Source organism: Streptomyces sp. NPDC058295 (genome assembly GCF_042880655.1).
GTDB classification, from domain to species: Bacteria; Actinomycetota; Actinomycetes; order Streptomycetales; family Streptomycetaceae; genus Streptomyces; species Streptomyces coriariae.
Map to the genome: position 1 here is coordinate 1 of NZ_JBHVYO010000054.1, position 53,562 is coordinate 53,562.

Consider the following 53,562-nt stretch of genomic DNA (forward strand, 5'->3'; position numbering starts at 1 on the left):
CCCCCGACACCTCGGGGGACCGCCCTTCCCGCGTGCGGCTGCGGGCCGAACGCGGTTACGCGCCGATCTTCTGCTTCACCTGCGCCAGCGACGGGTTCGTCAGCGTGGAGCCGTCCGGGAACAGCACGGTCGGAACCGTCTGGTTTCCGCCATTGGCCTTCTCCACGAACGCCGCGGACTGCGGGTCCTGCTCGATGTTGATCTCGGTGTATCCGATGCCCTCGCGGTCGAGCTGCTTCTTCAGCCGCTGGCAGTAGCCGCACCACGTGGTGCTGTACATCGTCACAGTGCCCAGCATGTCTTTTGTGCTCCTTCGGCGGGTCGGGGGCAGGTGGTCGCAGTGGAAGAACGTACTTGAAAGGGCCACCATTCCCGCCGGCCCCATTTCCGCCCGCCACCGGTCCCGAGGGCGCGTTCCCTCGATGCACGGACCTCCGAGGGTGACGCTCGCCGCATTAGTACGACTGCGACGGCCCACCTGTGGACAACCGGCTCGCCCGTCTCCGCCGACCTGGCAGCATGGCCATGTGACAGCAGCAACGCACTCCCCCCTCTTCCCGCAGGTACCGGACTCGGCCGACGCGGTGCTCGAAGGGCTCGACCCCGAGCAGCGCGAGGTGGCCACCGCCCTGCACGGTCCGGTGTGCGTGCTGGCAGGAGCGGGCACGGGCAAGACCCGGGCGATCACCCACCGCATCGCCTACGGGGTACGCGCCGGCATCCTGCACCCCTCCAGTGTGCTGGCCGTCACCTTCACCAACCGTGCCGCCGGGGAGATGCGGGGCCGGCTGCGCCTGCTCGGAGCCCAGGGCGTCCAGGCCCGCACCTTCCACTCCGCGGCCCTGCGTCAGCTTCAGTACTTCTGGCCGAAAGCGATCGGTGGCTCCCTGCCCCGGCTCGTCGACCGCAAGATCCAGCTCGTCGCCGACGCGGCAGCCGCGTGCCGTATTCGTCTCGACCGGGGCGAGCTGCGGGACACCACCGCGGAGATCGAGTGGTCCAAGGTCACCCAGACCGTCCCCGCCGACTATGCCCTGGCCGCCGCGAAGGCGGGCCGCGCGATCCCCCGCGACCCGGCCGAGATCGCCCAGCTCTACGCGGCCTACGAGGACCTCAAGCGGCAGCGCGGTGTCATCGACTTCGAGGACGTCCTGCTGCTGACCGTCGCCGTCCTCCAGGACCGGCAGGACATCGCCGAGCAGGTCCGCGCCCAGTACCAGCACTTCGTGGTCGACGAGTACCAGGACGTCAGCCCGCTCCAGCAGCGCCTGCTCGAACTGTGGCTCGGCGAGCGGGACGACCTGTGCGTGGTCGGGGACGCCAGCCAGACGATCTACTCCTTCACCGGAGCCACCCCCGACCACCTCCTCGACTTCCGCACCCGCCACCCCGGCGCCACCGTCGTCAAGCTGGTCCGCGACTACCGCTCCACCCCCCAGGTCGTCCACCTCGCCAACGGTCTGCTCTCCCAGGCCCGGGGCCGCGCCGCGGACCACCGTCTGGAGCTCGTCTCCCAGCGCGGCCCGGGGCCCGAGCCCGGCTACGGCGAGTACCCCGACGAGCCCGCCGAGGCCGAGGGCGCGGCCCGCCGGATCCGCGAGCTTCTCGACGCCGGCGTGCCGGCCGCGGAGATCGCCGTCCTGTTCCGCACCAACGCGCAGTCGGAGACCTACGAGCAGGCCCTCGCCGACCGCGGCATCCCGTACCAGCTGCGCGGAGCGGAGCGCTTCTTCGACCGTCCCGAGGTCCGCAAGGCGGGCGTGGCCCTGCGCGGCGCGGCGCGCTTCGGCGGCAACGACACCCTCCTTGAGGACGCCGTCGACCTGCCCTCCCAGGTACGTGCCGTCCTCTCGGGGGAGGGCTGGACCCCGCAGCCACCGGCCGGCTCCGGAGCCGTCAGGGAACGCTGGGAGTCGCTGGCCGCGCTGGTCGGCCTCGCGCAGGACTTCGCCGCCGCGCAGTCCGGCGCCACCCTCGCCGACCTGGTCGCCGAGCTGGACGAACGGGCGAACGCCCAGCACGCCCCGACCGTCCAGGGCGTCACCCTGGCCTCCCTGCACTCCGCCAAGGGTCTGGAGTGGGACGTCGTCTTCCTGGTCGGCGTCGCCGAGGGCATGATGCCGATCACCTACGCCAAGACCGACGAGCAGATCGAGGAGGAGCGCCGCCTCCTCTACGTCGGAGTCACCCGGGCCCGGGAGCGCCTGTATGTCTCCTGGGCGCTCTCCCGCTCACCCGGCGGCCGTCCGAGCCGTCGGCCCAGCCGGTTCCTCGACGGCCTGCGTCCCGGTTCGGGCGCCGCCGCCGGCCGCGGTGGCAGCGGAGGCAGCGCGGGCACCGGAGGCATCGAGCGCGGCTTCACCGGTGCCGCGGCGGGCGCCCCGGTCGAGCGGCGCCGGACCCAGCGGACCCCGGCCCGCTGCCGGGTCTGCGGGCGCACCCTGACCGACGCCGGCGAGATGAAGCTGATGCGCTGCGAGGAGTGCCCCTCCGACATGGACGAGGGGCTGTACGAACGGCTGCGCGACTGGCGGGCGGTCCAGGCACAGCGGGCGGGCCAGCCCGCGTTCTGTGTCTTCACCGACAAGACTCTGATGGCGATCGCCGAGACCGTCCCCGAGGAGGAGGGCGAACTCGCGCGTATCCCGGGGGTCGGCGTCCGCAAGCTCAACCGCTACGGAGCCGATGTGCTGGCCATCTGCGCAGGCCAAGAGGTCGACGGGGACGACGAGGGGGACTGAGGGCGGACGGCTGGGCAACTGATCCGAACTCGTCGGAAAAATAGTTTGCGCATGCCCCGGCAATCCCCATAGGTTCTTAGACACGGGAACGGCGGCCTTCTCGAAGGCCCTGATTCCGTGCTGTACTTGCATACCCGCCGGACCGGATTCACCCCGGTACCCCGAGACGCCGAGAGGAGGCGATTCCAGTGATCATCATCAATCGCAGCTCCACCGCCAAACTGACCGATCCCTCGGTCGTCTCCGTGTGCATGCTCGACGCCTCGATCCTGGGCACCGGTCTGTCCGGCATTCGTGCCGACCGGCCGTCCTCCTCCGTTGTCTCCGCGGTTCTTCCCAGCCGCGAGCGCAATGAGCGACCGACCGAGGCACTGGAAGCAGTAGGGGCACAGGCGCACGCCTATGCCTTTGCGGCAGCCGGTGCCGGAGCCCGGAAGCAGACGACGCAGCACCACCTGATGTGGGCCTTCCGTGGGCCAGAACCCTGGAGTGATCCAGCCTGATCGACGATCAGGCCGGCGCCTTCAGGGCCGCGGAACCCACCCGGGATCCGCGGCCCTTCTGTTTGCCCCGAAACACGGGGACAGCGGAGCGAAGGGGCCTCGGGACAAGAAAAGAACCCGGTACCCAGCCGACACCCGGTCCTACAGGACCGGACCGACAGACGAGGAAAGACGAACCGTGCAACTCGAAGCGCACGCCCCGTCAGTACCGCCTTCCGAAACGATCCCCCCGCCCGGCCTCACGGAGGACTCCACCTTGACCCCGCTCACGGCGCTCACCGCGCTCGACGACGCCATCGAGAACCTCGGCGTACCCGTCCCCTGCCGTTCCTACGACCCGGAGGTCTTCTTCGCCGAGTCGCCGGCCGACGTCGAGTACGCCAAGTCCCTCTGCCGCACCTGCCCGCTGATGGAGGCCTGCCTCGCCGGCGCCAAGGAGCGGCGCGAGCCCTGGGGCGTCTGGGGTGGCGAGCTGTTCGTCCAGGGAGTCGTCGTCGCCCGGAAGCGGCCGCGTGGCCGCCCGCGCAAGAACCCGGTCACAGTATGAACACCGCCGGAACAATCGACCGCCCCCTCACGCAAGACCCCAAGAAGCAGGCCCCGATGAAGCCGTTCCCCAGCGAGCCCGCAGGCTCCGCGATCGAAGACATCACCACCACCGGCGCGTACGACTCGCGTCAGAACAGGACACGCGAGATGCAACTCATCCCAGAAGCCCTGGCTCGTGCGCATATGCACGACCGACTGCACGAGGCCGAGCGGGAACGCCGGGCACTGCGCCTGGCGACCGCTCGCCGGATGCAGCGACGGGCCGAGCGCGCCTCGCTGCGCGCCCGGCGGGCGCTCGCCATGGCCGTGATGCAGTAACCACACCCACCTGAAGCGGTGGCCTCCCGACGGGGGAGGCGAAGCTCTCACCGCGGGGGCCGGTCCGTCCGAACGGACCGGCCCCCGCGGTGCGTTGTGCGGAGGACCACCGCCCCGGGACTATCGTCCCGAAGATGACGAGTCCTCCCGGAGACGGTGACCGAGGCGCTTCCCCGACGGAGCCCCGCCCCCTCGCGTGTGCCCGCTGCGGCGCCCGGGCCGAGGAGCCCCCACCCGTCACCTGGACCTGCTCCGTGGAGAACGGCGTCCGGCGCTACTTCTGCGAGACCTGCGCCCGCGAGAACCTCAGGGCGATCGAAGGCCGACTGGACCCGGAGTGGTGGTGAATCGCGTCACAGTCCGGTCGGGAGGTCCAGGCGCTCACGCCTCCGCGACCGACTCCTCCGCCCCGAAGGCCTCCACGACTTCCGCCGCGAGAAAGCCGGGCAGCCACTCCTCCAACTCCTCGCGCAGCCGCACCGTCGCGCCGAGCTGGCACAGCACGCCGATCGTGCTGAGCGTCACCCGGTGTATCAGCAGATAGGCCGGCGGCAGGTTCAGCTGCTTGCCCAGCTGATGCGCGGGGGAGCGGGGGTCGGCGATCCGGGCCGCCTGGCTGCGCATCCAGCCACGGCTGAACGTGAACTCCTCCACCTGGGCCGGCTCGATGATCGGCAGGAGGTAGTCGAGGACCGCGTCGGGATCCAGCTCTATGGAGTCCTTGACGAAGCCCTCCGTGCGCAGGAGTTCGTAGACCCCCTCCGCGTCACCGTCGAGGGTCATGCGCAGGGACTCGCCGATCGGGTCCGGCAGACCGCCCGGGAGCCGGTCCACCGTGCCGAAGTCCAGGACGCCCAGGCGCCAGTCGTCCTCGCCGTCCGGTCCGCCCGGCAGGAGGCGGAAGTTGCCGGGGTGCGGGTCGGCGTGGAGCAGGCCGGTGCGGGCCGGGCCGGAGAAGAGGAACCGGGACAGCAACTGGCCGGCCCGGTCGCGCTGCTCCTGGGTGCCGTCGGTGATCACCTGGGACAGGGGCACGCCGTCGATCCACTCGGTGACCAGGACCTGTTCGCGCTGGTGGACCACCGCCGGGATCACCACGTCGGGATCGCCGGCGAACTCTTCCGCGTGGGCCTGCTGAGCCTGTGCCTCCAGGCTGTAGTCGAGCTCCTCGGAGACCCGGTCCTTGAGCTCGGCGATCAGCGGCTTGACGTCCATGCCCGGGATGAGGGGACCCAGCAGACGTGCGAAACGGCTGAGTTGGTTTAGGTCGGACAGCAAGGCCTCACCCGCCCCGGGGTATTGGACCTTGACCGCGACCTCCCGGCCGTCGTGCCACACCGCTCGGTGCACCTGGCCGATCGAGGCCGCCGCGGCCGGCTTGTCGTCGAACTCCAGGAACAGCTCGGACCAGTTCTCGCCGAGCCGCTCCGCGAGCACGGAGTGCATCGTGCGGGTCGGCATCGGCGGCGCCGCGTCCTGGAGCTTGGTGAGGGCCGCGCGGTAGGGACCGGCGACCTCCTCGGGCAGGGCGGACTCGAAGACGGACATGGCCTGCCCGAACTTCATCGCACCGCCCTTCAGCTCGCCCAGCACCTTGAACAGCTGCTCGGCGGTGCGCTGCTGCAGTTCGCGGCCGACGATCTCCGCGGACTCGCCCACGATCCGCTTGCCCAGACCCCAGGTCGCCCGCCCGGCGAAGCCGAGCGGGAGCGCGGCGAGTTTGGCGGTCCGGGTGACCGCCTTCCGGGGAAGATCAGACATGCGCCCTCCAAGTACCGGCCAGCCGCGCGGCGTCCGTCGTACGGCAGAACTCCTGCGAATGCTGCACTGCCATTGTCGCGTGCGTTCCCCCGTCCTCGGAGATGTGTTCCTGCTTACCTTTCTCCGCGGCCCCGCACGGGCAGGCGGAATGGGGATATACCGGACGGGCGTGCCACTGGAGGGCGGGAACGGAAACCTCCCAGCGGGCGCCGGCGCTCGACGGGGTCCGGCCGTCGAGGAAGGTGAGCGCGTGGGCGGCCGCCAGTCCGGCGACGGTTGTGGCCAGCGTCACATCGCAGGCGCGCGCCGCGCGCCTTCTCCCGGAGTGCCACTGGGCGACCAGCCGCGGCCAGGCCGGGTCCCGGTCGGCGCGCTCCTGATGGAGACAGCCCGCGCAGCCCGTCTCGCCCGGCAGTACGAGCGGGCCGACGACGCCCGTCCCCTCAACGACCCCGGCATAGAGGTGTGGTGTGCCCGAGGCGATCAGAGGCTCGGCCGCCGAGGGGGCGGGCGCGTGCACGGACACGTCGTCCCGCGGGGCGATGACCACGAGCGAGAAGCCGGCTGTGTCCGCCTCGGCCGGTGACCCCGGGCCTCTGCGGGGTGCGGGTGCCGGGGCCGCCCGGCGTACGGCGCGGCGGGCGGACTCGTCCCGACGTTCGCCGACCGACTCGGCGGGCAGGCCGCCCGGTGCGATGTCCCCCGGCTCGACCCGGCCGCCGTCCCGCACGTCCACCTCGCCGACCCCCGCACCGGAGAGCAGCGCCGCCAGTGCCACGCCGACCCGGCCCGCGCCGCGCACCTGGACCCGCAGCCGGCGGCGGACGGCCAGGTGCTCGATCGCGTCGCCCGGCTCCGAGGTGAGGAGGGACAGCGCGGCGAGGTCGGGGCGCAGCCGGTCCAGGACCTCTTTCCGCTCCCGCAGATCGGCGGCCTCCGGCCCGCCGCCGCGCGCGTCGTCGAGCAGCCCCGACCGCGCCAGCCGCTCCACCAGCCGGTCGACATGGCCGTCGGGCAGGGCCATGCGGCGGCCCTCCTCGCGCAGCAGCTCCAGCCCGCGGGTGCCGTCCAGCAGGTCGAGGAAACTGCCCGTCGCCGTGTCCACCGGACCGAGTGTCAGCGCGTGCGCCGGTGTCATCCCGAACTGCACCGTGTTGAGGTCACGCCAGCCGCGCCGCAGCGCGGGCTTCACCATCGGATGCATCAAAGGCCCCCGTATGCCTCATGCCTGGAAACTCCCCGTCACATCGGCGGAGCGGGGGCGTGGGGATGTCCTCGCTCCGCCGACGACTGCCAGCATGCCCGGGCCCGCTCGAGCGTGCCGAAAGTTGTCCACAGGCGGGGGCGTTCATCGTACAAATCCGTCGTACGAGGCAAACAGGGCGCGACGGATCGGAACCTGACCGTCCCGGAGTCGGGACTTCCCCCGTGTGCAGCGGGTAACGTCGGGGCGTGTCCGCCGACCCATTGCACCGCGCCGGAACACCACAGCGCAGCACGACGAGCCAGCCGCCGAGCGGCTCACGAACGAGCGCGATCGAGGTCCGCAGAAGCGCCCGTCGACGTCGGACGGTCTCCGCGTACCGCGAGGGCGATCGCACCATCGTGCTCATCCCCGCCCGGATGTCCGAGGCCGAGGAGCAACGCTGGGTGAGCGTCATGCTCGACAAGCTCGCCGCCCAGGAGAGCCGGCGCGTCCCGGGCGACGCCGAATTGGCCGAGCGCGCCGAGCGGCTGTCGGCCCAGTGTTTCGGCGGCCGGGCCCGGCCCGCCTCGGTGCGCTGGGTGACCAACCAGAACACCCGCTGGGGCTCGTGCACACCGGCCGAGGGCAGCATCCGCCTGTCGCACCGCCTGAAGGGCATGCCCGAGTACGTCATCGACTACGTCCTCGCCCACGAGCTCGCGCATCTGCTCGTGCCCGGTCACGGCCCCGACTTCTGGCGGCTGCTGGAGGCGTACCCGCGCACCGAGCGCGCCCGTGGCTACCTGGAGGGCGTCGTCGCGGCCGATCGGCTGCCCCACCTGCCCGCCGCCGGCGAGGAGTGACCTGCGGCTGACGTGGTGAGCCCGTCCCCCGGCACCTGACGTTGGTTGTGTACCGGGTCTGTACCGACATCGTGCGTTGTCCGACTTTGCCGTTAGCCTGACGCGACGCATTCACAATCGGGATGGGGGACGGTCGTTACGCATGCCCAGGGAATTCCAGCGCGGCCACAAGGCCAGGATCAGTGACCTCACCGCGGGCACCGATCTGTACGTAGGCGTGCAGATCACCGCTCCCGGCCTGACCTTCGACATCAGCTGCTTCGGCCTGGACGCCGACGAGCGGCTCTCGGACGACCGGTACTTCATCTTCTTCAACCAGCCGAAGTCGCCCGAGGAGTCCATCCAGCTCCTGGGCGCCCAGGCGGGCGACACGGAGTCCTTCCGCATCACCCTCGACCGGATTCCGCCGCAGATCCAGAAGTTGTCCTTCACGGCGACCCTCGACGGCGCCGGGCAGATGTCGCAGATCAACCCCGGCTATCTCCGCATCGTCGCGGGCGGCGAGGAAGTGGCCCGCTACGCGTTCAACGGCTCCGAGTTCTCCAGTGAGCGGGCCGTGATGCTGGGTGACTTCTACCTGAAGGACGTGTGGCGGTTCGCGGCCGTCGGACAGGGCTTCGACGGCGGTCTGGACGCGCTGCTGAAGAACTTCGGCGGCGAGGTCGCGGAGGAGGAAGCGCCCGCCGCGCCGCAGCAGCCGCAGGCCGGTGGCGCCACTCCCGGCTTCGCCCCGCCCGCGTTCGGCGCACCGCCGGTGCCCGCTCCGGCCCATCCGCAGCCCGCCGCGCAGGGCTTCGCGCCCCCGCCCGGCGCGACCCCGCCGGCTCCCGCCCCGGCGCCCGCGCCCTCGGTGCACGCCGCGCCGACCATCGTCGCGCCGCTGACCCCGCCCGGCGGCGGCCAGGTGCCGCCTCCGGCCCCGGCCCCGGCGCCCTACGGCCAGCCGCCGCAGCCGCAGCCGTACGGTCAGGGCCCCGCGCCCACCGCACCCATGCCCCCCGGCTACGGCCAGCAGCCCCAGGCACCTCAGGCGCCGCAGGCCCCACCCGGCTACGGTCAGCCGCCCCAGCCGCCCGGCTACGGTCAGCAGCCCCCGTTCGGGCAGGTCCCGGGCCAGCAGGCCTATGGCGCACCGCAGGGCGCGCCCCAGGGTGGAGCCGGAGTGGCCGCGGCGCTCCAGCAGTTCAAGGAGACGCCCACCGGACAGCGCTGGACGCAGCAGAACAAGAAGCTGGTCCGCGTCGACCTCGGGATGGGAGGCCAGCCCGTGCTCGCCCGCCAGGGCAGCATGGTCCTCTACCAGGGCAAGGTCGACTTCAGCTACAAGGGTGCCGGGTTCGCGGGCCGGATCGTCGGCAACGCCACCGGTCAGGAGATGCAGCTGATGCGCTGCACCGGCCAGGGACAGGTGTTCCTCGCCGAGAACTCCACGATGCTGCATCCCATCGAACTCCAGGGTGACGGCATCTGCGTCTCCGCGGAGAACGTCCTCGCCTTCGACGAGAGCCTCCAGTACGAGGTCCGTCGCATCGAGGGGCACGGCATCCCCGGCGGCGCCCTGTTCACCATGCAGTTCACGGGTACCGGCACGATCGTCGTCAAGACGCACGGCACGCCCGTCGTCCTGCCGGTCACTCCCACCACGTTCGCCGACTGCAACGCCGTCGTCGCCTGGTCGTCCGCCGCCCAGGTGGTCGTCTCCAGCCAGGTCCGCATGCGCCGCAACGCCTACCCCGGCGACACCGGGGAGAGCGTCAACCTCCAGTTCCGGGCCGCTCCCGGCAACTTCATCGTCGTCCAGCCGTACGAGGTCTGAGGGAGCCCGTCATGAACCAGCCACTCGCGGGCTACGCCCCCGCACCCGTCACCGCCCGTATGGAGAACCACGGCAACCACATGCTGAAGGTCGCCCTCCAGACCGGGACCGACCTTCTCGCGCGCGTGGGCTCGATGGTCGCCTACGAGGGCTTCGTGCAGTACGAGCCCAACCCGCCGGCCGTGCGCCAGATCGCGCGCGACTGGATGACCGGCGAGGGCGCGCCCCTGATGAAGTGCTCGGGCGACGGGCTGCTCTACCTCGCCGACTACGGCGCGAACGTCGTCGTGATCAACCTCAACGGCGACGGCATCTCCGTCAACGCCACCAACCTGCTCGCCTTCGACGCGCACCTCACCTGGGGCGTCGAGCGCGTCAAGGGGCTCGCGAAGTTCGCCGGCCAGGGCCTGTGGAACACCAAGATCTCCGGACAGGGCTGGGTCGCGCTGACCTCCCGGGGCAAGCCGATCGTCGTCGACTGCGGCGGCGGCGAGGACGAGACGTACGTCGACCCCGACGCGCTCGTCGCCTGGTCGCCGAACCTCAAGGTGAAGGGCAAGCGCAGCTTCAAGGCGCAGTCGCTCATCGGCCGGGGCAGCGGCGAGGCCTACCAGATGGCCTTCTCCGGCCAGGGCATCGTCGTCGTCCAGCCCAGTGAGGACAGCACCGACCGCCTCCGGGTCCGGGGCTGAGGGGGAGCCAGAACGCCATGCAGAGCTCACTTTTCGCGCACAACGACTCGCAGACCCAGGAGCGCTGGAGTCTCCAGAACAAGCAGATGCTCCGGGTCAGCATCGAGGGCCACGACGACATCCTCGCCCGCAAGGGCACGATGGTCGCCTACCAGGGCCTGATGGAGTTCGACGCCGAGTACCAGAACAACCAGCAGGGACGCGCGCGTGCGCACACGGGTGAGGGCCTGGACCTGATGCGCTGCCACGGGCAGGGCACGGTGTACCTCGCCAACCTCGCCCAGCACGTCCACCTCATGGACGTGGAGCAGGACGGCCTGACCGTGGACAGCAGCTACGTCCTGGCCATGGACTCCTCGCTGCACCACGAGGTCATCGCCGTCGACAGCCTCTACGGCATCTCCGGCTCCGGGAAGTACCAGCTCAACATCACCGGCCGCGGCAAGGTCGCCCTGATGACCTCGGGCGCACCGCTGATGATGCAGGTCACGCCGGACAAGTACGTCAACTGTGACGCCGACGCCATCGTCGCCTGGTCCACCGGGCTGCGGGTGCAGATGCAGGCCCAGACGCACTCCTCCGGAGTCTGGCGCCGGCGCGGCAACACCGGTGAGGGCTGGGAGCTCAGCTTCATGGGCTCCGGCTACGCGCTGGTCCAGCCCAGCGAGCTGCTGCCGCCGCAGAACGCCCAGGTCGGCTCCGGGCTCGCCGCCCAGTACGGCATGGGACAGCAGGGCGTACGGCAGCAGAACCAGGGCAACGCCTGGAGCTGACCGTCCGGAAAGCAGACGTAAGGGGCGGCCGCCTTGGAGGTCGCCCCTTACCCGTCTCGGCTCACGGCCGCCCGTCACCCACCTTCCGGCTCACAGCAGCCCCGCCGGCCGTCTTCCGGCTCACAGCCGCGCGCGCGTCTCCCGCAGCAGGCGTACGACCGACTCGTCGGCCACGCCCGCGACCTCGTCATAGGCGAACCAGCGCAGGTCGAGGGACTCGTCGCTGATGGCCTCCACGGCCCCGGCCGGAGCGAGTGCCGCGTACTGGACGTCGTAGTGCCACGCGCACGGCGTGGGATGCCGGTCCAGGCGCACGGGGCCGCCCGGGAGCAGGGCCAGCCCCCCGATGCCGGACTCCTCGGTCGCCTCGCGCAGTGCGGCGGCCCGCACGGTCTCGTCGGCCGGCTCGCAATGGCCTCCCATCTGGAGCCACATCCGCATCTTCTTGTGCAGGGTCAGCAGCACCCGGCCGCGCTCCGGGTCGATCACCAGCGCGCTCGCCGTGATGTGGCCGTCCCCGCAGGCCTTCCACATGCCGTCCGGGTGCGCCCCGAGATGGTCCAGATAGGCCTGGCGCAGCTCTTCCTGCTCTTCCGGGCCCTCGTGCCCCTTCAGGACGAGGACCGCGTCGTCGTACAGGCTCACTCGGTGTCGTCGTCCTTGGAGTCGGTCCCGGGGTCGTCCTTCTTCAGGTTCGGCTTGTCGCCGGAGCCGCCGCTCGCCGCCTCGCCGAGCATCTTGTCCAGCTCGGAGAAGTCCAGCTGCTCGCGGTGCACGAAGCCGTCCGGGTCGTCCAGGTCGGACGCCGTGGGCAGCATGTCCGGGTGGGCCCACAGGGCGTCACGGCCATCGACCCCGCGCGCGTCCGTGAGGGACGCCCACAGGCGGGAGGCGTCACGCAGGCGGCGCGGACGCAGCTCCAGGCCGATCAGCGTCGCGAACGTCTGCTCCGCAGGACCGCCCGAGGCGCGACGCCGGCGCAGCGTCTCGCGCAGGGCGTCCGCGGACGACAGACGGGGTTTCGCGGCCGCGTGCACCACCGCGTCCACCCAGCCCTCCACGAGCGCCAGGGCGGTCTCCAGACGGGCCAGGGCGGCCTTCTGCGCCGGGGTGTCCTCCGGCTGGAACATGCCCTGCTGGAGCGCGTCCTGCAACTGCTCCGGGTTCTGCGGGTCGAACTGACCGACCACGTCCTCCAGCTTGGCCGTGTCGACCTTGATCCCGCGCGCGTAGCCCTCGACGGCGCCGAACAGGTGCGAGCGCAGCCACGGCACATGCGCGAAGAGACGCTGGTGGGCGGCCTCGCGCAGCGCGAGGTAGAGCCGCACCTCGTCCTTCGTCACGCCCAGGTCCTTGCCGAACGCCTCGATGTTCACCGGCAGCAGCGCGGCACGCCCGGCCGGGCCGAGGGGCAGGCCGATGTCGGTCGAGCCGACGACCTCGCCCGCGAGCACGCCCACGGCCTGGCCGATCTGCGAGCCGAACATCGCGCCGCCCATCGAGCGCATCATGCCGATCAGCGGGCCGGCCATGGCCTGCATCTCCTCCGGCAGGACATCGCCCATGGCCGCACCGACGCGCTCGGCGACCGGGTCGACGAGCTCCTTCCACGCGGGCAGGGTCGCCTCGACCCACTCCGCGCGGGACCAGGCCACGGCCGTGCCCGCGCCGGACGGCAGGGACGTCGCGTCGTCCAGCCAGAGATCGGCCAGCCGGACGGCCTCCTGGACAGCGGTGCGCTCGGAGGGACCGACGCTGGCGTCCTTGACGCCGTCGGCGGTGCCCTGGGCGACCGTCTGGCGGGCGATCTGCTTGGCCATGTCCCAGTTCACGGGGCCGCCCTCGTAGGAGAGCATCTGGCCCAGCTGCTGGAAGGCGGCGCCCAGGTCGTTGGGGTTCAGGGAACCGAACATCGCGGCGAGCGGGTTGTCCGCACCGGGGGCGCCAAAGCCTCCGGCGCCGGGCAGCCCGCCGAAACCGAACGGGTTGGCCGGTCCCTGACCACCGCCGCTCTGCGGGTCCTTCTTCTTGCCCTCGTCGCCGTCTTCCGGCTCCTCCGGCGGAAGGCCGAATCCGAATGGGGTGTCACTCACGGGGTTCCTCGGCTGGTAAGGCCACCGGTTCTCGGCCGGCGGCGACTGCCCTGCAACACCACCCAGCGTAGACACCCCGGCTCGATCGGGCCTCGGTGCTTCGCCGACTCCTGGCCTGCGGCAGGATGGATGCCACCTGGTACGTACGCTTCACTCGCGCCCGTATGCCAAGACAACCGCTGGAGACACCTGGTGAGTTCCCCAGATCCGCAGGTTCGCGCAGCGCGAAACCACTCAACCCCGGCCGGCGCGCGCGGGCCCGTCGTGGCCGTGACCGGCGCCGCGACCGGGATCGGCGCGCTGCTGACCGAGCGGCTCGCCGCGTCGGAGGAGGTCAAGCAGGTCGTCGCCATCGACGAGCGGCGCGGCGATTGCGACGCGGCGACGTGGCACATCCTCGACGTCCGTGACCCGGCGATCGCCGACAAGCTGCGCGGCGCGGACGTCGTGGTCCACCTCGCGCTCGACCTCGACCTGGGGAGTGACGCCGCCGCCCGGACGGCCTACAACGTGCGCGGCACGCAGACCGTGCTGACGGCCGCCGCGGCGGCCGGGGTGCACCGGGTGGTGCTGTGCACCTCCGCGATGGTCTACGGCGCGCTCGAGGACAACGAGCTGCCCCTCTCGGAGGACGCGGAGCTGCGGGCCACGGCGGAGGCGACCGGCGTCGGGGACCTCCTGGAAATCGAACGGCTGGCCCGGCGCGCGCCCCGGGCGCATCCGGGGCTCAACGTCACCGTGGTGCGGCCGGCGGTGCTGGTCGGCGGTACGGACACCGCGCTGACGCGGTACTTCGAGTCGCCGCGGCTGCTCGTCGTCGCCGGATCGCGGCCCGCCTGGCAGTTCTGCCATGTCGAGGACCTGGTGAGCGCCCTGGAGTACGCCGTCCTGGAGAAGGTCGACGGCGAGCTGGCCGTCGGCTGCGACGGATGGCTGGAGCAGGAGGAGGTCGAGGAGCTCAGCGGGATCCGGCGCATGGAGCTGCCCTCGGCGGTCGCGCTGGGCGCCGCCGCCCGGCTGCACCGGATCGGGCTGACGCCGTCCCCCGCCGGTGACCTGGCCTACACGATGTACCCCTGGGTGGTGAGCGGGAGCCGGCTGCACGACGCGGGGTGGCGGCCGGGGTGGACCAATGAGGAGGTCCTCGCGCAGCTGCTGGAGGAGGTGGCCGGGCGGCACACCGTCGTCGGCCGGCGGCTCGGGCGCAAGGACGCCACCGCGGCGGGTGCGGCGGGTGCGACGGTCGCTCTGCTGGGTGCGGCGGCCGTGGTGCGGCGGGCCCGGAAGGCCCGGCGGCGGTGAGTCCGGGGGTGCGCGGGGCGCTTTTTTCGCCCCCGCCGCCCCTTCCCCTCCCCCTTCCTCTCCCTGGAAGGGGAAGAGGCCCCGGACCCCCTTTCGGCCCTGAACGGGCCCCGTTCTCGAACGCCGGACGGGTCGACTTTGGAGGTCGCTCCAAAGTGGCACGCGTGTGTGCCGGGTGATCACGGTATTTCGCCTGCTTCCCGGGGTGCGGCACGATGGGGGTATGGCAGCCATCGACGACCATCCCGGCGAGCGGGCAGCGCAGGATCCCATCAAGCTGATCGCCGTCCGTGACACCGCGCTCTCCCTGGACGAGGTCTTCAGGGCCGTCGGGGACGACGCGGCGGGCGGGATCGCGCTCTTCGTGGGCACGGTGCGCAACCACGACGGCGGCGCCGACGTCGACGCCCTCGGGTACTCCTGCCATCCCGGCGCGGAGGCGGAGATGCGGCGGGTCGCGGAGAAGGTCGTCGCCGAGTACCCGGTGCGGGCGCTGGCCGCGGTGCACCGGGTCGGCGACCTGGGGGTCGGTGATCTCGCCGTCGTGGTCGCCGTCTCGTGTCCGCACCGCGGCGAGGCCTTCGAGGCCTGCCGCAAGCTGATCGACGATCTCAAGCACGAAGTGCCCATCTGGAAGCACCAGAAGTTCTCGGACGGTACCGACGAATGGGTCGGAGCCTGCTGAATCCCCTCCGGTTGCGTAACCGCACCCCTGCCGTGAGCGTTGTCGGTGCGGATGGTTAATCTGCTGATCTGTCAGTTGTGGTGGCTCATAGGGGTTGGGAGGTCGGCATGGCGGCACTCGTCTGGTTGCTGATTCCGCTTGTCGCCGCTATCGGCGCCGGTCTGTGGGGCACTTGGGCCAACCGGACCCGCAAGGCCCGCAGCGACGGCCCTGAGCTGGACGGATATGCCCGCTTCCGGGCGGCCATGGAGAAGCCCCACTCGCGTACGTGACCCAGGTGGCAGCCCTGACGGTGCGCTGACAGAAGCGTCCCGTACTGTCGAGACATGCCACGCCGCACCGCGACGATGCTCGCCTCCACCCTGATGCTGATCGCGCTCCTGTGTGCGGGCGTACTCATCCCCGTGCCGTACGCGGAGATGTCCCCCGGGCCGACGGTGAACACCCTGGGCGATCACGGCGGCGAGCCGGTGCTCCAGATCTCCGGGCGCAAGACCTACACGACCAGCGGTCACCTGAACATGACCACCGTGCGGGTCACCAGCGCCGACTACCGGATGAACCTGGTCGAGGCCGTCTACGGCTGGCTCGCGCACGACAACAAGGTCGTGCCGCACGACACGCTGTACCCGGACGGCAAGACCGAGGAGCAGTCCACCCAGGAGAACGCCGAGGAGTTCAGCCAGTCCCAGGAGAGCGCCAAGGTCGCCGCCCTGGAGGAGCTGGACATCCCGGTGACGTCCTGGGTGATCGTCTCGACGGTGGTGAAGGGCTCCCCGGCGGAGGGCCGGCTGCACGCCGGTGACGTGATCAAGGCCGTGGACGGCACCGCGGTGAAGGAGCCTGGCGACGTCGCGAAGCTGGTGACCAAGCACAAGGCGGGGGAGAAGGTCGTCTTCCGCATCGTCCCGGCGAAGGACCAGGCGGCCGCCGAGAAGGCGAACAAGACGGCGACCAAGACCCAGGACGTCACCATCACGACCGCGACCTCCGACGACAGCGGCGAGAAGCGGGCCATCGTCGGGATCTCGGCCGGGACCGACCACACCTTCCCGTTCACCATCGACATCAAGCTCGCCGACGTCGGCGGCCCGAGTGCCGGTCTGATGTTCGCGCTCGGCATCTACGACAAGCTCACCCCGGGCAGCCTGACCGGCGGCAAGTTCGTCGCCGGCACCGGCACCATCGACGACGCCGGCAAGGTCGGGCCGATCGGCGGCATCGAGATGAAGACGGTCGGCGCGCGCAGTCAGGGCGCCCAGTACTTCCTGACCCCCGCGGAGAACTGCGCGGCCGCCGCCAAGGACACCCCCTCGGGGCTCAGGCTCGTCAAGGTGAACACCATCGACGACGCCCTCGACGCCCTCAAGGACATCCGTGGCGGCGACACCGCGGACCTGCCGAAGTGCACGAAGTAGCCGGAGGGGCTACTCCGCGAACGTCACCGACAACGCCTCGGCGAGGCCCGGCACCAGACCCGCCCCGGTGAGGACCTCCGTCGGGGCGTCCTTCTCGCGCAGCCGGAGGGCCGAGTCGCGGGTGCCGTCCCGCAGGACACCGACCGTGATCCGGACCTCCTGGCGGTCAGGGTGCTCCGCGACCCACTTCGTGAGCTTCTTGTCGCTCAGGCCCTGCGGGACCTGAGCCTCGGCGGACGGGGGCAGCATCAGACGCTCCACGGTGAGGGCGCAGCCGACCACCGCGTCGGGCCAGGCGATCGTGGCGAGGAACTCGTCGAGCGGCTTGTCCGTTGGCACTTCGTCCTGCTCGATCGGGGTGAGACCGGTGGTCTCGGGCTCGTCCTGAAGGCCGAGCTGGGCGGCGAGCGACGGTTCCTGCGTTCGCAGCCGAGCGGTGTCTACGAGGGCGAAAAGGCGGGCGGGCTGGTCCCAGCCGAGGCCGGAGGCGTACTCGTCGATCTCGAGTACGGCCCGGGTGAGCGGGCTCGCCGCCATGGGAGTGTTGGACATGGTCACAATCCTGCCTCGTTCAGGGGTGGAATCGGGAACCGAGTAAACGGTGAGTAAGTTGCATAGGTGTGGGCCCCCGATCACCGGGGGCCGCGAACGGTCCACGAACACGCGGGCCTGATGGATCAACTGCGACTTTCGAGGTGCGCACCTTGGCTTTCCAGATGCCGGACCGCGGCGGAGGCCCCACGGGGCCGCGGATCAGAGTGGGCCGCCCGTCCCGGCGCGTCCGGACCCTGCTCATGACGCTGGGCGTCCTAGCCGTGATCGGCATGGCGTTCACGATGTTCGCGGGGTTCTGGACGGACTGGCTCTGGTACCGCTCGGTGAACTACTCGTCGGTCTTCACGACCACGTTGTGGACCAAGATCGGGCTGTTCTTCGTCTTCGGCCTGCTGATGGCCCTCGCGGTCGGCTTCAACATCTGGCTGGCGCACCGGCTGCGGCCGCCGCTCAGCGCGATGTCGGTGGAGCAGCAGAGCCTCGACCGCTACCGCATGGGCATCGCGCCGTACAAGACATGGCTGCTGCTCGGCATCACCGCCCTGGTCGGCCTGATCGCGGGCGCCTCGGCGGCGGGTCAGTGGCGGACCTGGCTGATGTGGGTCAACGGCGTGCCCTTCCACCAGAAGGACCCGCAGTTCCACCTCGACGTGTCCTTCTTCGCGTTCGACCTGCCCTGGTACCGGTTCCTGCTCGGCTTCGGCTTCGCCGCCACGATCCTCTCGCTGATCGCCGCCGCGCTCACCCACTACCTGTACGGCGGGCTGCGCGTCACCAGCCCGGGCGCGCGCGCCACCGCCGCGGCCACCGGCCATCTGTCGGTGCTGCTGGGCATCTTCGTCACGCTGAAGGCGGTCGCCTACTGGCTGGACCGTTACGGCCTGGCCGTGAAGTCCAGCGACTTCAAGGCGACGGACAACTGGACGGGCCTGCGGTACGTCGACGCCAACGCCTACCTGCCGGCCAAGACGATCCTGTTCTGCATCGCCGTCATCTGCGCCCTGCTGTTCTTCGCCACCCTGTGGCGACGCACCTGGCAGCTGCCGGTGATCGGCTTCGGCCTGATGGTGCTCTCGGCGATCCTCATCGGCGGGCTGTACCCGGCGATCGTCCAGAAGTTCCAGGTCCAGCCGAACGAGCAAGCCAAGGAAGCCCCGTACGTCGAGAAGAACCTCAAGGCGACACGTGAGGCGTACGGCATCGACGGCGCGCAGGTCACCGAGTACTCGGGTACCAGCACCACCAAGGACAAGACGACGCTGCGCGACGACGTCGACGCCACGGCGAGCATCCGCGTCCTGGACCCGAACATCGTCTCCCCGACGTACCAGCAGCTCCAGCAGATGCGGAAGTACTACGCGTTCCCGACCAACTTGGACGTGGACCGCTACAACGTGAACGGCGCCGACCAGGACACCGTCATCGGTCTGCGCGAGCTGAACCTCGCGGGCGTGGACAAGCAGAACTGGATCAACAACCACTTCCGCTACACCCACGGCTACGGCGTGGTCGCCGCCAGGGGCACCACCTCCGACGCCGAGGGCCGCCCGCTCTTCACCGAGTCCAACCTGCCCTCCGAGGGCGACCTGGGCACGTACCAGCAGCGGATCTACTACGGCGAGAAGACGACCGCGTACTCGATCGTCGGCGGTCCCCAGAAGGAGATCGACTACTCCGACGACGCCGGTGAGAAGACCACCAGCTACACCGGCAAGAGCGGGGTCAACCTCTCCAACCCGATCAACCGGGCCGCGTACGCGGTGTCGTTCGGTGAACCGCAGATCCTGTACTCCGGCGCCATCGGCGAGGGTTCGCGGATCCTGTACAACCGCACGCCCAAGGAGCGCGTCGAGGCGGTCGCCCCGTGGCTGACCATCGACGGCGACGCCTACCCGGCCGTCGTCAACCACAAGATCCAGTGGATCGTCGACGCGTACACGACGACGAACGGCTACCCGTACGCCTCCCGTACGACCCTCGGTGACACCACGGCCGACTCGCTGACCGCGACCAACGACAACCGCGCGGTGGTGGCCCAGCAGAACCAGGTCAACTACATCCGCAACTCGGTGAAGGCGACCGTCGACGCGTACACCGGCGAGGTCAAGCTCTACCAGTGGGACACCAAGGACCCGGTCCTGAAGACCTGGATGAAGGCGTTCCCGGGCACGGTGAAGTCCAAGTCGTCCATCTCGACCGACCTGATGGCCCATCTCCGGTACCCGCAGGACCTGTTCAAGGTCCAGCGCGAGCTGCTCACCCGCTACCACGTGAAGGACGCGACGACGTTCCTCAGTGGCAGCGAGGTGTGGCAGGTGCCGGACGACCCGTCCAACAAGTCGGGTGACGCGGTCCCGCCGTACTACCTGAGCATGAAGATGCCGGACCAGAAGGCACAGGCGTTCTCGCTGACGACGACGTTCACGCCCAACGGCCGGGACAACCTCAGTGCGTTCATGGCGGTCGACTCCGAGGCGGGAACTCCCGACTACGGCAAGATCAGAGTTCTGAAACTGCCGACCAGTACGACCGTCGACGGACCCAAGCAGGTGCAGAGCCAGTTCAACTCCGAACAGGACATCGCCGAGTCCATCAGGCTCCTGAAGGGCGGCGACTCCGACATCGAGTACGGCAACCTGCTGACGGTGCCGCTCGACGGCGGTCTGCTGTACGTGGAGCCCGTCTATGTGCGCGGTGGCGGACTCAAGTACCCGCTCCTGAAGAAGGTGTTGGTGACCTACGGAGGCAACACCGCCTTCGAGGACACCCTGGACGAGGCCCTCAACAAGGTCTTCGGCGCGGAGGGCGCGACCCCGCCACCGGCGGACGAGGGCGGCGGTACGACCACACCGCCGACCACCTCCAACCCGACGGTCCGGGAGGCGTTGGCCGACGCCCAGAAGGCGTTCACGGCCGGCCAGGAGGCTCTGAAGAAACCCGACTGGGACGCGTACGCCAAGGCGCAGAAGGATCTCGAGGACGCGCTGAAGCGGGCCGAGGACGCGCAGGCCGAGGCCGACAAGGGCGCCAAGGCGAGCAGCAGCCCGAGCCCGACGAGTTCGGCGAGTCCTAGCGGTGGCTCCGGCGGCGGCTCCGGCGGCGGCTCCGGAGGAAGTACCGGTAGCAGTCCGAGTCCGAGTCCCAGTCCCAGCGGCTGATCTTGCCCACCCCGCGTCGTGATACGGTTGTGGAACACGACGCGGGGTGGAGCAGCTCGGTAGCTCGCTGGGCTCATAACCCAGAGGTCGCAGGTTCAAATCCTGTCCCCGCTACTGAATACGAAGGCCCGGATCCTGAAATGGATCCGGGCCTTCGTGGTGTGCGAACGCATGTGCCGGGGGGACTGGTGGCCGCGCCGCTGTGGGGAGTTGAGCTATCTGTGTTTGACTTGTCTCTCTGTGGGCATGTCGACAAAACGCTGAAGTGACCTTACGGGCCGCGGTATACCAGGTGTACCCGGGTTGCGGGTGGTGCGACGATGGACGTTATGGGGGACAAGGCAACTCTGTTCGAGACAGGGCGGTTTGTGCAGCCTTCCGGTGAGGAAGCGACCCCGGACGAGAGCCGGGACGAGACGGCGGACGCCGTCGAGACGGGGGAGGCCGTCGAGGAGATGAGCCTGCGGCTCGCGGCGCAAGCCGGCGATGTCGAGGCCGTCAGCGTCCTCGGGGCCATGTTGCTGCGCCGCGGTGACCTCGACGGAGCCGAGCCCCATCTGCGTGCCGCCACCGCGGAGGGCGACCGGGCCGCCGCCAACAACCTGGGCGTCCTGCTCCACCAGCGCGGTTACCCCGACGAGGCCGCCGGCTGGTGGCGGGTCGCCGCCGTCGCCGGTTCCGCCGCCGCCGCGCACGCCCTGGGCCGCTACCGCCGTGAGTGCGGCGACGAGCCGGCCGCCGAGTACTGGCTTCGCCAGGCCGCCGAGCAGGGGCACGCGCTGGGCGCGTACGCCCTCGCCGACCTGCTGGAGCACCGTGGGGACCCCGGGGCCGAGCAGTGGATGCGGGCAGCCGCCGAGCGGGGGCACCGGGAAGCGGCGTACCGGCTGGCCCGAGCCCTCGACCACCAGGAGTGCAGGGGCTCCCACACGGACGGCGACGCGGACGGGTGCGAACATGACAACGGTGTCATCGTTCGTGCGGAGGCCGAGCAGTGGTACCGCCAGGCCGCCGCGCGCGGACACCGGCGGGCCGCCCTGCACCTCGGGACGATCCTGGAGCGGCGCGGCGACCTGAAGGAGGCCGGACGCTGGTACCTGACGTCCGCCAAGGACGGCGAGGCACGGGCCGCCTGCGCGCTCGGTTTCCTGCTGCGCGACGCCGGCGACACCGAGAGCGCGGCGATCTGGTGGCTGCGGGCCGCGCAGGAGGGCGACGGCAACGCGGCGAACGCACTGGGCGCGCTGCACGCCGAGCGGGGACAGACCCAGACCGCCGAGCGCTGGTACCGGGCCGCGATGGACGCCGGGGACGACAACGGCGCCTACAACCTCGCCCTGCTCTGCGCCGAGCAGGGCCGCACCGTGCAGGCCGAGCAGTGGTACCGGCGCGCCGCCTACGCGGGGCACCGGGAGGCGGCCAACGCGCTGGCCATCCTGCTGCTCCAGGGCGGCGACACGGCCGGGGCCGAGCCCTGGTTCTCCAAGGCGGCGGAGGCGGGCAGCGTCGACGCCGCGTTCAACCTCGGGATCCTGTTCGCGGGGCGGGGCGAGGAGGCCGTCGCGCTGCGCTGGTACGAGCGGGCGGCGGCCGCCGGGCACACCGAGGCGGCGCTCCAGGTCGGGATCGCGCGCCTGCGCGACGGGGACGAGCAGGAGGCCGAGCGGCATCTGCGGTGCGCGGCCGGCGGCGGGAGCGCGGAGGCGGCGTACCGGCTGGCGGCCGTGCTGGACGCGCGGCGGCCGCCGCAGCCCGCGCACGAGCTCGGGGAGACCGTGCACGAGAAGACCGAGTGCGAGGAGTGGTACGAGCGGGCCGCGACCCAGGGACACCGGCGGGCACAGGTCCGGGTCGGGATGCTGGCCGCCGCGCGCGGGGACGTGGTGGAGGCGGCCCGGTGGTACCGGACGGCCGCGGAGGCCGGGTCGCGCAACGGCGCGTTCAACCTCGGACTGCTGCTCGCGCGCGAGGGGAGCGAGCCCGAGGCGGCTGTGTGGTGGACGCGGGCGGCCGACGCCGGGCACGGGCGGGCGGCGTTGCGGCTCGCCCTGGTCTACGCGCGTCGCGGTGAGCTGGCCGAGGGGCAGCGGTGGGCGGACCGGGCCGTGTCGCTGGGGCCGGGAGAGGTGGCCGAGCGGGCGGCTCGGTTGCGGGACGCGTTGCGGGAAGAGCTGTCCGCCTGACGGCGTCTGTAGCGGGGCGGGGGTGGGTGGGACCGGCGGCGGGTCCCGTACAGCGGTCTGTCGCCCCCGCCGCCCCTTCCCGTCCCGATCCGTCCTCGAGGGCTGCCGCCCCCCGCACCCGCTGTCGGCCCCGGGCGCTCGCTGTCGGCCCTGGCCGGGCCTCGTCCTCAAGCGCCGGACGGGCCGAGGCGGAGGCGTTCTGACCTGGAGCGACGGGTGGTGGTCAATGGATTTGCCTTTGTCCTTGGCCTTCACGTAACGTTGCATTCAACGGCGCGGGGTGGAGCAGCTCGGTAGCTCGCTGGGCTCATAACCCAGAGGTCGCAGGTTCAAATCCTGTCCCCGCTACTAAAGGCCGAGGGCCGGAATCCGAAAGGGTTCCGGCCCTCGGTCGTTTGCGGGCCCGCCGCGCCCCGCCGCGATGCGCGACAGGGTTCCCGCGTACGGGAAGGGCGTTACGCCGCCGCGCAGTTCGGGCAGATCCCGCGGTACGTCACCTCGACGTCCGAGACCGTGAAGCCGAAGCGCTCCGAGTCGGGGAGGTCGGCCAGCGGGTTGCCGCCCGGGTGGACGTCCTTGATCGCCCCGCACCGGGCGCAGACCAGGTGGTGGTGCGGGCGGTGCGCGTTCGGGTCGTACCGCTTGGCGCGCTTGTCGGTGGCGACCTCGAGCACCTCGCCGAGCGAGACCAGCTCGCCGAGCGTGTTGTAGACGGTCGCCCGCGAGATCTCGGGCAGCCGGACGACGGCCCTGGAGTGCACCTCGTCGGCGGTCAGGTGGACATGGTCACCGTCGAGCACCTCGGCCACGACGCGCCGTTGGGCGGTCATCCGCCATCCGCGTCCGCGCAGTCGTTCCAGGAGATCACTCATGGAATCAGCCTAGCAGCTACAGGGACCAGGTCCCGAACAGGTGTGACTTTAGATCTCTAATGGAATTGGATGAAGTCCACTGTAGGATCAAGTCGACAGAATCCACGGCGAGCGGCTGGAGGTCGCGGGGCAGGCCCTGCGCGGCCGACGGCACTGGACCGCTCGTCGTGGGCGAACGGGCCGGGCTCCCCTTCGGGGCCCGGCCCGCCCCTCCGCCTTCCGCAGCCTCGTTCGCTCAGGCCGGTACCTGCTGCCGCGCCGGCGCCCAGCAGCGGATGATGTCCCGGACCGACACGATGCCGGCCGGTTCGTCGCGGTCGAGGACGATCAGATGCCGGAAGCCGCCGTGGGCCATGGCTTGGGCCGCCTCCTCCAGGGTCCAGCTCGGAGCGGCGAAGACGACGTCGTTGGTGGTGTGGGCGTGGGTGCGTTCCGTGTCCGGATTCTGCCCCAGGGCCACGGAGTTGAGGATGTCCCGCTCGGTGAGGATGCCGATGCCGCCGGCGTCCGGGTCGAGGACGATGGCCGCGCCGACGCGGCGGGCGGACATCAGGGCGGCGGCCTGACGGAGGGTGTGTGCGGGGCCGATGGTGAGGACCACCGTGCTCATGGCGTCGCGGACGAGCATGGCTGGAGCCACCTCCTAAGAATCCACGGTTGTTCATGGATTCACAAGTTCACAAGTGGGGGGTGCTGTCAGCGTGGCAGGTAAAGCGGGGGTCAACAAGAGGGCGCGCGCAGCCAATTGAGGGCGCGCGCGCTCATGTGAGTCTCAGGCGGGTCTGTCAGTGGCGCTCGTTGAGGTAACCCAGCAGTTCCTCGTGGAGCAGGCCGTTCGACGCGGCCGCGTTGCCGCTGTGCGGACCCGGGCGGCCGTCGAGGCCCGTGAAGGTGCCGCCGGCCTCCGTCACGACGATCGCCGTGGCCGCCATGTCCCAGAGCGAGAGCTCGGGTTCGGCGCACAGGTCGATCGAGCCCTCGGCGACCATCATGTACGGCCAGAAGTCGCCGTACGCGCGCGTGCGCCACACCTCGCGGGTCAGGTCCAGGAAGCCGTTCAGGTGCCCGCGTTCCTCCCAGCCGGTCAGCGAGGAGTACGCGAAGGAGGCGTCCGAGAGTTCCGAGACCCGGGAGACGCGCAGCCGGGAGGCGGAGGTCAGGCTGCGGCCGGTGAAGGCGCCGTGTCCCTTCGCGGCCCACCAGCGACGGCCCAGCGCCGGGGCGGAGACCACGCCGACCACGGGCTGGTAACCCCCCTCGCCCGCCTCCGTCAGCGAGATGAGGGTGGCCCAGACGGGAACGCCCCGCACGTAGTTCTTCGTGCCGTCGATCGGGTCGATCACCCAGCGGCGGGGGCCGGTGCCCTGGACGCCGTACTCCTCGCCGAGGATCGCGTCGCGTGGACGGGCCCGCTGGAGCTGACCGCGGATCAGCTCCTCGGCGGCCTTGTCGGCCTCGCTCACCGGGGTCATGTCCGGTTTGGTCTCGACCTTGAGGTCGAGGGCCTTGAAACGGTCCATGGTCACGGCGTCGGCGGCGTCCGCGAGGACGTGCGCGAGTCGGAGGTCGTCGTGGTAGTCCGGCATGGGACGAACCGTATCCGCCGAAGGTGAGAACGGGCCACAGGGGACCGCGGGGTGGACGTGGAGAAGCCGTGGACACGGCCGGTGAACCATGGGCGGCCGCCGCGAACCCTTGACAGTGCCCCCGTCCGCGTCAAACCTGGGCGCAGAGCCGCTCGCCCCAGGGAGGCGATGATGCCTGCAGCGCGGGAATCCCTACTGGACGCCGCCTTCGAGGCGCTCGCACTACGGCCGTGGGCCGCGGTGCGGATGGTGGACGTCGCCGCGGCAGCCGGGGTGTCCCGGCAGACGCTGTACAACGAGTTCGGCAGCAAGGAGGGCCTGGCCCGGGCGCTCGTGAGGCGCGAGGCCGACGGCTACCTCGCCGGGGTCGAGCGGGCGCTGGCCGTGCACGGCGACGCCCGGGAGAGACTCACCGCCACCGCCGAGTGGACCACCTCCGCCGCCCGCGACAACGTCCTCGTCCGGGCCGTCCTCACCGGCTTCTGGAGCGAGCGGCTGCCCTCGCCGACGCTCTCGGCGGTGCCGTCCTCCTCCGCCGTGCCCGCCCAGCGCCGGGCCGACGGGCCGCTGCCCTCGCCCGGTGACCTGGTGGGCGCCGTCCGCGACCGGGCCGTGGCCGTGCTCTCCGGTCCCGGCGCCGTCCGGGCCGACGCCGCCGACCTGGCCCGCTCCTGCGAACTCGCCGTCCGGCTCGCCCTGTCCTGCGTGGCCGCGCCCCCGCCGGGTGAGGACGGCGTCGCGGAGCTGGTACGGGGGGCGCTCCAGCGGCATCCGGCCGACCGGCCGGGTCAGTGAGCCGACCCCGACAGCTGGAGCCCGATCACTCCTATGATCACCAGGCTGATCGAGACGAGCTTCAGGACCGACACCAGGTCGCCCAGGAAGACCATGCCGTAGATCGCGGTGCCCGCCGCGCCGATACCCGTCCACACGGCGTAGGCGGGGCCCACGTCGAGCTTCTTCAGGGAGAGGGTCAGCAGACCGAAGCTCCCCAGGGCGAAGGCGCAGAAGGCGATGGTGGGCCAGAGCCTCGTGAAGCCGTGGGACAGCTTGAGGCACACGGCGAAACCGGTCTCGAGCAATCCGGCCACGACGACCAGCAGCCACGCCATGTGCTGTCCCTCCGTTCGCCCGGCCCGGTCCGGCTCCGGCTCGGTGCGATTATGCACTTACCGGGCCCGGGGGGACGCAAACAACGCGGTGGTCAGCGGGTGGATCAGCCGCTGGTCAGCCGGTGGATCAGTCGCCTTCCGTGCGCTCACGGGTGGCGAGCAGGCGGCGCAGGGAGTAGAGCCGCGCCGGATCGGCATGACCCTCGGCCACCCACGCGTCCAGCGCGCAGTCCTTCTCGTCGTGACTGCACGCGCGCGGGCAGCCCTCCGTGCCCGGCACCAGGTCGGGGAAGGCGAGGACCACCCGGGACGGGTCGACGTGGTGCAGGCCGAAGGACCGCACGCCCGGGGTGTCGATCACCCAGTCGTCCGTGCCCGCCAGGGGCAGGGCCAGCGCCGAGGTCGTGGTGTGGCGGCCGCGGCCGGTCACCGCGTTCACATGGCCGGTCACCCGTCGCCGCTCCTCCGGGACCAGCGCGTTGACCAGGGTCGTCTTCCCGACGCCCGAGTGACCGACGAACGCCGTGATCCGCCCGGCCAGGAACGCCCGCACCCGGTCCGCCGCGTCGCCGTTCTCCAGCTCGTCGCGGCTGGTGACGACGTACGGGATGTCGAGATGGCCGTACAGCTCCAGCAGCTTGTCCGGCGAGGCCAGGTCCGACTTCGTCATGACCAGCAGGGGGGCGAGGCCGGCGTCGAAGGCCGCCACCAGGCAGCGGTCGATCAGACGCGGGCGGGGCTCGGGGTCGGCGAGGGCGGTGACCACGGCGAGCTGGTCGGCGTTGGCCACGACGACGCGCTCGTAGGGGTCGTCGTCGTCCGCGGTGCGGCGCAGTGCCGAGGTGCGCTTCTCGATGCGGACGATACGGGCCAGGGTGTCCTTCTTGCCGGACAGGTCGCCGACGATCGCGACCCGGTCGCCCACGATCGCGGCCTTGCGGCCCAGCTCGCGGGCCTTCATCGCCATCACGATCCGGTCGTCGACCAGGCAGGTCAGCCGGCCCCGGTCGACGGTGAGGACCATGCCCTCGGCGGCGTCCTCGTGCTTGGGGCGGATGTGCGTGCGAGGTCGGTTGCCCTTGCGGTTCGGGCGGCTGCGGATGTCGTCCTCGTCGGTGTTCTTGCTGTAGCGGCGCATGGCGAAAGTCCCTATACCCCGAGCATTCCGGTCCACAGTTCCGGGAAGTCCGGCAGGGTCTTCGCCGTCGTCGCCACGTTCTCGATCTGCACGCCCTCCACCGCCAGGCCGATGATCGCGCCGGCCGTCGCCATGCGGTGGTCGTCGTAGGTGTGGAAGATCCCGCCGTGCAGCCGGCGCGGGCGGATGTGCAGACCGTCGGCGGTCTCCGTCACATCACCGCCGAGCTCGTTGATCTCCTTCGTCAGCGCGGCCAGCCGGTCCGTCTCGTGCAGGCGCAGGTGGGACACGCCCCGCAGGGTGGACGGGGAGTCCGCGAGGGCGGCGACCGCCGCGATGCCCGGGGTCAGCTCGCCGACGTCGCCCAGATCGACGTCGATGCCGTGGATCGAGCCCGAGCCGGTGAAGACCAGGCCGTAGTCGGCCAGTTCACAGGAACCGCCCATCTCGGTGAAGATCTCGCGCAGCCGGTCACCCGGCTGGGTGGTGCGGGCCGGCCAGTCCGGGATCAGCACCCGGCCGCCCGTCACCAGCGCCGCCGCCAGGAACGGCTGGGCGTTGGACAGATCCGGCTCGATCGTCAGGTCCCGGCCCAGCAGGGCGCCCGGGGTGACCCGCCAGACGTTCGGCTCGCCGCCCGACTCCGGGGTGTCCACCTGCGCGCCGACCGCGCGCAGCATGTCGACCGTCATCCGGATGTGCGGTACGGAGGGCAGCGTGGCGCCGGTGTGGCGGACCTCCACGCCCTGGTTGAAGCGGGGGGCCGACAGGAGCAGGGCCGACACGAACTGGGACGAGGACGAGGCGTCGATCTCCACCGTCCCGCCGTCCAGCGCGCCTCCGCCGTGCACGGTCAGCGGCAGCGTGCCGCGGCCGTCGTCGTCGATCCGGGCACCGAGGACCCGCAGCGCGTCGACCACGCCGTTCAGGGGTCGCTCGTACGAGCGCGGGTCGCCGTCGAAGTGGACGGGGCCGTCGGCGAGGGCGGCGACCGGCGGCAGGAAGCGCATCACCGTGCCCGCGTTGCCGACGTCGACCGTGGCAGGTCCGCGCAGCCCCGCGGGGAGGATCCGCCAGGCCTCGCCGGTCCCGTCGGGGCTCCCCGCGCCGGAGGAGCTGGACGACACGGTCTCCTCGATGCCGACGCCCATCTGGCGCAGGGCGCCCGCCATCAGCAGGGTGTCGCGGGAGCGCAGGGGGCGGCGCAGCCAGCCGGGCTCGGAGGCGAGGGAGGCGAGGACCAGGGCACGGTTGGTGACGGACTTGGACCCCGGCACGTGGACCGTCGCGGCGACGGCCTCGCTCGCGTGCGGGGCGGGCCAGAGGGCGGTGTGGGCGGGGTTCGGGGCCATGGGCCCCACTTTAGTGGTCGGCCGTGCATCGGGTGCGGCGCCGTCGGGCCCGGCCGTGCCCCGGTGCGGAGCCGCGGAGGTCACCCTCCCGCACCCCCGTGACGTGCCGCTCCGGAGCTGCCTCACAGCCCCAGCAGCCACCGGCCCCCGCCCAGCAGGGCGCACAGGCTCACCGCGTGGAACAGGAACAGCCACAGGCCCGCCGGTACGTGGGTCAGCCGGGACAGCTGGTCCGCGTCGGAGTCGCCCGCGCCGCCGCGTGAGCGCTTCGCCTGGAGCTCGAAGGCCGGGCGGACCCCGCCCAGCAGCAGGAACCACACCACCGCGTACGCGAAGGCCGCCTGCACCTGCGGTCCCGCCAGCCAGGACACCAGCAGGAAGGTGCCGCCGGTGAGGACCACCGTGAGGGCGCCGTACGCGTTGCGGATCATCACCAGCATCACGACCAGCAGGGCCGTGGCCGCCCACAGCAGCAGGGTGATGCGGCCGGCCCCGAGGAGGGCGGCGCCGCCCAGGCCGAGCAGCGGGGGAGCGGTGTAGCCGGCCGCCGCGGTGAGGATCATGCCGAGGCCGTGCGGCTTGCCCCGGCTGAGGGTCAGGCCACTGGTGTCGGAGTGCAACCGGATCCCGGTCAGCTGTCGGCCGGTCAGCAGCGCGACCAGGCCGTGACCACCCTCGTGGGCGATGGTGATGGCGTTGCGCGATATCCGCCACAGGGTGTGCGGCACGACGACCGCGAGGGCGGCGACCGCGGTGGCCACCACCACCCACAGGTCGGGGTCGGACTGGGTGCCGACGAGGCGGTCCCACAGGTCGGGCAGCGCGAGGGCGGCGGTGCTCTCCATGTTTTCTGGTGGCTCCCTTTCGGCTCACGGAGTCTGGCAGTGTGGCACGTATGTGCGGACGGTATGCAGCGAGTCGCAGGCCCGAGGATCTCGCAGGAATCTTTGAGGTCGACAAGTGGGAGCCCGAGGAGGCCCTGGAGCCCGACTACAACGTGGCGCCGACCAAGGAGGTCTACGCCGTCCTCGACCGTCCGTTGAAGGACGCCGACGACCGGCGGCCGGTTCGGCAGCTGCGGAAGCTGAAGTGGGGACTGGTCCCCTCCTGGGCGAAGACCCCCGAGGGCGGCGCGCGGATGATCAACGCGCGCGCCGAGACCGTCCATGAGAAGCCCTCCTACCGCCGCGCCTTCGCCACCCGGCGCTGCGTCCTGCCCGCCGACGGCTACTACGAGTGGGTCACCGGCGTCCAGGAGCGGGACCTGGAGGTCGAGGGGAAGAGGAAGCGGCCGCGCAAGCAGCCCTACTTCGTGCTCCCGGCCGACGGCACGGTCTTCGCGATGGCCGGGCTGTACGAGTTCTGGCGGGACCGGACCCTGCCCGACGACCATCCGCGGGCCTGGTGGGTGACGTGCTCGGTGATCACGACCGAGGCGGAGACCTCCCCGCTCGCCGTGGCCCCCGCCGACGGCCCGCACGCCCTCGCCGACATCCACCCCCGGATGCCGCTGATGCTGACCCCGGACCGCTGGGACGCCTGGCTCGACCCGGCGCGGACGGACGTCGACGATCTCCGCTCGCTCCTCGAACCCCCGCCGACCGGGCTGATGCGCGCCTACCCGGTGTCCACGGCCGTCAGCAACGTCCGCAACAACGGCTCGGAGCTGCTGAAGGAGCTGGAGGGGCCCGAGGAGGGCACACTCTTCTGACGTGAGCAGCGAAACAGTGGTGAGCACCGAAACGGTGGAGACCGAGGCGGGTACCGCCCGCATCACCTGGCACCACGCCGAGAAGCCGAGGCTCGTCCTCGCCGTGAGCCATGGCGCCGGGGGCGGTGTCGAGGCCCGCGACCTCCGGGCGCTCGCCGCCGTGCTGCCCGGACGCGGGGTGAGCGTCGCTCTCGTCGAGCAGCCCTGGCGGGTGGCGGGCAAGAAGGTCGCGCCCGCGCCGAGGACCCTCGACGTCGGCTGGCGCGGGATCTGGCCGGCCGTCGTCGCGCCCGGGCTGCCGGTGATCTCGGGCGGCCGGTCGGCCGGCGCGCGGGTGGCCTGTCGTACGGCCACCGAGCTCGGTGCGCACGCCGTGCTCGCGCTGAGTTTCCCGCTCCACCCGCCGGGCAGGCCGGAGAAGTCCCGCGCTGACGAGCTGCTCGGGGCGGGGGTGCCGACCCTCGTGGTGCAGGGCGGCAACGACGCCTTCGGCAGGCCGGACGAGTTCCCCGCGGGCGGGTACGACCTCGTGGAGGTGCCGTACGGCGATCACGGGTTCGCGGTGCCCAAGCGGGCCGGGGTCACGCAGGAGGAGACGCTGGAGGTCGTCACCGCGGGAGTCGTGGGCTGGGTCGCGTCCCTCGGGTGAGGTGACGGGAGGGGAATGCGGAGGGGCCGGGCGCTGTTGAGGCGGACAGAAGTGCTGAACAACCGGCACCGACATCAGTGGGAGAGGAAGTCCGCCGCATGGGTTCGACCATCTGCCCGAGCCGCAGCAGCCGCACCGATCTGGAGTGGACGGTGCTGCACGCGGCCAGGACCGCTCCTATTGGAGCGGCGGCAGGCGCGGGTAGTCGTCTATCCTCCGATTCGAGTGGGATCGGTTTCGGTCCTACCCGCGATCTTGAGGAGGTGGGTCCGGTCACCGGTACCGACGCAGGGACCGACAACGGCCAGGCGGAGCTGCCCGAGGGCCAGGGCGTGAGCCAGGAGACGGGCGCGGAGTCCACCGCCGAGCGCAGCGCGCGCTTCGAGCGGGACGCGCTCGAGTTCCTCGACCAGATGTACTCGGCCGCGCTGCGCATGACGCGCAACCCGGCCGACGCCGAGGACCTGGTGCAGGAGACGTACGCGAAGGCGTACGCGTCCTTCCACCAGTTCCGTGAGGGCACCAACCTCAAGGCCTGGCTGTACCGGATCCTCACCAACACCTTCATCAACTCGTACCGCAAGAAGCAGCGTGAACCCCAGCGCAGCGCGGCCGAGGAGATCGAGGACTGGCAGTTGGCGCGTGCCGAGTCGCACATGTCCACCGGTCTGCGCTCCGCGGAGTCGCAGGCGCTGGACCACCTGCCCGACTCGGACGTGAAGGCGGCCCTTCAGGCCATCCCCGAGGAGTTCCGGATCGCCGTGTATCTCGCGGACGTAGAGGGCTTTGCGTACAAGGAGATCGCGGACATCATGGGGACACCCATCGGTACGGTGATGTCCCGGCTGCACCGGGGCCGCCGTCAACTGCGCGGCATGCTCGAGGACTACGCCCGTGAGCGTGGGTTGGTCCCGGCCGGTGCCGGAGAGTCGAACGAAGCGAAAGGTTCGGGCTCATGAGCTGCGGAGATCCGCACGAGACGGACTGCGGTGAGGTCCTCGACCACCTGTACGAGTACCTCGACAGCGAGATGCCTCCGCTGGACCGGGACAAGTTCCAGCACCACTTCGAGGAGTGCTCCCCCTGCCTGGAGAAGTACGGGCTGGAGGAGGCCGTGAAGAAGCTGGTCAAGCGGTGCTGCGGGAGTGACGACGTGCCGACCGACCTGCGCGCCAAGGTGATGGGCCGGATCGACCTGATCCGCTCCGGCCAGGCCGTCCCCGATCACGATGTGACGGCGACACCCCAGGAGAGCTGAGCCGGTTGCGGAAGGCCCACTTCCCGGAAGCCCGCTTCTGAAGCCCGCTTCCGGGACAGCCGCTTTCAGAAAGCGCTGCCGTCACTCGAATGTGCTAATCCACGGGTGATACGCCCGCGGACCCACCCCCGGCCGTCCTAGGCTCCTGAGCCCGGACAGGTACGGCTGGGGGAGGCGTCATGGATGGGACTCCGGCGCGGGCGCGCGCCTACGCCGCCTGTGTCGCCCTCGGCGCCCTCCTCTGCACGCTCCCCTCGCTGCCCGGCGCGCGCACCCCCTGGTGGGCCGTCGCCCTGCTCGCCGCCCTGTACGCCGGCGGCGAGCGGATCGCCCGGCGCAGGTTCGCCGGCACCCTCCACCCCGTGCTGCTGGCCGGGGCGTTCCTGCTCTCGCCGGCCGCGGCCGCTCTCGTCCCGCTGCCCGGGGCGCTGTTCTCGCACGTCGAGCGGCGCCCTTTTCTGCTGCGCCGGGTCTGGCGGGCCGCCCACGCGTCGCTCGCCGTGTGGGCGGCCGCCCGGGCGCACGCCGCGCTCGGCGGGCGGGACGCGGTGGCCGGTTCCGACCTGCCGTACGCGCTGGTGCCGGCCGGCGCCGCCGTGCTGGTGTTCTGCGCCGCGCTCGCCCTGCTGGACGGCGGGATGCTCGCGCTCGCCGAGGGGCTGCCGCTGCGGCGGGCCTGCCGGGGGCTGTTCCTGCGCTCCCTGGCGCCGCTGGCGGTGCACGGGCTCGGCGGGCTGATGATGGCCGTGCTGTGGCTCAGCCCGTACGGGCCGGTGGCCGCCCTGCTCGTGCTGTTCCCGATGGCCGTGTCGTGGTGGGTGTTCGCCCAGTACCACCGGGAGCGCGCCGCTCACCAGGCGACCATCCGCGCCCTGGTGCAGGCCGTCGACATCAAGGACGGCTACACGCGCGGCCACAGCGAGCGCGTCGGCCAGGCCTCGGTGCTGATCGGGCGCGAACTGGGGATGGACGAGAGCCGGATCGACATGCTCCGCTTCGCCGGGATCCTGCACGACGTCGGCAAACTCGGCGTCCCCACCCGGCTGTTGCGCAAGGAGGGGCCGCTGACACCGCAGGAGCGGCGCGTGATCGAGCTGCACCCCGAGTACGGGCACGAGATCACCCGCGGGATCTCCTTCCTCGGCGAGGCCCGCTCGGCGATCCTCCACCACCACGAACGCATCGACGGCAAGGGCTATCCGTACGGGCTGGTGGGCAGCCAGATCCCGGAGCCGGCCCGGGTGGTCGCCGTCGCGGACGCCTTCGACGCCATGACGTCCACCAGGTCCTACAGCAGGGCCCGGCCGGTGCACGTCGCCCTGGAGGAGCTGCGGCGGTGCGCGGGCGCCCAGTTCGACCCCCGGATGGTCGCGGCGCTGGCGCACGTCATCACCCGGGACGGCTGGCATCCGGTCGTGACCGCCGAGGAGGACCGGCCGGCCGTGCCCGCGCAGAACTCCGACGACCGGTCCGAGGTACGCCGATGACCGTCCGCCGCTCGCATGTCGCCCTCCACTCCGCGGCCGCGCTGCTCGTCGCCGCCTCCCTCCTCGGCACGTTCCTGACGGGTGTCGAGGACCGCCCCGTCGCGCTCGCCTTCGGGATCCTCGTCGCCGTCGGGGAGCTGACCCGCCCCCAGAGCGGGCCCCGGCTGCGGGAGGCCGCGCCGCTCGGCGCCGCCGGTTCACTGTCGTACGCGCTGGTCGGAGGGCACGCCGGGCACCCCACGCAGCACGGGGTCACCCAGGTCGTGGCGGTGGTGGTCACCGCCTCCCTGCTCGGCAGCGTGCCGCAGCTGGCCCGTGGACAGGCCGTCCTCGACCACCTGGTCCGGCGGGTACTGGCCGTCGGGTTCGCCGCCGTCTGCTTCCAGCCGCTCCACAACCGCGGGGTGTTCGACGGCTGGAGCGGGCCCGCCTACGCGCTGCTGCTGCTCGCGCTGCTCGTCCTGACCGTCCTGTGCGACGCCGTGGTCGCCGCCGCGCTCGCCCACTCGCGTACCGGCTGGCCGTTCGCCCCGCTGCTGCGGGACGAGTTGCGGGCGGTGCCCGGGATCGGCTCGGCGGTCTGCGCGACGGGGGCGGTGATGGCGCTCGCGGTGGCCGTCGTCGGGCTGTGGGCGCTGCCGGTGTTCTCGGTGCCGCTGCTGCTCACCCAGCTGTCGCTGCGCCGGTACGCGGCGGTGCGGGCCACCTACCGGCAGACCATCGCCTCGCTGGCCCGTGCCACGGAGATCGCCGGGTACACCCCGGCCGGGCACGCCCGCCGGGTCGCCGCCCTCAGCCAGGCCGTGGGCCTGGACCTGGGGCTGCCGGAGCCCGAGCTGACCGTCCTGGAGTACGCGGCCCTCATGCACGACATCGGCCAGCTCAGCCTCGTCGACCCGGTCCCGGCCGGCGCCACCGCCGGGCTGCCGGCGGCCCAGCAGCGGCGGATCGCGCTGCTCGGCGGGGCCGTCGTCCGCCAGACCGGAGCGGGCGCCCAGGTCGCCGCGGTCGTCGAGCGGCAGGCCGACCCCTACCCGGAGCAGCCGGTGGCCGCGCGCATAGTCCGGGTGGTGAACGCATACGAGGAGAAGGTCCGGGGCAGCGGTCCCGGTGGGCCCCTCACCGCCTTGGAGGAGCTGCGCCTCGGCACCGGCGGGGAGTATGCGCCCGAGGTGGTGGAGGCCCTGGCCAGGGTGCTTTCGCGGCGTTGTCTGACCTCGCCCGTGGGTGGGTAACCCATGGGTAATGAGCGGCTCTCCGGCCACACGTGGTTGGATGCGAGGGAGAGAGTGTCCGGGGGCACTGGCCAGCCCACAGAACGGAACTGGCAGGCGGGAATCGTGAGGATCTTCGGCAAGGGACGGCACCGGCCCTCCGCCTCCTGGCGGCAGGCCACCGACCGCGCGTTCACGCTGATCGGCGACGGGCGGTACGAGGACGCGGGGGCGCTGCTGACACGTGCCGCCGACCTGGAACCCTGGCTGTCCGAGTCCTGGTTCAACCTCGCCCTGCTGCACAAGTTCCGGCACGACTGGGAGCAGGCCCGCACGGCGGGGCTGCGGGCCGTCGCCCTGCTCGACCGCGAGGCCGGCGCCCCCGACTGGTGGAACGTGGGCATCGCGGCCACCGCCCTCCAGGACTGGCCGCTGGCCCGCCGCGCCTGGCAGGCGTACGGGCTGCGGGTGCCCGGCAACGCCATAGGCGCGGGCGAGCCGGTCGGTATGGAGTTGGGCAGCGCGGCCGTACGGCTGTCGCCCGAGGGCGAGGCCGAGGTGGTGTGGGGGCGGCGGCTGGACCCCGCCCGGATGGAGGTGCTGTCCATCCCGTTGCCGTCGTCCGGGCGGCGCTGGGGCGAGGTCGTGCTGCACGACGGGGTACCGCACGGCGAGCGGACCACCGCCACCGGCCACTCCTACCCGGTCTTCGACGAGATCGAGCTGTGGGCGCCGTCGCCCGTGCCGACCTGGGTCGTCCTGCTGGAGGCGGCCACCGAGTCCGACCGGGACGCGCTGGAGCAGCTGGCGGCCGACGCGGGCTTCGCGGCGGAGGACTGGTCGTCGTCGGTGCGGCTGCTCTGCCGGATGTGCTCGGAGTCACGGATGCCGTCCGACGAGGGTGACGGCGAGCATCTCGACCCGCACGACCACAGCGAGCCGGGGCATCCGGGTCCGCTCGGGCACCGGACTGATGGGCAACTGTGGGTGCCGGAGCGGGAGTGCGGCGTGGCCGCCCCGGCCTCTCTGGTCCGGGGGTTGCTGGACGGGTGGGTCGCCGACAGCCCCGATTCCCGGGACTGGCGGGATCTGGAAGAGGTCTGCTGACCGCTTTCGACCGCGTGTTCGTCGTGGCTGGTCGCGCCGTTCCCCGCGCCCCTGAGGGGGCGCGCTGCCCGTACCCTGTATCGAGCATTCACCCCCTGTCTGTTTGAGGAAGGCATCGTCGGTCATGGCGCAGCAGGACACCGATCAGCAGCACGCGGGCGTGCTCCCCGTGGACGACGAGGGCTTCGTCATCGACACCGAGGAGGCGGAGGCGCGCGAGCTGGCATGGCGTGAGGCCGGCACCTCGCGGCCGATCACCGTCGTCGGGAACCCGGTGCTGCACAAGGAGTGCAGGGACGTCACCGAGTTCGGTGAGGAGCTGCGGCAGCTGGTCGCGGACATGTTCGCCTCGCAGCACACCGCCGAGGGAGTGGGCCTGGCCGCCAACCAGATCGGCGTCGACCTGAAGGTCTTCGTCTACGACTGCCCCGACGACGAGGGCGCCCGGCACACCGGCGTCGTCTGCAACCCGAAGCTCGTCGAACTGCCCGCCGACCGGCGCCGGCTGGACGACAGCAACGAGGGCTGTCTGTCGGTGCCCACCGCCTACGCGCCGCTGGCCCGTCCCGACTACGCCGAGGTGACCGGGCAGGACGAGCAGGGCAACCCGATCAAGGTGCGCGGCACCGGTTACTTCGCTCGGTGTTTGCAGCACGAGACCGACCACCTGTACGGCTACCTCTACATCGACCGTCTGTCCAAGCGTGAACGCAAGGACGCCCTGCGGCAGATGGCCGAGAACGAGCCACGTTATCCCGTGGTCGCCAACGACTGAGCCCACCCGCACCACCACGACGCCCGGCCGGGATCCTTCCGGCCGGGCGTCGTTCGTGTGTCCGACGGACGTTCGATCGCTTACGCACATCTACTGCACATCTGCTGATCCGTAACCAGTCATGCAGGGGGGATTCTCGGCATGTTGGGGTGGTGAATGAAGCAAATCCGTTCCCAGAACGGTCAGTTGTAGTGCTGAATGGGAAGTGCGGGGATACGCAACGGCGCACGCCCGGCACGGGGGGAGGGGTGTGTGCCCACTGGCGGCTGAGAGGGGTTGTCCGTGCCAGCTTTCCCATACAGCACCACATACAGCACCACAGCGACGGTGGCCGCGCCCGCGGTCCCTCCCTCGCTCTCTCTTCCGGTCATCGAGGCGGCGTTTCCCCGGCAACTGCATCCGTATTGGCCCCAGTTGCAGGAGAAGACGCGCTCCTGGCTGCTGGAAATGCGGTTGATGCCGGCGGACAAGGTCGCAGAATATGCCGACGGACTTTGCTACACCGACCTGATGGCGGGCTTCTACCTCGGCGCACCCGACGAGGTCATGCAGGCCATCGCCGACTACAGCGCGTGGTTCTTCGTCTGGGACGACCGGCACGACCGCGACGTCGTTCACGGCCGGACGTCCTCCTGGCGGCGGCTCAGGTTCCGCTTGCACGCGGCCCTGGACGCCCCGGCGGAGCATCTGTGCCACCCGGATCCGCTGGTCGCCGGGCTCGCGAACAGCGTGAGCCGGCTGCACTCCTTCCTTCCCGGTACCTGGAACGCCCGGTTCACCCGGCACTTCCACGCCGTGATCGACGCGTACGACCGGGAATTCCACAACCGAATCGAAGGGCGCATTCCAGGGGTCGAGGAATACCTGGCGCTGCGGCGGCTCACGTTCGCGCACTGGATCTGGACCGACCTGCTGGAGCCGAGTGCGGGACAAGAACTCCCGGACCCGGTGCGGAAACACCCCGCATTTCACCGCGCGGCGCTGCTGAGTCAGGAATTCGCCGCCTGGTACAACGACCTCTGCTCGCTTCCCAAGGAAATAGCGGGCGATGAGGTGCACAATCTCGGAATCAGTCTCATCACCCATGAGGGACTGACCCTGGAAGAGGCCGTCGAGGAAGTCAGGCGACGCGTCGAGGAATGCATTTCCGAGTTCCTCGTCGTCGAGAAGGACGTCTTAAGGCTCGCCGACCGGCTGGCCGACGGGACGATCCGCGGAAACCAACTCGGCGCCGCAGTGCGGTCCTGTCTCGGCAATATGCGGAACTGGTTCAGTTCCGTCTACTGGTTCCACCACGAGTCCGGCCGATACATGGTCGACAGCTGGGACGACCGGTCCACGCCCCCGTACGTCAACAACGAAGCGGCAGGTGAGAAATGACCGTCGAGTCGGTGAAACCCGCGACCCCCGCGGCGCCCGAACTGCGCGAGCCACCGTTGGCCGGTGGCAGGGTTCCGCTCCTCGGACACGGCTGGAAGCTGGCCCGTGACCCGCTGGCCTTCCTGGCCCAGCTCCGCGACCACGGCGACATCGTCCGCCTCAGGCTCGGCCCCAAGACGGTGTACGCCGTCACCGCGCCGGAGCTCACCGGCGCCCTGGCGCTCAGCCCGGACTACATCATCTCGGGGCCCCTGTGGGAGTCCCTGGAGAGCCTGCTCGGCAAGGAGGGCGTGGCCACGGCCAACGGCCCGCTGCACCGCCGTCAGCGGCGCACGATCCAGCCCGCGTTCCGGCTCGACGCCATCCCCGGTTACGGGCCGATCATGGAGGAGGAGGCGTACGCGCTCGTCGAGCGCTGGCGGAACGGCGAGGTCCTCGACGTCACCGCGGAGGCCTTCCGGGTGTCCGTGCGCATCTCCGCCCGCTGTCTGATGCGCGGCAGCTATATGGACGCCCGGTCCGAGCGCATCACGTCCGCGCTCGCCACCCTGTTCGCCGGTATGTACCAGCGCATGGTGGTGCCCCTCGGGCCGCTTTATCGGGTACCGATTCCGGCCAACCGCGAATTCAACCGGGCGCTGGCCGATCTGCATCGGCTGGTGGACGAGATCATTGCCGACCGCCGTGCATCCGGTCAAAAACCGGACGATTTGCTGACGGCTTTGCTGGAGGCGAAGGACGGGAATGGTGACCCGATCGGGGAACAGGAGATCCACGACCAGGTCATCGCGATACTCACCCCGGGCAGCGAAACAGCCGGCTCTGTGGTCATGTCGCTGCTCCACGTCCTCACCGAGCACCCCGACCAGGTGGACAAGATCCGCGAAGAGGTGAAAAGCGTCGTCGGTGACCGGCCGGTCGCATTCGGCGACGTCCGAAAGCTCCAGCACACCGCCAATGTCGTCGTCGAGACCATGCGGCTGTATCCCGCCGTATGGATATTGACCCGGCGCGCGGTGACCGAGACCGAGCTCGGCGGCTACCGCATTCCCGCGGGCGCCGACATCGTCTACAGCCCGTACGCCGTACAGCGCGATCCGCGGTCGTACGAGCGGCACACGGAGTTCGATCCCGACCGCTGGCTGCCCGGCGGCGCCCCGGAGGTGCCGAAATACGCCATGACGCCGTTCGGCGTCGGCAACCGGAAGTGCCCGAGCGACCACTTCTCGATGGCCGAGCTGACGCTGATCACCGCGGTGGTGGCGTCCGCGTTCCGCTTCGAGCCGGCGCCGGGCTCCGACAACCGGACGCACATCGGCATCACGCTCCGGCCGCGCCGGCTGCTGCTGCGGGCGGTGTCCGGGTGAGAACCGCGGCTCAGGCGACGGCCTGCGGGCCGCGGAACGTGCGCCGGTAGGCGTTGGGGGACGTCCCCAGCGCCTGCACGAACTGGTGGCGCAGGGCGCCTGCCGTACCGAAGCCGGCGCGCCAGGCGATCGCGTCCACCGTCTCGTCCGTCGCCTCCAGCAGGTGCTGGGCCAGCAGCACCCGCTGACGCAGCAGCCACCGGTAGGGGGTGGTGCCCGTCTCCTGCTGGAACCGGCGGGCGAAGGTGCGCGGTGACATGTGGGCGCGTTCCGCGAGTTGCTCCACCGTGACCTCCTCGTCGAGGTGTTGCTCCATCCACGCGAGCACCTCGCCGACGGTGTCGCACCGCGACCGGGGCAGCGGCCGCTCGATGTACTGGGCCTGGCCGCCGTCCCGGTGCGGCGGCACCACCATCCGCCGGGCGATCCGGTTGGCGACCTCGGGCCCCTGCTCCTTGCGGACCAGGTGCAGACAGGCGTCGATACCGGCGGCCGTGCCGGCCGAGGTGATCACCGGGTCCTCGTCGACGTACAGCACGTCCGGCTCGACGGCCGTGCGGGGGTAGCGGCGGGCCAGCACGTCCGCGTGCCGCCAGTGCGCGGCGCAGCGCCGGCCGTCGAGCAGCCCCGCGGCGCCCAGCACGAACACCCCGGAACACACGCTGAGCACCCGGGCACCCCGGTCCACGGCCCGGCGCAGCGCGTCGAGCAGCTCGGGCGGATACACGCGGTCGATGTTCGCGTCCGCGGCCGGTACGGCGATCAGGTCGGCCTCCTCCAGCCGGTCGAGGCCGTACGGCGTGGACACGGTGAGCCCGCCGACGTGGGTGCCCAGGACCGGGCCCTCCGCCGACACCACGGCGAAGTCGTACACCGGAAGCCCCTCGTCGCTCCGGTCGAGGCCGAACACCTCGCAGACGACGCCGAGTTCAAAGGGATGCACACCGTCGACCAGGACGGCGGCCACGTTCTTCAGCATGATCGGCCTCGCTTCGGCAGCATGCTCCCAGTGTGCACCCGAAGTGGCAGGAATTTGAAGGTGTGCGGCAGTCCTGCCACTGCCGGTCAGGAGTGTCCGGCAGCAGACTGATGTCCATGAACACGAACCAGATCGAAGGCCTCATCGGAATGCTCATGGTCCTCGGGATCCTCGTCCTCCTGGTCCTCCCGTCCGTGCTCGGCGTCGTGCGCGACCGGCGCGCCGACCGGCAGATCAGGGAGGCCCAGGAGGCCCGGGGGGAGAGGGAGGGTCAGAAGTCCTCGTCCAGGTCGACGGTGCCCTCCACCGCGACCTGGTACGCCGACGGACGGCGCTCGAAGAAGTTGGTCAGCTCCTGAACGCCCTGGAGCTCCATGAAGGAGAAGGGGTTCTCCGAGCCGTACACCGGGGCGAACCCGAGCCGCGACAGACGCTGGTCGGCGACGCACTCGAGGTACTGGCGCATCGAGTCGGTGTTCATGCCCGGCAGCCCCTCGCCGCACAGGTCGCGCCCGAACTGGAGCTCGGCCTCGACGGCCTCCCGCAGCATGGCGGTCACCTCCTCCTGGAGCTGGTCGTCGAAGAGGTCCGGCTCCTCCTTGCGGACGGTGTCGACCACCTCGAAGGCGAAGCTCATGTGCATCGTCTCGTCACGGAACACCCAGTTGGTGCCCGTGGCGAGGCCGTGCAGCAGGCCCCGGCTGCGGAACCAGTAGACGTACGCGAAGGCGCCGTAGAAGAACAGGCCCTCGATGCACGCGGCGAAGCAGATCAGGTTGAGCAGGAAGCGGCGGCGGTCGGCCTTGGTCTCCAGCCGGTCCAGCTTCTCGACCTCGTTGATCCACTTGAAGCAGAACTCGGCCTTCTCGCGGATGGACGGGATGTTCTCGACCGCGTCGAAGGCCGCCGTCCTGTCCTCCGGGTCGGGGAGGTAGGTGTCCAGCAGCGTCAGATAGAACTGGACGTGCACGGCCTCCTCGAAGAGCTGCCTCGACAGATAGAGGCGCGCCTCGGGGGAGTTGATGTGCTTGTACAGCGTGAGCACGAGGTTGTTCGCCACGATCGAGTCGCCCGTCGCGAAGAACGCGACCAGCCGGCCGATCATGTGCTGCTCGCCCTCGGACAGCTTCGCCAGGTCGGCGACGTCCGAGTGGAGGTCGACCTCCTCGACGGTCCAGGTGTTCTTGATGGCGTCCCGGTAGCGCTCGTAGAAGTCCGGGTAGCGCATCGGGCGAAGGGTCAGCTCGAAGCCCGGGTCGAGCAGGTTCTTGGCAGACACGGTCTTGGCTTCGCTGGTCATTACTGGCAGGCCTCGCAGGACTCGGGGTTCTCAAGGGAGCAGGCGACGGCCTCTTCCGAGGTCACCTGCTGCACGGGGATGGCGGCGGGGGTCTGCGCCTGGGCCGCGCGGGCGATACGGGTCGCCGGGCGGGAGCGCAGGTAGTACGTCGTCTTCAGGCCCGACTTCCAGGCGTACGCGTACATCGAGGAGAGCTTGCCGATGGTCGGCGTCTCCAGGAACAGGTTCAGGGACTGCGCCTGGTCCAGGTACGGGGTGCGGGCGGCGGCCATGTCGATCAGGCCGCGCTGCGGGATCTCCCACGCCGTGCGGTACAGGGCGCGCACGTCCGCCGGGATCCAGGAGAAGTCCTGCACCGAGCCGCTGGACTCGCGCAGCGCCTCACGGGTGCGGGCGTCCCAGACGCCGAGGTCCTTGAGGTCCTGCACCAGGTAGGAGTTGACCTGGAGGAACTCGCCGGACAGCGTCTCGCGCTTGAACAGGTTGGACACCTGCGGCTCGATGCACTCGTACACGCCCGCGATGGACGCGATGGTGGCGGTGGGGGCGATGGCGAGGAGCAGGGAGTTGCGCAGGCCGGTCTGCGCGATCCGCTCGCGCAGGGCCGCCCAGCGCTCGGGCCAGCTGAACTCGACGCCGTAGTGGTCCGGGTGCAGCACGCCCCTGGCCGTACGGGTCTTCTCCCAGGCCGGCAGCGGGCCGTTGCGCTCGGCCAGCTCGGCGGAGGCCTCGTAGGCGGCGAGCATGATGCGCTCGGCGATCCGGGTGGACAGCGCCTTCGCCTCGGGCGAGTCGAAGGGCAGCCGCAGCTTGAAGAAGACGTCCTGGAGACCCATCGCGCCCAGACCGACCGGACGCCAGCGGGCGTTGGAGCGGCCCGCCTGCTCGGTCGGGTAGAAGTTGATGTCGACGACCCGGTCGAGGAAGGTGACGGCCGTGCGGACGGTCTCGTCCAGCCGCTCCCAGTCGATCGTGCCCGCCGTCGCGTCGACGAACGCGCCGAGGTTCACCGAACCCAGGTTGCAGACCGCCGTCTCGCCGTCGTCCGTGACCTCCAGGATCTCCGTGCAGAGGTTGGAGGAGTGCACGACGTGGCCCGGCTCGGCCGTCTGGTTGGCGGTGCGGTTGGCCGCGTCCTTGAAGGTCATCCAGCCGTTGCCGGTCTGCGCGAGGGTGCGCATCATGCGGCCGTAGAGATCACGGGCCGGGATGGTCTTCTTCGCGAGGCCCGCCTCCTCGGCCTTGCGGTAGGCCGCGTCGAACTCCTCGCCCCACAGGTCGACGAGCTCGGGCACGTCGGCGGGGGAGAACAGCGACCAGGGGGCGTCGGCGTTGACCCGGCGCATGAACTCGTCCGGGATCCAGTGCGCGAGGTTCAGGTTGTGCGTCCGGCGGGCGTCCTCACCGGTGTTGTCCCGCAGCTCCAGGAACTCCTCGATGTCGGAGTGCCAGGTCTCCAGGTAGACCGCCGCCGCGCCCTTGCGCCGGCCGCCCTGGTTCACCGCGGCGACCGAGGCGTCGAGCGTCTTCAGGAACGGCACGATGCCGTTGGAGTGCCCGTTGGTGCCACGGATCAGCGAACCGCGGCTGCGGATCCGGGAGTACGACAGTCCGATGCCGCCCGCGTGCTTCGACAGCCGGGCCACCTGGTGGTAGCGGTCGTAGATGGAGTCCAGCTCGTCCAGCGGCGAGTCGAGGAGGTAGCAGGACGACATCTGGGGATGCCGGGTACCGGAGTTGAAGAGCGTGGGGGAGGACGGCAGGTAGTCCAGACGGCTCATCAGCCGGTAGAGCGCGGCGACCTCGTCCAGGGAACGGGGCGTGTCGTCCTCGGCGAGGCCGGAGGCGACGCGCAGCAGGAAGTGCTGCGGCGTCTCGACGACCTTGCGGGTGATCGGGTGCCGCAGGAGGTAGCGGCTGTGCAGGGTGCGGAGCCCGAAGTAGCCGAAGCGGTCGTCGGCCTGTTCGTCGATCAGGGCGTCGAGGCGGACCGCGTGGACGCGCACGAACTCGGCGGTGCGGTCGGCGATCAGGCCCTCGCGGTGGCCGACGGCGACCGATCCCGTGAACGAGGTGACGCCCTGGGAGGCGGCCTCCGCGGCGATGCTGATCGTCAGCAGCCGGGCGGCCAGCTTCGAGTAGGCGGGGTCCTCGGAGATCAGGCCCGCGGCCGCCTCCGTGGCCAGCTCGCGCAGCTCCGCGGTGATCTCGGAGGCAGCCCGTGCGGACCGGCCGCGCAGGGCGGCGGCGGCGACCCGGCCGGGGTCGGCGGCGGGCAGGTCGGCGGTCAGCTCGGTCAGGGTCCGCAGCAACGCGGTACCGGGACCGTCGGTCTCCAGCTCGGTGACGGAAACCGGCTCGGCTGGCGCGATGGTCACGTGGGGCTCTCCCTCGCTCGGCGGTGGGCCTTGCGGAGGGCAGGGGGCAGCACACGAGCGCGCGGGGGCGTCGCGTCCACCGGCCCACTCCACGAGACCCGGACGTCAGGGCACCCGGACCGGACGGCCGGGCACGCTGTCGGCAGGACCTCGGACTGAACAGGCGTGCGCATACGGGTATGGATGCACGCGAGTACACCGTTGCGGGACAGTTCCGGATTCGCACCGGATTCCCCTGCGGCGACAGCGAGCATGAGCATACATCTTGTGCTCACCTGTCACGCCACCCCCAGATGTTGTGTCGGGGTGGTTTCAGAGCGTCAGCTGACAGGCGATCAGGGTGAGATCGTTCCGGTCTGACAGGGGATTCCGGTTCCGCTCGGGTGTGCGGACGGAACCCCGACGTCCGCGGCCGCGAGGGGCCGCCCGCGGCGCGCCGTTCGGGCAGCCCTGCCGCGCGAGATCCATGGCCCCGGGTGTGCCCGACGCCCGGGTTACGGAGCCTGCCGGGAGTGATTCCACGGAAGGAGGCGTCGGCACCCGGACCAGTCCGGCGCACCGGCCCGGCGGCGCCTGCATCCGTTCGTCGCCGAGGCCGGCGACCTGGTCGCCCTCGCCCTGGAGACCGGACAGCCCGAGCGGTTCCTGTGGATCGACGAGAAGGGCGTCGCCGACAACATCGGCGCCCGCGCGGGCGGCACCGGGGGATACCGCAAGCACAGCCAGTGGATTCCGCCCTCGGTCGGCTGGAGCACCCTCGACCCGCGCGCCCAACGTCTCGTCGCCGACGTCCTGGTGATGCTGAACCTCATCGAACGCGACGGGCACCCGGACGAGGTCGAGGAACGCCTGGCCCGCATGGAACAGCCCGGAATGTCGTTGCCGCCCTGTATCCGTACGGACCGGGAGCCGCTGCGACCGGGACTGCGCGTCGGCACGTCCACCCCGCCCGCACCGGGCACGACCTGTCTGCCCGACTGCAGGTTCCAGCTCTGCCCGTACCCGCCCCGGGGCGGGGTGCCCCGGGGCGAGATCCGCGAGCCGTTCTGCCGTCAGCAACATGCCCTGCTGCCCGGCAGCGTCCGGCGCCGGCTGCCCCGGGCGCTGCGCAGAAAGACCCCGCACTGGGTCGGCATGCGGGTCCGTGAACTGGACCGTTTCTGGGACGCGACGGCCAGACGGACGCGGGACTGGGCCGGGTCCGCGAAGTCCCGCCCGGCGCTGCTTTGCGGACACCACCCAGGACCTGTCCGGCCGGCCATCGCGTACCCCGGGGACAGCCCTAGTGGCCGGCGCCCGCCGTCGCCGGGGGCAGCTCCACCGCCACGCCCGGGTCGCCCGCGTCCGCCGTGTAGTCCTCCGGCTTCGTCTCGTCGATGCCGTCGGGAGCCTTGGCGGCCCTCAGCACGAAGGTCAGCACCACCGTGACGACGACGTTGATCACGAACGCCGTGAGACCGATGTAGCCGATCTCGCCGATGCCCGGGATCTCCTTCGACGAGCCGCCGAAGTGCTTCTGGGTCGGGGACGCGACACCGTACGCGGCGAAGGTGCCGTAGACCATGCCGACCGCCCAGCCGGCGAGCAGGGCCCAGCGGTGGAACCAGCGGGTGAAGAGGCCGCCGACCAGGGCCGGGAACGTCTGGAGGATCCAGATGCCGCCCAGCAGCTGGAAGTTGATGGCGACCGTCTTGTCCATGGTGAGGACGAAGACCAGGGCGCCCACCTTCACCAGGAGCGAGACCAGCTTGGAGACCTTCGTCTCCTGCGCGGGCGTCGCGTCCGGCTTGATGAAGTCCTTGTAGATGTTGCGGGTGAAGAGGTTCGCGGCCGCGATCGACATGATGGCCGCGGGCACGAGCGCGCCGATGCCGATGGCCGCGAACGCCACCCCCGCGAACCAGGACGGGAACATGTCCTCGAACAGCTGCGGGATCGCCAGCTGCCCGTTGGTGACCTTGACCCCGGCCGCGATCGCCATGAAGCCGAGCAGCGCCAGCAGACCCAGCATCAGGGAGTACAGCGGCAGGATCGTGGTGTTGCGGCGGATCACCTCACGGCTGCGCGACGACAGCGTCGCCGTGATCGAGTGCGGGTACATGAACAGCGCCAGCGCCGAGCCCAACGCCAGCGTGGCGTACGTCCACTGGCCGGGTTCCGCCGGTGCCAGCGCGCCGCGCGGCTTGCCCGTCGCCGGGTTGGTCTGGCTGAACGCCTCGCCGGCCTTGGCGAAGATGTCGTCGAACCCGCCCAGCTTGATCGGGATGTAGATGATCGCCACCGCGATGACGATGTAGATCAGCGTGTCCTTCACGAACGCGATCAGCGCGGGGGCCCGCAGACCCGAGGAGTACGTGTAGGCAGCCAGCACGCCGAACGCGATCAGCAGCGGCAGGTCCTTCACGAACCAGTTGGTGTCCTCGCCGCCACCGACGCCCATCACGTCGAGCACGGCCTGGATGCCGACCAGTTGGAGCGCGATGTACGGCATCGTCGCCAGGATGCCGGTGACGGCGACCGCCAGCGACAGGCCCTTCGAGCCGAACCGGCCCCGCACGAAGTCCGAGGTCGTCACATAGCCGTGCTTGTGGGACACCGACCACAGGCGGGGCAGGAAGGTGAAGATCAGCGGGTAGACGAGGATCGTGTACGGCACCGCGAAGAAGCCGGCCGCGCCCGCCGCGTAGATCGCCGCGGGTACCGCGACGAAGGTGTACGCGGTGTACAGGTCGCCGCCGAGCAGGAACCAGGTGACCCAGGTGCCGAACGACCGGCCGCCGAGGCCCCATTCGTCGAGGCTGTCGTTCTCGGCCTTGCGCCACCGCGCGGCCAGGAAGCCCATGACCGTGACGGCCAGGAAGAAGAAGATGAAGACGGCGAGCGCGACGCCGTTCACGCCGTCCTTCACTCCGACGCACCACCCTCCGGAGAGGAAGCCGAAGAACCGGCGGCGCGGCCGCGCTGGTCACGCTGCCACAGCTTGTACGCGGTCACGGTGAGCGCGGCGGACAGGGGCACCCACAGCATCTGGTACCAGTAGAAGAAGGGGATCCCGATGAACGCCGGATCCACCTTCGCGTACGAACCCACCCACAGCATTGCCACGAAGGGCGCGATCAGACAGAGGGCGATGGCGACGCGCGCAGGCGTCACCACCGGTTCCCTCGTTTCCTCGTCGGACATCGGCGGCCGTCCCCTCACTCTGATCGCCTTGATCACAGATGTAATGCGCAGGCAATGTAAGTGACGGATAAGCCCAGCGGAAGACCCTCCACAGACCCTCTACCAGGTGGCCTGCTCGGCAGCCTCCTCGATGGCCTGCTCCATGGCCTACTCGGTGGGCCGCTTCAGTCGGGCCACGAACTTGTACCGGTCGCCCCGGTACACCGACCGCACCCACTCCACCGGCCGGCCGTCCTGGTCCAGTGAGTGGCGGGAGAGCATCAGCATCGGCAGGCCCACGTCGGTGCCCAGCAGGCCCGCCTCGCGCGGGGTGGCCAGCGAGGTCTCGATGGTCTCCTCGGCCTCGGCGAGACGGACGTCGTAGACCTCGGCGAGGGCGGTGTAGAGCGAGGTGTACTTGACCAGCGACCTGCGCAGGGCCGGGAAGCGCTTCGCCGACAGATGGGTCGTCTCGATGGCCATCGGTTCGCCGTTGGCCATGCGCAGGCGCTCGATGCGCAGCACCCGTACGCCGGCCGTTATGTCGAGGAGGTCGGCGAGGCGGTCGTCGGCGGTGATGTAGCCGATGTCCAGGAGCTGCGAGGTCGGCTCGAGGCCCTGGGCGCGCATGTCCTCGGTGTACGAGGTGAGTTGGAGTGCCTGGGACACCTTCGGCTTGGCGACGAAGGTGCCCTTGCCCTGGATGCGCTCGAGGCGGCCCTCGACGACGAGTTCCTGCAGCGCCTGGCGGACGGTCGTGCGCGAGGTGTCGAACTCGGCCGCCAGGGTGCGCTCCGGCGGGACCGGGGTGCCCGGAGACTGTGTCTCCGTGATGTCGAGCAGGTGTTTCTTCAGGCGGTAGTACTTGGGCACACGCGCGGTACGGACGGTCGCCCCACCCTCGTTCTCCGCACTGCTGACGTCGGTGCTCATGGCCTGCCTTCCCGGCTGCGGGTGCCGAAATGGCCGACACGCCGTCGGCCGCGGCTCACATCGTGGCACGGACGCGGGGATGGTGCCCCACCGTTCCGTGATCCCTCTGTATACCGTCGCAACCTTTGCTGGTCTAGTCCACCAGGGCAAATGGTCTACCGGAGCGGCGCCCTCCGGAGCTCGGGTTTTCGAGGGCTTCTTACTTAAAGGTTCCTGCATATGTAGGTCCCATAACGGCTGTTCGGAGGGGGTTCGGCCACCCTTGACAGGCTTATTGGTCTGAGCCAAGCTCTGCGCACTGGTCTACACCATTGGTCCAGATCGAGTTCCCGGCCCGTGGGCGGGGGGTGTGGCATCCCTGAGGAGGATGGCGTGAAGCGCAAGCTGATAGCCGCGATCGGTATCGCGGGCATGATGGTCTCCATCGCGGCGTGCGGGGACGACAGTGGCAGCGGGGACTCGAAGGGCACCGACGCCAAGGAGCTGACGGTCTGGCTCACCGTCGACGCGCAGAACAACTGGCCCGAGCTGGTGAAGGCCGCCGACGCTGCGGTGCAGAAGGCGCACCCCGGCGTCAAGATCAACCACGAGTACTACGGCTGGCCGGACAAGAACGCCAAGCTGGACGCGGTTCTCGCCACCGACAAGGCCCCCGACGTCGTCGAGATGGGCAACACCGAGATGCTCGGCTACATGGTCAAGGGTGCCTTCGCTCCCCTGGACACCGCCAAGTTCGACAACTCCTCCGCCTGGCTCGACGGCCTCAAGGCCTCGGTGACCTACGACGGCAAGACCTACGGCGTCCCGTACTACGCGGGCGGCCGGGTCGCCAACTGGCGCAAGGACCTCTTCGCCTCGGCCGGCGTCAAGACCACCCCGAAGACGTACACCGAGCTGACCGCCGCCCTGGACAAGGTCCAGAAGAAGGAGGGCGACAAGTTCTCCGCCTGGTACCAGCCCTCCCGTGACTGGTACGCGGCCATGTCCTTCGTGTACGACGCCGGCGGCTCCATCGCCAAGGAGGACGGCGGCCAGTGGAAGGCCAACCTCTCCTCGGCCGAGTCGATCAAGGGCCTCAACGAGTTCAAGAACGTCCTCGACACGTACATGCACGGCGACAAGACCAAGGACGAGTCCGACCGTTACATCGTCTACGGCCAGGGCAAGTCCGGCATGATCTTCGCCCCCGCCTGGGAGGGCGCGACCGCCGCGGCGAAGGAGAACGACAAGACCGGCAAGCTCGCGAACAACGTCGAGAACTTCGTGATGCCCGGCCCGTCCGGCAAGAACCTCCCGGTCTTCCTGGGCGGCTCCGACCTCGCCGTCCCGGTGAAGTCGGACGCGCAGGCCCTGGCCGCCGAGTGGATCAACGCCTTCACCGGTCCGTCCGGCCAGAAGGGCCTGATCGCCAAGGGCAACCTGCCCAACAACAAGACCGACCTCGCGACCCTCAAGAGCGATCCGGCCACCGCGGTCCCGGCCACCGCCGCCGAGTCCAACTGGTTCGTCCCGATGGCTCCCGGCTGGGGCCAGGTCGAGAAGGCCCAGGTGCTGCAGACCATGCTCCAGAGCATCGGCACCGGCAAGAAGACGGTCGAGGCCGCCGCGAAGGAAGCGGACGCCGCGATCGACAAGGTCATCAACACCAAGTGACCTGAGGGCAGGGCCCCGTCGACCCCGGAGGGCTTCATCGGGGCGGGGCCCTGCCTCCCGTACGACCCGTACGGGGCTTCGCCTTCGTACGACCCGAGGGACCGCTGAGGAGCGCGCGGATGAGTGCCGCAGACACGACCACTGCCAAAGTGCCGCCGACGCGGCAGTCGCCACCACCACCGCCCGCGGGCGGACCCGGCGAGAAGAGACCACGCGGCGGCCGCGGTTCCCGCGGGGCCACGACCCCCTGGCTGCTCCTCGCCCCCTGCCTGCTGGTGCTCGCCCTGGTGATGGGCTATCCGCTGGTCCGGCTGGTCACCCTCTCCTTCCAGAAGTTCGGGCAGTCCCAGCTGTGGGGCTTCCAGCCGGCCGAGTCGGTCGGGTTCGACAACTTCACGGGCGTGCTGGACGACGGCGAGTTCTGGCAGGTCGTCTTCCGCACGATCGTCTTCGCGGCCGGCTGCGTGATCTTCACGATGGTCATCGGCATGCTGATCGCGCTGCTCCTCCAGCGGGTCTCCGGCTGGGTGAAGACCCTCGTGAACATCGCGCTCGTGGCCAGCTGGGGCATGCCGGTCATCGTCGCCACCACGGTCTTCAAGTGGCTGTTCGACGCCGACTACGGCATCCTCAACGCGGTCCTGAGCAGGCTGCCGGGCGTCGAGCTGATCGGCCACAACTGGTTCGCCAGCGGACCGCAGGGGCTGGCGGTCATCATGCTCCTCGTCGTCTGGGGCGCCGTGCCCTTCGTGGTCATCACCCTCAGCGCCGGCCTCACCCAGGTGCCCGCCGAGCTGGAGGAGGCCGCCCGCCTCGACGGCGCGGGCGCCTGGGGCGTCTTCCGGTACGTCACCCTGCCCATCCTCAAGCCGATCATCGTGATGCTCACGACCCTGTCGGTCATCTGGGACATGGGCGTGTTCCCCCAGGTCTTCGTCATGCGCAACGGACACCCGGAAGCCGAGTTCCAGATCCTGACGACGTACTCCTACGACCGCGCCTTCGTCGTCAACGACTACGGACAGGGATCGGCGATCGCCCTGATCACCGTGCTGCTGCTGCTCGGGGTGGTCGCCGTCTACATGCGCCAGATGCTGAAGATCGGAGAGGTCGAATGAGTGCCGTTGCCTCCGAGGCGAGCCGGGCGGGAAGCCGCTCCGGACGCCGCAGGTCGAAGTCCGGCTGGAACCTCCTCGGCGTGCTCGTCTTCGTCGTCGCGGGTTTCCCCGTCTACTGGATGCTCAACACCGCGTTCAAGCCGGCGAAGGACGCGATCGACCCGGACCCGAGCCTGCTGCCGACGGGACTCACCCTCGACAACTTCAGCCGCGCGCTGCACATCGCCGACTTCTGGGGCCCGGTGGGCCGCAGCCTGCTCGTCTCCCTGGCGGTCGTGGCGATCGGCGTCGTCGTCGGCATGCTGGCCGCCCTGGCCATCTCCCGGTTCGCCTTCCGCGGCCGCAAGATCGTGATCGTGGGCATCCTGGCCGTCCAGATGGTCCCGCTCGTCGCCATGATCATCCCGGTCTTCCTGCTCCTGAACGACCTGGGCCAGTACGACAAGCTGACCGGCCTGATCCTCACGTACCTGACCTTCATCCTTCCCTTCACGGTGTGGACGTTGCGCGGCTTCATCGTCAACATCCCCAAGGAGCTGGAGGAGGCCGCGATGGTCGACGGCTGCTCCCGCACCGGGGCCTTCGTCCGGGTGGTCTTCCCCCTGCTGGCGCCAGGCATGGTCGCCACCTCGGTCTACGGCTTCATCCAGGCCTGGAACGAGTACCTCTACGCCCTGATGCTGCTCAGCCAGAAGAACCAGACGGCCACCGTGTGGCTCAGCAACTTCTCCACCAAGCACGGCACCGAGTACGCCCCGATGATGGCCGGCGCCACCATGATGGCGCTGCCGATCGTCGCCCTCTTCCTCCTCGTCCAGCGCAAGATGGCCGCGGGGCTGACCGCGGGCGCCGTGAAGGGATAACGCCCCCGATGACGACAATCGCCAGCGGCACCGACACTCTCACCCGTGACGCCCTGACGGTCCTCCAACCCGGCTTCCCCGGCACCACCGCCCCTGACTGGCTGCTGCGCCGCCTGGGCGAGGGGCTGGCCTCGGTGGGCCTGTTCGGCCGGAACATCGCCTCGCCGGAACAGCTCGCCTCGCTGACCGCGCAGTTGCGCGCGGAGCGGGAGGACGTCCTGGTCGCGATCGACGAGGAGGGCGGAGACGTCACGCGCCTGGAGGTGCGTACCGGCTCCAGTTTCCCCGGCAACCACGCGCTGGGCGCGGTGGACGACGTCTCGCTCACGCTGGAGGTCGCCGCGGAGCTGGGCCGCCGCCTCGCGGAGTGCGGCGTCAACCTCAACTGGGCGCCCTCCGCCGACGTGAACTCCAATCCCGCGAACCCGGTCATCGGGGTCCGCTCGTTCGGCGCCGACCCCGCCCTGGTCGCCCGGCACACCGCCGCGTACGTCACCGGCCTCCAGTCGGCGGGCGTGGCGGCCTGCACCAAGCACTTCCCCGGTCACGGCGACACGGCCGTCGACTCCCACCACGCGCTCCCGCGCATCGACGCCGACCCCGCGGTCCTGACGGAACGCGAACTGACCCCGTTCCGCGCCGCCATCGCCGCCGGCACCCGCGCCGTGATGAGCGCGCACATCCTGGTCCCCGCCCTGGACCCGGCCCGACCGGCGACCCTGTCCCCGCGCGTCCTCACCACCCTGCTCCGCGAGGAACTCGGCTACGACGGCCTGATCGTCACCGACGGCATGGAGATGCAGGCCGTCGCCGCGACCTACGGCATCGAGCGCGGCAGCGTCCTCGCCGTCGCGGCCGGCGCCGACGCCATCTGCGTGGGCGGCGGCCTGGCGGACGACGAGACGGTACGCCGGCTGCGCGACGCCCTGGTCACCGCCGTCCGCACGGGCGAACTCCCCGAGCGACGCCTCGCGGACGCGGCGGAACGGGTGCGGGCACTGGCCCGCTGGACGGCTTCGCGGAACACGGCCGCGGGCGGCCCCGACGAGGGAACGGCGCGCGCGGGCCGCGGCGCCGGGCGGGCCGATGTCGGCCTGATCGCCGCCCGCCGGGCGCTGCGCCTCACCGGCGACGACGTCTTCACCCCGCTCACCGACCCGCCGTACGTCGCCGCGCTCACCCCGGTCGCGAACATCGCCGTCGGCGACGAGACCCCCTGGGGTGTGGCCGCGGAGCTGGGCCGGCTGCTGCCGGGGACGCGGACCGGCAGCTTCGCGGGCGCGGACGCGGGACACGCGGCGCTGGCCGCGGCGGGTGAGCGGCGGATCGTGGCCGTGGTCCGCGACGAGCACCGGCACCCCTGGATGGCGGCGGCCCTCGACACCCTCCTCACGGCGCGCCCGGACACGGTCGTCGTCGAGATGGGCGTCCCCCAGGCCCCGCCCCGCGGCGCCCTGCACATCGCCACCCACGGCGCGGCCCGGGTGTGCGGCCGCGCGGCGGCGGAGGTCATCGCGGCCGGCACGCACCCCTGAACGCCGGCACGACGAAGGCGCCGGGCTCCTCTTCGGG

The 53,562-nt window shown here is 70.8% G+C and carries 50 protein-coding genes, 2 tRNA genes and 1 riboswitch; of the genes, 33 read left to right on the forward strand and 19 right to left on the reverse strand.

The features are described 5' to 3' along the window. Positions 1-55: 55 nt before the first annotated feature. Positions 56-298, reverse strand: coding sequence for a mycoredoxin (locus tag ACFVYS_RS37000; protein ID WP_020130808.1), 243 nt, complete (start codon positions 296-298; stop codon positions 56-58). A gap of 124 nt (positions 299-422) precedes the next feature. Here ACFVYS_RS37000 and ACFVYS_RS37005 point away from each other — a divergent pair, with 124 nt between their 5' ends. The 5 genes from ACFVYS_RS37005 (at position 423) to ACFVYS_RS37025 (ending at position 4,458) form a co-directional block, all read left to right on the forward strand. Next, positions 423-2,741, forward strand: coding sequence for an ATP-dependent DNA helicase UvrD2 (locus ACFVYS_RS37005; RefSeq protein WP_389509340.1), 2,319 nt, complete (start codon positions 423-425; stop codon positions 2,739-2,741). Between the two features lie 188 nt (positions 2,742-2,929). Further along, positions 2,930-3,244: a hypothetical protein gene (locus tag ACFVYS_RS37010; RefSeq protein WP_389509342.1), complete on the forward strand. Its 315-nt coding sequence runs from the start codon at positions 2,930-2,932 to the stop codon at positions 3,242-3,244. A 178-nt stretch (positions 3,245-3,422) separates the two neighbouring features. Next, positions 3,423-3,791, forward strand: coding sequence for a WhiB family transcriptional regulator (locus tag ACFVYS_RS37015; RefSeq protein WP_356258167.1), 369 nt, complete (start codon positions 3,423-3,425; stop codon positions 3,789-3,791). Further along, positions 3,788-4,111 (forward strand): hypothetical protein, encoded by a 324-nt coding sequence (locus tag ACFVYS_RS37020; protein ID WP_020130806.1) that lies wholly within the window; start codon positions 3,788-3,790, stop codon positions 4,109-4,111. Before ACFVYS_RS37015 ends, ACFVYS_RS37020 begins: the two co-directional genes overlap by 4 nt. Before the next feature lie 134 nt (positions 4,112-4,245). Next, positions 4,246-4,458 carry a hypothetical protein gene (locus ACFVYS_RS37025; RefSeq protein WP_389509344.1) on the forward strand — a complete coding sequence of 71 codons (213 nt, stop codon included), beginning with the start codon at positions 4,246-4,248 and terminating at the stop codon, positions 4,456-4,458. Positions 4,459-4,492: 34 nt separating this feature from the next. On the opposite strand, the gene ACFVYS_RS37030 is transcribed toward ACFVYS_RS37025, so the two are convergent. Continuing rightward, a complete protein-coding gene (locus ACFVYS_RS37030) occupies positions 4,493-5,872 on the reverse strand; it encodes an ABC1 kinase family protein (protein WP_389509346.1) in 1,380 nt (459 codons plus the stop codon). Further along, positions 5,865-7,076 (reverse strand): TOMM precursor leader peptide-binding protein, encoded by a 1,212-nt coding sequence (locus ACFVYS_RS37035; protein WP_389509348.1) that lies wholly within the window; start codon positions 7,074-7,076, stop codon positions 5,865-5,867. The genes ACFVYS_RS37030 and ACFVYS_RS37035 overlap by 8 nt, the downstream gene beginning before the upstream one ends. A gap of 248 nt (positions 7,077-7,324) precedes the next feature. Between ACFVYS_RS37035 and ACFVYS_RS37040 the strand changes: the two genes are divergently transcribed. The 4 genes from ACFVYS_RS37040 (at position 7,325) to ACFVYS_RS37055 (ending at position 11,202) form a co-directional block, all read left to right on the forward strand. After that, positions 7,325-7,921: a M48 family metallopeptidase gene (locus ACFVYS_RS37040; protein ID WP_327184997.1), complete on the forward strand. Its 597-nt coding sequence runs from the start codon at positions 7,325-7,327 to the stop codon at positions 7,919-7,921. A gap of 142 nt (positions 7,922-8,063) precedes the next feature. After that, the gene (locus tag ACFVYS_RS37045) at positions 8,064-9,737 is read left to right on the forward strand and encodes a TerD family protein (protein WP_389509350.1); all 1,674 of its coding nucleotides are present in this window, start codon (positions 8,064-8,066) and stop codon (positions 9,735-9,737) included. Between the two features lie 11 nt (positions 9,738-9,748). Next, positions 9,749-10,429 (forward strand): AIM24 family protein, encoded by a 681-nt coding sequence (locus tag ACFVYS_RS37050; RefSeq protein WP_389509352.1) that lies wholly within the window; start codon positions 9,749-9,751, stop codon positions 10,427-10,429. A 17-nt stretch (positions 10,430-10,446) separates the two neighbouring features. Next, positions 10,447-11,202 carry an AIM24 family protein gene (locus ACFVYS_RS37055; RefSeq protein WP_389509354.1) on the forward strand — a complete coding sequence of 252 codons (756 nt, stop codon included), beginning with the start codon at positions 10,447-10,449 and terminating at the stop codon, positions 11,200-11,202. Positions 11,203-11,322: 120 nt separating this feature from the next. On the opposite strand, the gene ACFVYS_RS37060 is transcribed toward ACFVYS_RS37055, so the two are convergent. Beyond that, a complete protein-coding gene (locus tag ACFVYS_RS37060) occupies positions 11,323-11,847 on the reverse strand; it encodes an NUDIX hydrolase (protein WP_389509356.1) in 525 nt (174 codons plus the stop codon). Then, positions 11,844-13,295, reverse strand: coding sequence for a zinc-dependent metalloprotease (locus ACFVYS_RS37065; RefSeq protein WP_389509358.1), 1,452 nt, complete (start codon positions 13,293-13,295; stop codon positions 11,844-11,846). Before ACFVYS_RS37065 ends, ACFVYS_RS37060 begins: the two co-directional genes overlap by 4 nt. 192 nt (positions 13,296-13,487) lie before the next feature. Between ACFVYS_RS37065 and ACFVYS_RS37070 the strand changes: the two genes are divergently transcribed. The 4 genes from ACFVYS_RS37070 to ACFVYS_RS37085 all read left to right on the forward strand — a co-directional run bounded on the left by ACFVYS_RS37070 (position 13,488) and on the right by ACFVYS_RS37085 (position 16,700). Next, positions 13,488-14,597 carry an SDR family oxidoreductase gene (locus ACFVYS_RS37070; RefSeq protein ID WP_389509360.1) on the forward strand — a complete coding sequence of 370 codons (1,110 nt, stop codon included), beginning with the start codon at positions 13,488-13,490 and terminating at the stop codon, positions 14,595-14,597. A gap of 223 nt (positions 14,598-14,820) precedes the next feature. After that, on the forward strand, positions 14,821-15,282 hold the full coding sequence (locus ACFVYS_RS37075; RefSeq protein ID WP_389509362.1) for a molybdenum cofactor biosynthesis protein MoaE: 462 nt from the start codon (positions 14,821-14,823) through the stop codon (positions 15,280-15,282). Positions 15,283-15,389: 107 nt separating this feature from the next. Next, the gene (locus ACFVYS_RS37080; RefSeq protein WP_200839799.1) at positions 15,390-15,554 is read left to right on the forward strand and encodes a hypothetical protein; all 165 of its coding nucleotides are present in this window, start codon (positions 15,390-15,392) and stop codon (positions 15,552-15,554) included. 54 nt (positions 15,555-15,608) lie between these two features. Beyond that, complete coding sequence (locus ACFVYS_RS37085; protein ID WP_389509364.1) at positions 15,609-16,700, forward strand: PDZ domain-containing protein; 1,092 nt, start codon at positions 15,609-15,611, stop codon at positions 16,698-16,700. Between the two features lie 9 nt (positions 16,701-16,709). Here ACFVYS_RS37085 and ACFVYS_RS37090 read toward each other — a convergent pair whose 3' ends face one another. Beyond that, on the reverse strand, positions 16,710-17,252 hold the full coding sequence (locus ACFVYS_RS37090) for a PPA1309 family protein (RefSeq protein ID WP_389509366.1): 543 nt from the start codon (positions 17,250-17,252) through the stop codon (positions 16,710-16,712). 164 nt (positions 17,253-17,416) lie between these two features. Between ACFVYS_RS37090 and ACFVYS_RS37095 the strand changes: the two genes are divergently transcribed. From ACFVYS_RS37095 to ACFVYS_RS37110, 4 genes are all read left to right on the forward strand, one after another. Next, a complete protein-coding gene (locus ACFVYS_RS37095; RefSeq protein ID WP_389509413.1) occupies positions 17,417-20,413 on the forward strand; it encodes a UPF0182 family protein in 2,997 nt (998 codons plus the stop codon). A 40-nt stretch (positions 20,414-20,453) separates the two neighbouring features. After that, positions 20,454-20,527: transfer RNA gene (locus ACFVYS_RS37100), tRNA-Met, on the forward strand. A 206-nt stretch (positions 20,528-20,733) separates the two neighbouring features. Then, positions 20,734-22,596, forward strand: coding sequence for a tetratricopeptide repeat protein (locus ACFVYS_RS37105; protein ID WP_389509368.1), 1,863 nt, complete (start codon positions 20,734-20,736; stop codon positions 22,594-22,596). Between the two features lie 274 nt (positions 22,597-22,870). Beyond that, positions 22,871-22,944, forward strand: a tRNA-Met gene (locus ACFVYS_RS37110). Positions 22,945-23,051: 107 nt separating this feature from the next. Here ACFVYS_RS37110 and ACFVYS_RS37115 read toward each other — a convergent pair. From ACFVYS_RS37115 to hisN, 3 genes are all read right to left on the reverse strand, one after another. Continuing rightward, positions 23,052-23,468 (reverse strand): Fur family transcriptional regulator, encoded by a 417-nt coding sequence (locus ACFVYS_RS37115; protein WP_028807000.1) that lies wholly within the window; start codon positions 23,466-23,468, stop codon positions 23,052-23,054. Between the two features lie 235 nt (positions 23,469-23,703). Continuing rightward, entirely contained in the window at positions 23,704-24,096 is a 393-nt protein-coding gene (locus tag ACFVYS_RS37120) for a cyclic nucleotide-binding/CBS domain-containing protein (RefSeq protein WP_389509370.1), read from the reverse strand. A 157-nt stretch (positions 24,097-24,253) separates the two neighbouring features. Further along, the gene (hisN, locus tag ACFVYS_RS37125) at positions 24,254-25,054 is read right to left on the reverse strand and encodes a histidinol-phosphatase (RefSeq protein WP_389509372.1); all 801 of its coding nucleotides are present in this window, start codon (positions 25,052-25,054) and stop codon (positions 24,254-24,256) included. 168 nt (positions 25,055-25,222) lie between these two features. On the opposite strand from hisN, the gene ACFVYS_RS37130 reads away from it, so the two are divergent. Then, positions 25,223-25,849, forward strand: a complete 627-nt coding sequence (locus ACFVYS_RS37130) for a TetR/AcrR family transcriptional regulator (protein ID WP_389509374.1) — start codon at positions 25,223-25,225, stop codon at positions 25,847-25,849. Here the strand turns inward: ACFVYS_RS37130 and ACFVYS_RS37135 are convergent. The 4 genes from ACFVYS_RS37135 to ACFVYS_RS37150 form a co-directional block, all read right to left on the reverse strand. Continuing rightward, positions 25,843-26,166, reverse strand: coding sequence for a multidrug efflux SMR transporter (locus ACFVYS_RS37135; protein ID WP_057603330.1), 324 nt, complete (start codon positions 26,164-26,166; stop codon positions 25,843-25,845). The genes ACFVYS_RS37130 and ACFVYS_RS37135 overlap by 7 nt on opposite strands. Before the next feature lie 127 nt (positions 26,167-26,293). Further along, positions 26,294-27,304: a ribosome small subunit-dependent GTPase A gene (rsgA, locus tag ACFVYS_RS37140; protein ID WP_142266105.1), complete on the reverse strand. Its 1,011-nt coding sequence runs from the start codon at positions 27,302-27,304 to the stop codon at positions 26,294-26,296. Positions 27,305-27,315: 11 nt separating this feature from the next. After that, positions 27,316-28,656 carry a 3-phosphoshikimate 1-carboxyvinyltransferase gene (gene aroA, locus ACFVYS_RS37145; protein WP_389509376.1) on the reverse strand — a complete coding sequence of 447 codons (1,341 nt, stop codon included), beginning with the start codon at positions 28,654-28,656 and terminating at the stop codon, positions 27,316-27,318. A gap of 122 nt (positions 28,657-28,778) precedes the next feature. Then, the gene (locus ACFVYS_RS37150; RefSeq protein ID WP_389509378.1) at positions 28,779-29,501 is read right to left on the reverse strand and encodes a M50 family metallopeptidase; all 723 of its coding nucleotides are present in this window, start codon (positions 29,499-29,501) and stop codon (positions 28,779-28,781) included. A 50-nt stretch (positions 29,502-29,551) separates the two neighbouring features. On the opposite strand from ACFVYS_RS37150, the gene ACFVYS_RS37155 reads away from it, so the two are divergent. The 10 genes from ACFVYS_RS37155 to ACFVYS_RS37200 all read left to right on the forward strand — a co-directional run bounded on the left by ACFVYS_RS37155 (position 29,552) and on the right by ACFVYS_RS37200 (position 39,604). Continuing rightward, on the forward strand, positions 29,552-30,367 hold the full coding sequence (locus ACFVYS_RS37155; RefSeq protein ID WP_389509380.1) for an SOS response-associated peptidase: 816 nt from the start codon (positions 29,552-29,554) through the stop codon (positions 30,365-30,367). A 1-nt stretch (position 30,368) separates the two neighbouring features. Further along, positions 30,369-31,016 carry an alpha/beta family hydrolase gene (locus tag ACFVYS_RS37160; protein ID WP_389509382.1) on the forward strand — a complete coding sequence of 216 codons (648 nt, stop codon included), beginning with the start codon at positions 30,369-30,371 and terminating at the stop codon, positions 31,014-31,016. A gap of 98 nt (positions 31,017-31,114) precedes the next feature. Then, positions 31,115-31,975: a sigma-70 family RNA polymerase sigma factor gene (locus ACFVYS_RS37165; protein WP_389509384.1), complete on the forward strand. Its 861-nt coding sequence runs from the start codon at positions 31,115-31,117 to the stop codon at positions 31,973-31,975. Further along, on the forward strand, positions 31,972-32,274 hold the full coding sequence (gene rsrA / locus ACFVYS_RS37170) for a mycothiol system anti-sigma-R factor (protein ID WP_389509386.1): 303 nt from the start codon (positions 31,972-31,974) through the stop codon (positions 32,272-32,274). Before ACFVYS_RS37165 ends, rsrA begins: the two co-directional genes overlap by 4 nt. A gap of 179 nt (positions 32,275-32,453) precedes the next feature. Then, positions 32,454-33,761: an HD-GYP domain-containing protein gene (locus ACFVYS_RS37175; RefSeq protein ID WP_389509388.1), complete on the forward strand. Its 1,308-nt coding sequence runs from the start codon at positions 32,454-32,456 to the stop codon at positions 33,759-33,761. Next, complete coding sequence (locus tag ACFVYS_RS37180; protein ID WP_389509390.1) at positions 33,758-34,996, forward strand: HD-GYP domain-containing protein; 1,239 nt, start codon at positions 33,758-33,760, stop codon at positions 34,994-34,996. Before ACFVYS_RS37175 ends, ACFVYS_RS37180 begins: the two co-directional genes overlap by 4 nt. A 105-nt stretch (positions 34,997-35,101) precedes the next feature. Beyond that, positions 35,102-36,082 carry a hypothetical protein gene (locus ACFVYS_RS37185; RefSeq protein WP_020130775.1) on the forward strand — a complete coding sequence of 327 codons (981 nt, stop codon included), beginning with the start codon at positions 35,102-35,104 and terminating at the stop codon, positions 36,080-36,082. A 124-nt stretch (positions 36,083-36,206) separates the two neighbouring features. Continuing rightward, on the forward strand, positions 36,207-36,857 hold the full coding sequence (gene def / locus ACFVYS_RS37190; RefSeq protein ID WP_142266110.1) for a peptide deformylase: 651 nt from the start codon (positions 36,207-36,209) through the stop codon (positions 36,855-36,857). Between the two features lie 327 nt (positions 36,858-37,184). Continuing rightward, on the forward strand, positions 37,185-38,237 hold the full coding sequence (gene cyc1 / locus ACFVYS_RS37195; RefSeq protein ID WP_389509393.1) for an epi-isozizaene synthase: 1,053 nt from the start codon (positions 37,185-37,187) through the stop codon (positions 38,235-38,237). Then, on the forward strand, positions 38,234-39,604 hold the full coding sequence (locus ACFVYS_RS37200) for a cytochrome P450 (RefSeq protein ID WP_389509395.1): 1,371 nt from the start codon (positions 38,234-38,236) through the stop codon (positions 39,602-39,604). Before cyc1 ends, ACFVYS_RS37200 begins: the two co-directional genes overlap by 4 nt. 10 nt (positions 39,605-39,614) lie before the next feature. Here the strand turns inward: ACFVYS_RS37200 and ACFVYS_RS37205 are convergent, their stop codons facing one another. Then, positions 39,615-40,583 (reverse strand): helix-turn-helix domain-containing protein, encoded by a 969-nt coding sequence (locus tag ACFVYS_RS37205; RefSeq protein ID WP_389509397.1) that lies wholly within the window; start codon positions 40,581-40,583, stop codon positions 39,615-39,617. Positions 40,584-40,699: 116 nt separating this feature from the next. Here ACFVYS_RS37205 and ACFVYS_RS37210 point away from each other — a divergent pair, with 116 nt between their 5' ends. Next, entirely contained in the window at positions 40,700-40,942 is a 243-nt protein-coding gene (locus ACFVYS_RS37210) for a hypothetical protein (RefSeq protein ID WP_057603344.1), read from the forward strand. Here ACFVYS_RS37210 and ACFVYS_RS37215 read toward each other — a convergent pair. From ACFVYS_RS37215 to ACFVYS_RS37235, 5 genes are all read right to left on the reverse strand, one after another. After that, positions 40,855-41,883, reverse strand: coding sequence for a ribonucleotide-diphosphate reductase subunit beta (locus ACFVYS_RS37215; RefSeq protein ID WP_389509399.1), 1,029 nt, complete (start codon positions 41,881-41,883; stop codon positions 40,855-40,857). The two genes, ACFVYS_RS37210 and ACFVYS_RS37215, sit on opposite strands and share 88 nt — an antisense overlap. Further along, a complete protein-coding gene (locus ACFVYS_RS37220; RefSeq protein WP_389509401.1) occupies positions 41,883-44,261 on the reverse strand; it encodes a ribonucleoside-diphosphate reductase subunit alpha in 2,379 nt (792 codons plus the stop codon). Before ACFVYS_RS37220 ends, ACFVYS_RS37215 begins: the two co-directional genes overlap by 1 nt. Before the next feature lie 145 nt (positions 44,262-44,406). Beyond that, positions 44,407-44,496, reverse strand: a riboswitch (cobalamin riboswitch). 1,047 nt (positions 44,497-45,543) lie between these two features. Next, positions 45,544-47,169, reverse strand: coding sequence for a monocarboxylate uptake permease MctP (mctP, locus tag ACFVYS_RS37225; RefSeq protein ID WP_054242768.1), 1,626 nt, complete (start codon positions 47,167-47,169; stop codon positions 45,544-45,546). After that, the gene (locus ACFVYS_RS37230) at positions 47,166-47,444 is read right to left on the reverse strand and encodes a DUF3311 domain-containing protein (RefSeq protein ID WP_389509403.1); all 279 of its coding nucleotides are present in this window, start codon (positions 47,442-47,444) and stop codon (positions 47,166-47,168) included. The genes mctP and ACFVYS_RS37230 overlap by 4 nt, the downstream gene beginning before the upstream one ends. Positions 47,445-47,591: 147 nt before the next feature. Beyond that, the gene (locus ACFVYS_RS37235; protein WP_389509405.1) at positions 47,592-48,356 is read right to left on the reverse strand and encodes a GntR family transcriptional regulator; all 765 of its coding nucleotides are present in this window, start codon (positions 48,354-48,356) and stop codon (positions 47,592-47,594) included. Positions 48,357-48,728: 372 nt separating this feature from the next. Between ACFVYS_RS37235 and ACFVYS_RS37240 the strand changes: the two genes are divergently transcribed. The 4 genes from ACFVYS_RS37240 (at position 48,729) to ACFVYS_RS37255 (ending at position 53,525) form a co-directional block, all read left to right on the forward strand. Next, positions 48,729-50,009 carry an extracellular solute-binding protein gene (locus ACFVYS_RS37240; RefSeq protein WP_389509407.1) on the forward strand — a complete coding sequence of 427 codons (1,281 nt, stop codon included), beginning with the start codon at positions 48,729-48,731 and terminating at the stop codon, positions 50,007-50,009. Between the two features lie 119 nt (positions 50,010-50,128). Next, the gene (locus tag ACFVYS_RS37245; protein WP_389509409.1) at positions 50,129-51,127 is read left to right on the forward strand and encodes a carbohydrate ABC transporter permease; all 999 of its coding nucleotides are present in this window, start codon (positions 50,129-50,131) and stop codon (positions 51,125-51,127) included. Next, positions 51,124-51,990 (forward strand): carbohydrate ABC transporter permease, encoded by an 867-nt coding sequence (locus ACFVYS_RS37250; protein WP_028806995.1) that lies wholly within the window; start codon positions 51,124-51,126, stop codon positions 51,988-51,990. Before ACFVYS_RS37245 ends, ACFVYS_RS37250 begins: the two co-directional genes overlap by 4 nt. Positions 51,991-51,998: 8 nt before the next feature. After that, positions 51,999-53,525 carry a glycoside hydrolase family 3 protein gene (locus ACFVYS_RS37255; RefSeq protein ID WP_389509411.1) on the forward strand — a complete coding sequence of 509 codons (1,527 nt, stop codon included), beginning with the start codon at positions 51,999-52,001 and terminating at the stop codon, positions 53,523-53,525. Positions 53,526-53,562 lie beyond the last annotated feature (37 nt).

Coding starts and splice junctions, on each gene's coding strand:
- ACFVYS_RS37030 (WP_389509346.1), bottom strand. CDS start 5,872: ATGTCTGATCTTCCCCGGAAGGCGGTCACCCGGACCGCCAAACTCGCC.
- ACFVYS_RS37255 (WP_389509411.1), top strand. CDS start 51,999: ATGACGACAATCGCCAGCGGCACCGACACTCTCACCCGTGACGCCCTG.
- rsrA (WP_389509386.1), top strand. CDS start 31,972: ATGAGCTGCGGAGATCCGCACGAGACGGACTGCGGTGAGGTCCTCGAC.
- ACFVYS_RS37210 (WP_057603344.1), top strand. CDS start 40,700: ATGAACACGAACCAGATCGAAGGCCTCATCGGAATGCTCATGGTCCTC.
- ACFVYS_RS37075 (WP_389509362.1), top strand. CDS start 14,821: ATGGCAGCCATCGACGACCATCCCGGCGAGCGGGCAGCGCAGGATCCC.
- ACFVYS_RS37205 (WP_389509397.1), bottom strand. CDS start 40,583: ATGCTGAAGAACGTGGCCGCCGTCCTGGTCGACGGTGTGCATCCCTTT.
- ACFVYS_RS37120 (WP_389509370.1), bottom strand. CDS start 24,096: ATGCTCGTCCGCGACGCCATGAGCACGGTGGTCCTCACCATCGGCCCC.
- ACFVYS_RS37085 (WP_389509364.1), top strand. CDS start 15,609: ATGCCACGCCGCACCGCGACGATGCTCGCCTCCACCCTGATGCTGATC.
- ACFVYS_RS37130 (WP_389509374.1), top strand. CDS start 25,223: ATGATGCCTGCAGCGCGGGAATCCCTACTGGACGCCGCCTTCGAGGCG.
- ACFVYS_RS37095 (WP_389509413.1), top strand. CDS start 17,417: ATGCCGGACCGCGGCGGAGGCCCCACGGGGCCGCGGATCAGAGTGGGC.
- ACFVYS_RS37005 (WP_389509340.1), top strand. CDS start 423: ATGCACGGACCTCCGAGGGTGACGCTCGCCGCATTAGTACGACTGCGA.
- ACFVYS_RS37135 (WP_057603330.1), bottom strand. CDS start 26,166: ATGGCGTGGCTGCTGGTCGTCGTGGCCGGATTGCTCGAGACCGGTTTC.
- ACFVYS_RS37000 (WP_020130808.1), bottom strand. CDS start 298: ATGCTGGGCACTGTGACGATGTACAGCACCACGTGGTGCGGCTACTGC.
- ACFVYS_RS37105 (WP_389509368.1), top strand. CDS start 20,734: ATGGACGTTATGGGGGACAAGGCAACTCTGTTCGAGACAGGGCGGTTT.
- ACFVYS_RS37250 (WP_028806995.1), top strand. CDS start 51,124: ATGAGTGCCGTTGCCTCCGAGGCGAGCCGGGCGGGAAGCCGCTCCGGA.
- ACFVYS_RS37090 (WP_389509366.1), bottom strand. CDS start 17,252: ATGTCCAACACTCCCATGGCGGCGAGCCCGCTCACCCGGGCCGTACTC.
- ACFVYS_RS37235 (WP_389509405.1), bottom strand. CDS start 48,356: ATGAGCACCGACGTCAGCAGTGCGGAGAACGAGGGTGGGGCGACCGTC.
- hisN (WP_389509372.1), bottom strand. CDS start 25,054: ATGCCGGACTACCACGACGACCTCCGACTCGCGCACGTCCTCGCGGAC.
- ACFVYS_RS37230 (WP_389509403.1), bottom strand. CDS start 47,444: ATGTCCGACGAGGAAACGAGGGAACCGGTGGTGACGCCTGCGCGCGTC.
- ACFVYS_RS37175 (WP_389509388.1), top strand. CDS start 32,454: ATGGATGGGACTCCGGCGCGGGCGCGCGCCTACGCCGCCTGTGTCGCC.
- def (WP_142266110.1), top strand. CDS start 36,207: ATGGCGCAGCAGGACACCGATCAGCAGCACGCGGGCGTGCTCCCCGTG.
- ACFVYS_RS37020 (WP_020130806.1), top strand. CDS start 3,788: ATGAACACCGCCGGAACAATCGACCGCCCCCTCACGCAAGACCCCAAG.
- ACFVYS_RS37025 (WP_389509344.1), top strand. CDS start 4,246: ATGACGAGTCCTCCCGGAGACGGTGACCGAGGCGCTTCCCCGACGGAG.
- ACFVYS_RS37165 (WP_389509384.1), top strand. CDS start 31,115: ATGGGTTCGACCATCTGCCCGAGCCGCAGCAGCCGCACCGATCTGGAG.
- rsgA (WP_142266105.1), bottom strand. CDS start 27,304: ATGCGCCGCTACAGCAAGAACACCGACGAGGACGACATCCGCAGCCGC.
- ACFVYS_RS37180 (WP_389509390.1), top strand. CDS start 33,758: ATGACCGTCCGCCGCTCGCATGTCGCCCTCCACTCCGCGGCCGCGCTG.
- ACFVYS_RS37055 (WP_389509354.1), top strand. CDS start 10,447: ATGCAGAGCTCACTTTTCGCGCACAACGACTCGCAGACCCAGGAGCGC.
- ACFVYS_RS37045 (WP_389509350.1), top strand. CDS start 8,064: ATGCCCAGGGAATTCCAGCGCGGCCACAAGGCCAGGATCAGTGACCTC.
- ACFVYS_RS37155 (WP_389509380.1), top strand. CDS start 29,552: ATGTGCGGACGGTATGCAGCGAGTCGCAGGCCCGAGGATCTCGCAGGA.
- ACFVYS_RS37245 (WP_389509409.1), top strand. CDS start 50,129: ATGAGTGCCGCAGACACGACCACTGCCAAAGTGCCGCCGACGCGGCAG.
- ACFVYS_RS37215 (WP_389509399.1), bottom strand. CDS start 41,883: ATGACCAGCGAAGCCAAGACCGTGTCTGCCAAGAACCTGCTCGACCCG.
- ACFVYS_RS37050 (WP_389509352.1), top strand. CDS start 9,749: ATGAACCAGCCACTCGCGGGCTACGCCCCCGCACCCGTCACCGCCCGT.
- ACFVYS_RS37035 (WP_389509348.1), bottom strand. CDS start 7,076: ATGCATCCGATGGTGAAGCCCGCGCTGCGGCGCGGCTGGCGTGACCTC.
- ACFVYS_RS37115 (WP_028807000.1), bottom strand. CDS start 23,468: ATGAGTGATCTCCTGGAACGACTGCGCGGACGCGGATGGCGGATGACC.
- aroA (WP_389509376.1), bottom strand. CDS start 28,656: ATGGCCCCGAACCCCGCCCACACCGCCCTCTGGCCCGCCCCGCACGCG.
- ACFVYS_RS37150 (WP_389509378.1), bottom strand. CDS start 29,501: ATGGAGAGCACCGCCGCCCTCGCGCTGCCCGACCTGTGGGACCGCCTC.
- ACFVYS_RS37200 (WP_389509395.1), top strand. CDS start 38,234: ATGACCGTCGAGTCGGTGAAACCCGCGACCCCCGCGGCGCCCGAACTG.
- ACFVYS_RS37080 (WP_200839799.1), top strand. CDS start 15,390: ATGGCGGCACTCGTCTGGTTGCTGATTCCGCTTGTCGCCGCTATCGGC.